Source organism: Luteibacter sp. 9133, from assembly GCF_000800155.1.
Classification (GTDB): Bacteria; Pseudomonadota; Gammaproteobacteria; order Xanthomonadales; family Rhodanobacteraceae; genus Luteibacter; species Luteibacter mycovicinus.
Genome location: NZ_JUHO01000001.1, coordinates 115,343 through 170,000 on the forward strand (window position 1 = coordinate 115,343; position 54,658 = coordinate 170,000).

At 63.9% G+C, this 54,658-nt stretch carries 51 protein-coding genes and 1 pseudogene (2 of these 52 cut by a window edge); 26 read left to right on the forward strand and 26 right to left on the reverse strand.

Annotated elements, in window-relative coordinates; translation table 11 throughout:
* Nucleotides 1-705: the 5' portion of a LysR family transcriptional regulator gene (locus tag FA87_RS00395; protein WP_043691611.1), read on the reverse strand. 213 nt of this gene lie to the left of the window's left edge; only the first 705 of its 918 coding nucleotides appear in the window; the start codon lies at nucleotides 703-705; its stop codon lies beyond the left edge, outside the window.
* Between the two features lie 97 nt (nucleotides 706-802).
* On the opposite strand from FA87_RS00395, the gene FA87_RS00400 reads away from it, so the two are divergent.
* Together FA87_RS00400 and FA87_RS00405 are read left to right on the forward strand one after the other, a co-directional pair.
* Entirely contained in the window at nucleotides 803-1,813 is a 1,011-nt protein-coding gene (locus tag FA87_RS00400; RefSeq protein ID WP_043691614.1) for a zinc-binding alcohol dehydrogenase family protein, read from the forward strand.
* A 181-nt stretch (nucleotides 1,814-1,994) separates the two neighbouring features.
* Nucleotides 1,995-2,969, forward strand: a complete 975-nt coding sequence (locus tag FA87_RS00405; protein ID WP_081996411.1) for an alpha/beta hydrolase — start codon at nucleotides 1,995-1,997, stop codon at nucleotides 2,967-2,969.
* Here FA87_RS00405 and FA87_RS00410 read toward each other — a convergent pair.
* Nucleotides 2,896-3,810, reverse strand: coding sequence for a LysR substrate-binding domain-containing protein (locus tag FA87_RS00410; RefSeq protein WP_043691616.1), 915 nt, complete (start codon nucleotides 3,808-3,810; stop codon nucleotides 2,896-2,898). The two genes, FA87_RS00405 and FA87_RS00410, sit on opposite strands and share 74 nt — an antisense overlap.
* Nucleotides 3,811-4,078: 268 nt before the next feature.
* On the opposite strand from FA87_RS00410, the gene FA87_RS00415 reads away from it, so the two are divergent.
* From FA87_RS00415 to FA87_RS00425, 3 genes are all read left to right on the forward strand, one after another.
* Nucleotides 4,079-4,933: a PA4780 family RIO1-like protein kinase gene (locus tag FA87_RS00415; RefSeq protein ID WP_043691619.1), complete on the forward strand. Its 855-nt coding sequence runs from the start codon at nucleotides 4,079-4,081 to the stop codon at nucleotides 4,931-4,933.
* A gap of 168 nt (nucleotides 4,934-5,101) precedes the next feature.
* Complete coding sequence (gntA, locus tag FA87_RS00420) at nucleotides 5,102-5,815, forward strand: guanitoxin biosynthesis heme-dependent pre-guanitoxin N-hydroxylase GntA (protein ID WP_275041279.1); 714 nt, start codon at nucleotides 5,102-5,104, stop codon at nucleotides 5,813-5,815.
* Nucleotides 5,812-6,393, forward strand: a complete 582-nt coding sequence (locus FA87_RS00425) for an urea carboxylase-associated family protein (RefSeq protein ID WP_043691622.1) — start codon at nucleotides 5,812-5,814, stop codon at nucleotides 6,391-6,393. The genes gntA and FA87_RS00425 overlap by 4 nt, the downstream gene beginning before the upstream one ends.
* A 106-nt stretch (nucleotides 6,394-6,499) precedes the next feature.
* On the opposite strand, the gene FA87_RS00430 is transcribed toward FA87_RS00425, so the two are convergent.
* Nucleotides 6,500-7,387 carry a manganese catalase family protein gene (locus FA87_RS00430; protein WP_036116702.1) on the reverse strand — a complete coding sequence of 296 codons (888 nt, stop codon included), beginning with the start codon at nucleotides 7,385-7,387 and terminating at the stop codon, nucleotides 6,500-6,502.
* A 248-nt stretch (nucleotides 7,388-7,635) separates the two neighbouring features.
* On the opposite strand from FA87_RS00430, the gene FA87_RS00435 reads away from it, so the two are divergent.
* On the forward strand, nucleotides 7,636-8,163 hold the full coding sequence (locus FA87_RS00435; protein ID WP_043691625.1) for a DUF4142 domain-containing protein: 528 nt from the start codon (nucleotides 7,636-7,638) through the stop codon (nucleotides 8,161-8,163).
* Between the two features lie 7 nt (nucleotides 8,164-8,170).
* Here the strand turns inward: FA87_RS00435 and FA87_RS00440 are convergent, their stop codons facing one another.
* Nucleotides 8,171-8,578, reverse strand: a complete 408-nt coding sequence (locus FA87_RS00440) for a hypothetical protein (RefSeq protein ID WP_239708929.1) — start codon at nucleotides 8,576-8,578, stop codon at nucleotides 8,171-8,173.
* Between the two features lie 283 nt (nucleotides 8,579-8,861).
* On the opposite strand from FA87_RS00440, the gene FA87_RS00445 reads away from it, so the two are divergent.
* The 3 genes from FA87_RS00445 to FA87_RS00455 all read left to right on the forward strand — a co-directional run bounded on the left by FA87_RS00445 (nucleotide 8,862) and on the right by FA87_RS00455 (nucleotide 11,843).
* Nucleotides 8,862-9,929 (forward strand): histidine kinase, encoded by a 1,068-nt coding sequence (locus FA87_RS00445; RefSeq protein ID WP_043691628.1) that lies wholly within the window; start codon nucleotides 8,862-8,864, stop codon nucleotides 9,927-9,929.
* On the forward strand, nucleotides 9,926-10,663 hold the full coding sequence (locus FA87_RS00450) for a LytTR family DNA-binding domain-containing protein (RefSeq protein ID WP_156128466.1): 738 nt from the start codon (nucleotides 9,926-9,928) through the stop codon (nucleotides 10,661-10,663). Before FA87_RS00445 ends, FA87_RS00450 begins: the two co-directional genes overlap by 4 nt.
* Nucleotides 10,664-10,766: 103 nt before the next feature.
* Nucleotides 10,767-11,843, forward strand: a complete 1,077-nt coding sequence (locus FA87_RS00455) for an acyltransferase family protein (protein ID WP_043691630.1) — start codon at nucleotides 10,767-10,769, stop codon at nucleotides 11,841-11,843.
* A 459-nt stretch (nucleotides 11,844-12,302) separates the two neighbouring features.
* Here FA87_RS00455 and FA87_RS20585 read toward each other — a convergent pair whose 3' ends face one another.
* From FA87_RS20585 to FA87_RS20905, 6 genes and pseudogenes are all read right to left on the reverse strand, one after another.
* Nucleotides 12,303-12,587 carry a hypothetical protein gene (locus tag FA87_RS20585; protein ID WP_043691632.1) on the reverse strand — a complete coding sequence of 95 codons (285 nt, stop codon included), beginning with the start codon at nucleotides 12,585-12,587 and terminating at the stop codon, nucleotides 12,303-12,305.
* A 188-nt stretch (nucleotides 12,588-12,775) separates the two neighbouring features.
* Nucleotides 12,776-13,915 (reverse strand): annotated as a pseudogene (locus FA87_RS21045) (serine hydrolase domain-containing protein).
* Nucleotides 13,916-14,025: 110 nt separating this feature from the next.
* Nucleotides 14,026-15,114: an alpha/beta hydrolase gene (locus tag FA87_RS00470; protein ID WP_156128467.1), complete on the reverse strand. Its 1,089-nt coding sequence runs from the start codon at nucleotides 15,112-15,114 to the stop codon at nucleotides 14,026-14,028.
* A gap of 11 nt (nucleotides 15,115-15,125) precedes the next feature.
* Nucleotides 15,126-15,974 (reverse strand): hypothetical protein, encoded by an 849-nt coding sequence (locus FA87_RS19595; RefSeq protein WP_156128468.1) that lies wholly within the window; start codon nucleotides 15,972-15,974, stop codon nucleotides 15,126-15,128.
* Entirely contained in the window at nucleotides 15,971-17,170 is a 1,200-nt protein-coding gene (locus FA87_RS00480) for a radical SAM protein (RefSeq protein ID WP_052191058.1), read from the reverse strand. Before FA87_RS00480 ends, FA87_RS19595 begins: the two co-directional genes overlap by 4 nt.
* Before the next feature lie 74 nt (nucleotides 17,171-17,244).
* Complete coding sequence (locus FA87_RS20905; protein ID WP_197062346.1) at nucleotides 17,245-17,412, reverse strand: hypothetical protein; 168 nt, start codon at nucleotides 17,410-17,412, stop codon at nucleotides 17,245-17,247.
* A gap of 541 nt (nucleotides 17,413-17,953) precedes the next feature.
* Here FA87_RS20905 and FA87_RS00485 point away from each other — a divergent pair.
* The 6 genes from FA87_RS00485 (at nucleotide 17,954) to FA87_RS00510 (ending at nucleotide 24,951) form a co-directional block, all read left to right on the forward strand.
* Nucleotides 17,954-19,258, forward strand: a complete 1,305-nt coding sequence (locus FA87_RS00485; protein WP_043691636.1) for an HlyD family efflux transporter periplasmic adaptor subunit — start codon at nucleotides 17,954-17,956, stop codon at nucleotides 19,256-19,258.
* Nucleotides 19,255-21,387, forward strand: coding sequence for a peptidase domain-containing ABC transporter (locus FA87_RS00490; RefSeq protein ID WP_081996415.1), 2,133 nt, complete (start codon nucleotides 19,255-19,257; stop codon nucleotides 21,385-21,387). The genes FA87_RS00485 and FA87_RS00490 overlap by 4 nt, the downstream gene beginning before the upstream one ends.
* A gap of 230 nt (nucleotides 21,388-21,617) precedes the next feature.
* Nucleotides 21,618-21,839: a hypothetical protein gene (locus FA87_RS00495; RefSeq protein WP_043691638.1), complete on the forward strand. Its 222-nt coding sequence runs from the start codon at nucleotides 21,618-21,620 to the stop codon at nucleotides 21,837-21,839.
* Nucleotides 21,840-22,095: 256 nt separating this feature from the next.
* A complete protein-coding gene (locus FA87_RS00500) occupies nucleotides 22,096-23,112 on the forward strand; it encodes an ATP-binding protein (RefSeq protein WP_052191060.1) in 1,017 nt (338 codons plus the stop codon).
* Nucleotides 23,105-24,490, forward strand: a complete 1,386-nt coding sequence (ntrC, locus tag FA87_RS00505; protein WP_043691639.1) for a nitrogen regulation protein NR(I) — start codon at nucleotides 23,105-23,107, stop codon at nucleotides 24,488-24,490. Before FA87_RS00500 ends, ntrC begins: the two co-directional genes overlap by 8 nt.
* Before the next feature lie 5 nt (nucleotides 24,491-24,495).
* Entirely contained in the window at nucleotides 24,496-24,951 is a 456-nt protein-coding gene (locus FA87_RS00510) for a GNAT family N-acetyltransferase (RefSeq protein ID WP_036116682.1), read from the forward strand.
* Nucleotides 24,952-24,993: 42 nt separating this feature from the next.
* Here the strand turns inward: FA87_RS00510 and FA87_RS00515 are convergent, their stop codons facing one another.
* A complete protein-coding gene (locus FA87_RS00515) occupies nucleotides 24,994-27,462 on the reverse strand; it encodes a GGDEF and EAL domain-containing protein (protein ID WP_051944095.1) in 2,469 nt (822 codons plus the stop codon).
* Nucleotides 27,463-27,537: 75 nt separating this feature from the next.
* Complete coding sequence (locus FA87_RS00520; RefSeq protein ID WP_043691642.1) at nucleotides 27,538-28,662, reverse strand: hypothetical protein; 1,125 nt, start codon at nucleotides 28,660-28,662, stop codon at nucleotides 27,538-27,540.
* Between the two features lie 190 nt (nucleotides 28,663-28,852).
* Between FA87_RS00520 and FA87_RS00525 the strand changes: the two genes are divergently transcribed.
* Together FA87_RS00525 and FA87_RS19600 are read left to right on the forward strand one after the other, a co-directional pair.
* On the forward strand, nucleotides 28,853-30,139 hold the full coding sequence (locus tag FA87_RS00525) for an acetyl-CoA C-acetyltransferase (RefSeq protein ID WP_043691644.1): 1,287 nt from the start codon (nucleotides 28,853-28,855) through the stop codon (nucleotides 30,137-30,139).
* Between the two features lie 18 nt (nucleotides 30,140-30,157).
* Nucleotides 30,158-30,685 carry an energy transducer TonB gene (locus FA87_RS19600; protein WP_052191061.1) on the forward strand — a complete coding sequence of 176 codons (528 nt, stop codon included), beginning with the start codon at nucleotides 30,158-30,160 and terminating at the stop codon, nucleotides 30,683-30,685.
* Between the two features lie 3 nt (nucleotides 30,686-30,688).
* Here the strand turns inward: FA87_RS19600 and FA87_RS00535 are convergent, their stop codons facing one another.
* The 5 genes from FA87_RS00535 to FA87_RS00555 are packed head-to-tail and all read right to left on the reverse strand — an operon-like array spanning nucleotide 30,689 to nucleotide 34,633.
* Nucleotides 30,689-32,629 (reverse strand): phospholipase D family protein, encoded by a 1,941-nt coding sequence (locus tag FA87_RS00535; protein WP_036118656.1) that lies wholly within the window; start codon nucleotides 32,627-32,629, stop codon nucleotides 30,689-30,691.
* 45 nt (nucleotides 32,630-32,674) lie between these two features.
* A complete protein-coding gene (locus tag FA87_RS00540) occupies nucleotides 32,675-33,229 on the reverse strand; it encodes a YceI family protein (RefSeq protein ID WP_036116674.1) in 555 nt (184 codons plus the stop codon).
* A gap of 11 nt (nucleotides 33,230-33,240) precedes the next feature.
* Nucleotides 33,241-33,708: a histidine phosphatase family protein gene (locus FA87_RS00545; protein WP_043691648.1), complete on the reverse strand. Its 468-nt coding sequence runs from the start codon at nucleotides 33,706-33,708 to the stop codon at nucleotides 33,241-33,243.
* 59 nt (nucleotides 33,709-33,767) lie between these two features.
* Nucleotides 33,768-34,400, reverse strand: coding sequence for a ParA family protein (locus FA87_RS00550; protein WP_036116670.1), 633 nt, complete (start codon nucleotides 34,398-34,400; stop codon nucleotides 33,768-33,770).
* Between the two features lie 35 nt (nucleotides 34,401-34,435).
* A complete protein-coding gene (locus FA87_RS00555; RefSeq protein ID WP_036116669.1) occupies nucleotides 34,436-34,633 on the reverse strand; it encodes a hypothetical protein in 198 nt (65 codons plus the stop codon).
* A gap of 174 nt (nucleotides 34,634-34,807) precedes the next feature.
* On the opposite strand from FA87_RS00555, the gene FA87_RS00560 reads away from it, so the two are divergent.
* Complete coding sequence (locus FA87_RS00560) at nucleotides 34,808-35,851, forward strand: hypothetical protein (protein ID WP_197062347.1); 1,044 nt, start codon at nucleotides 34,808-34,810, stop codon at nucleotides 35,849-35,851.
* A 127-nt stretch (nucleotides 35,852-35,978) separates the two neighbouring features.
* Here FA87_RS00560 and speE read toward each other — a convergent pair whose 3' ends face one another.
* On the reverse strand, nucleotides 35,979-36,836 hold the full coding sequence (gene speE / locus FA87_RS00565; protein ID WP_036116666.1) for a polyamine aminopropyltransferase: 858 nt from the start codon (nucleotides 36,834-36,836) through the stop codon (nucleotides 35,979-35,981).
* A 328-nt stretch (nucleotides 36,837-37,164) separates the two neighbouring features.
* On the opposite strand from speE, the gene speA reads away from it, so the two are divergent.
* Nucleotides 37,165-39,054 (forward strand): arginine decarboxylase, encoded by a 1,890-nt coding sequence (gene speA / locus FA87_RS00570; protein ID WP_043691650.1) that lies wholly within the window; start codon nucleotides 37,165-37,167, stop codon nucleotides 39,052-39,054.
* Between the two features lie 61 nt (nucleotides 39,055-39,115).
* Nucleotides 39,116-39,976, forward strand: a complete 861-nt coding sequence (locus FA87_RS00575) for an NAD(P)-dependent oxidoreductase (RefSeq protein ID WP_043691652.1) — start codon at nucleotides 39,116-39,118, stop codon at nucleotides 39,974-39,976.
* Nucleotides 39,977-40,049: 73 nt separating this feature from the next.
* Here the strand turns inward: FA87_RS00575 and FA87_RS00580 are convergent, their stop codons facing one another.
* The 3 genes from FA87_RS00580 to radC form a co-directional block, all read right to left on the reverse strand.
* Nucleotides 40,050-40,805, reverse strand: a complete 756-nt coding sequence (locus tag FA87_RS00580; protein WP_043691654.1) for an SPOR domain-containing protein — start codon at nucleotides 40,803-40,805, stop codon at nucleotides 40,050-40,052.
* The gene (gene argS / locus FA87_RS00585) at nucleotides 40,806-42,494 is read right to left on the reverse strand and encodes an arginine--tRNA ligase (protein ID WP_036116658.1); all 1,689 of its coding nucleotides are present in this window, start codon (nucleotides 42,492-42,494) and stop codon (nucleotides 40,806-40,808) included. It lies immediately after the preceding gene.
* 492 nt (nucleotides 42,495-42,986) lie between these two features.
* The gene (gene radC, locus FA87_RS00590) at nucleotides 42,987-43,658 is read right to left on the reverse strand and encodes a DNA repair protein RadC (protein ID WP_036118650.1); all 672 of its coding nucleotides are present in this window, start codon (nucleotides 43,656-43,658) and stop codon (nucleotides 42,987-42,989) included.
* Nucleotides 43,659-43,913: 255 nt separating this feature from the next.
* Here radC and coaBC point away from each other — a divergent pair, with 255 nt between their 5' ends.
* From coaBC to FA87_RS00605, 3 genes are read left to right on the forward strand one after another with little or no spacing between them, the layout of a single operon-like run.
* The gene (gene coaBC, locus FA87_RS00595; RefSeq protein ID WP_043691656.1) at nucleotides 43,914-45,125 is read left to right on the forward strand and encodes a bifunctional phosphopantothenoylcysteine decarboxylase/phosphopantothenate--cysteine ligase CoaBC; all 1,212 of its coding nucleotides are present in this window, start codon (nucleotides 43,914-43,916) and stop codon (nucleotides 45,123-45,125) included.
* On the forward strand, nucleotides 45,122-45,577 hold the full coding sequence (dut, locus tag FA87_RS00600) for a dUTP diphosphatase (RefSeq protein WP_043691658.1): 456 nt from the start codon (nucleotides 45,122-45,124) through the stop codon (nucleotides 45,575-45,577). Before coaBC ends, dut begins: the two co-directional genes overlap by 4 nt.
* A gap of 25 nt (nucleotides 45,578-45,602) precedes the next feature.
* Complete coding sequence (locus tag FA87_RS00605; RefSeq protein ID WP_043691660.1) at nucleotides 45,603-47,942, forward strand: phosphomannomutase/phosphoglucomutase; 2,340 nt, start codon at nucleotides 45,603-45,605, stop codon at nucleotides 47,940-47,942.
* Between the two features lie 17 nt (nucleotides 47,943-47,959).
* On the opposite strand, the gene FA87_RS00610 is transcribed toward FA87_RS00605, so the two are convergent.
* The 3 genes from FA87_RS00610 to FA87_RS00620 all read right to left on the reverse strand — a co-directional run bounded on the left by FA87_RS00610 (nucleotide 47,960) and on the right by FA87_RS00620 (nucleotide 49,871).
* Nucleotides 47,960-48,610 (reverse strand): hypothetical protein, encoded by a 651-nt coding sequence (locus FA87_RS00610; protein ID WP_043691662.1) that lies wholly within the window; start codon nucleotides 48,608-48,610, stop codon nucleotides 47,960-47,962.
* Nucleotides 48,611-48,711: 101 nt separating this feature from the next.
* Entirely contained in the window at nucleotides 48,712-49,359 is a 648-nt protein-coding gene (gene pyrE, locus FA87_RS00615; protein ID WP_036116650.1) for an orotate phosphoribosyltransferase, read from the reverse strand.
* An 11-nt stretch (nucleotides 49,360-49,370) separates the two neighbouring features.
* On the reverse strand, nucleotides 49,371-49,871 hold the full coding sequence (locus FA87_RS00620) for a GNAT family N-acetyltransferase (protein ID WP_043691664.1): 501 nt from the start codon (nucleotides 49,869-49,871) through the stop codon (nucleotides 49,371-49,373).
* Nucleotides 49,872-49,929: 58 nt separating this feature from the next.
* Between FA87_RS00620 and FA87_RS00625 the strand changes: the two genes are divergently transcribed.
* The 3 genes from FA87_RS00625 (at nucleotide 49,930) to FA87_RS00635 (ending at nucleotide 52,393) form a co-directional block, all read left to right on the forward strand.
* Nucleotides 49,930-50,700: an exodeoxyribonuclease III gene (locus FA87_RS00625; RefSeq protein WP_036116645.1), complete on the forward strand. Its 771-nt coding sequence runs from the start codon at nucleotides 49,930-49,932 to the stop codon at nucleotides 50,698-50,700.
* Between the two features lie 77 nt (nucleotides 50,701-50,777).
* The gene (locus tag FA87_RS00630; RefSeq protein ID WP_081996667.1) at nucleotides 50,778-52,001 is read left to right on the forward strand and encodes an MFS transporter; all 1,224 of its coding nucleotides are present in this window, start codon (nucleotides 50,778-50,780) and stop codon (nucleotides 51,999-52,001) included.
* 80 nt (nucleotides 52,002-52,081) lie between these two features.
* The gene (locus tag FA87_RS00635) at nucleotides 52,082-52,393 is read left to right on the forward strand and encodes a ribbon-helix-helix protein, CopG family (protein WP_052191473.1); all 312 of its coding nucleotides are present in this window, start codon (nucleotides 52,082-52,084) and stop codon (nucleotides 52,391-52,393) included.
* A gap of 16 nt (nucleotides 52,394-52,409) precedes the next feature.
* Here the strand turns inward: FA87_RS00635 and FA87_RS00640 are convergent, their stop codons facing one another.
* Both FA87_RS00640 and FA87_RS00645 read right to left on the reverse strand, forming a co-directional pair.
* Nucleotides 52,410-53,531 carry an anhydro-N-acetylmuramic acid kinase gene (locus FA87_RS00640; protein WP_043691669.1) on the reverse strand — a complete coding sequence of 374 codons (1,122 nt, stop codon included), beginning with the start codon at nucleotides 53,529-53,531 and terminating at the stop codon, nucleotides 52,410-52,412.
* A 3-nt stretch (nucleotides 53,532-53,534) separates the two neighbouring features.
* A protein-coding gene (locus tag FA87_RS00645) for a peptidoglycan DD-metalloendopeptidase family protein (RefSeq protein WP_043691671.1) crosses the window boundary here: on the reverse strand, nucleotides 53,535-54,658 show its 3' portion. It continues 376 nt past the right edge of the window; only the last 1,124 of its 1,500 coding nucleotides appear in the window; its start codon lies beyond the right edge, outside the window; it ends in the stop codon at nucleotides 53,535-53,537.

Genomic DNA, 54,658 nt, shown 5'->3' on the forward strand with positions numbered 1-54,658 from the left:
ACCCGCCACGGCCCAGCGTCGTACGGCATCCGCGTCATCGCTGACGCGGTTGCCCGTTACGGTCACCGTCTTATCGCCGCCAGGCAGGGTGAACCGCCAGCGCTCGTGGACCTGCTCGCTCCAGACGAAACGCAGGCAGTTGTGCCTGCGCAGGTCGTCCACGCCCGAGGGTGTGCCGTGACGTTCCAGGTAAGCGGGCGAGGCGCAGAGCGCCCGCCGATTGTTCTCGATCAGCGGCATGGCCACCAGCGACGAGTCCGATAACGGGCCGTAGCGCACGGCGGCGTCGACGGGATGCTTCACGAGGTCGGCGAGTCGATCGCTCAGGCGTACATGCAACGACAGGCCGGGGTGCCTGTGCTGGAAGATGTCCAGCCAGCCCAGCAGCAGATTGCGGCCCAGGTCGGATGAGACGGACAGACGCAGCGTTCCCGACAGCGCCTCCTGCGCATGCTCCAGGGCCTGCTTGCCCTGAAGCTGCGCTTCGAGCATCGCCCGGGCATGCGGGAGATAGCGTTCGCCGTCTTCGGAGAGCTGCATGCTGCGGGTCGAGCGGGTGAAGAGCCGGGCCTCGATGGCCTTTTCCAGCCGCTGCACCGCCACGCTCGCCAGGCCCGGCGCGATATTGAGTTGCCGGGCGGCCTCGGAGAAGCTGCCTGCGTCCACAGTCTGAACGAATATCTGCACATCATCGAGCCGGATCATTATCGTGATTTCGCAGAAAGTGTTAACGATGTTTAGGGATTTTTCCTGAATCCACGTAAAGACACAATGTGCTCCTCGCTAACAGAAGGGTGCACCCATGAAAGCCATCGGCTTTTACAGCAATCAGGCCATCGACCATCCGCAAGCGCTCCAGGACATCGAGGTCCCCGAGCCGACGCTGCGTGACCACGACATCCTCGTCGAGGTGCGGGCCGTGTCGGTCAATCCGGTCGATACCAAGGTCCGGAAGCATGGCGACATCCCCGCGGACGGCGCGCGCATCATCGGCTGGGACGCGGCAGGCATCGTTCGCGCGACCGGACCGTTGGCCACACGCTTCAAGCCGGGCGACCGGGTCTGGTATGCGGGCGATATCACGCGTCCGGGGAGCAACAGCGAGTTGCAGGCCGTCGACGAGCGCGTCGTCGGCCCGATGCCGACGTCATTGGACTTCGCCGAGGCGGCCTCGCTTCCGCTGACCGCGATCACCGCATGGGAATTGCTGTTCGACCGCCTGCGTATCCACGAGGCCGACCCCACCGAGAATCAGGTGCTGCTGGTGACCGGAGCCGCCGGTGGTGTCGGTTCGATCCTGACCCAGCTTGCGCGTCGGCTGACCGGTGTGACGGTGATCGGTACGGCGTCCCGCGCTGAAACACGCGATTGGGTTCTGCAGCATGGCGCGCATCACGTCATCGATCACAGCCAGCCGTGGGAAGACCAGCTCAAAGCGCTGGGTATCGAAAGCGTCGACTACCTCGCCGGTCTGAATGCCAGCGCCGTCTACGTCCCGCAGATTGCCGCCGTCATGCGCCCGGAAGGCAAGTTTGCGCTGATCGACGATCCCAAGGCCCTGGATATCGGACCGTTCAAGAACAAGTCCATCTCGATCCATTGGGAACTCATGTATACCCGGCCGATCTTCACCACCCGAACCATCGCGCGACAACATGCGTTGCTTCGCCGTGTCGCCGAGCTCGTCGATCGCGGTGACCTGGTGCACACGCTCACGCAGCGCATTGACGGTTTCGATGCCGCGGGTCTGATCAAGGCACATGCCCTCGTCGAAGCCGGAAGCATGATCGGCAAGGTTGTCGTGGTGCGTTAACCCCTCCCATCCTTCTTATTGACGGACACAGCCATGACAGTAAAGGCACTCGCCACCAGTCGCCTGCGCCTTGAATCCGGGCTTCCAATTTTTTGAAGTGTTCGTCCGATACTTTCGAATTTTATCGATGAGCAGATGGGGTCATCATTGACGGTGCCCATTCACGACGCTGGTGAACCCCATGCTTTCCACACTAATCCTTGCCGCGGCGATGATCGCGTCGCCCCATGCGGTAAGCGAAGAAAGCACGCGCATTACCTATCATCGAGCGGTGGTCGGCGGCGTCGGCATCTTCTATCGTGAAGCCGGCTCGCCATCGAACCCGACGATTGTCCTGCTGCACGGCTTTCCTTCGTCTTCGCGGCAGTTCAGTGCGTTGATGCCGTTATTGGCCCCCCGTTATCACCTGATCGCCCCCGACTATCCGTCATTCGGGCAAAGCGATACGCCAGACCCCGCGAACTACGCATACACCTTCGATCATCTCGCGGAGACCATGGACGGTCTGCTGGAGCAGCTGGGTCTGTCTCGCTATTCGCTTTACCTCCATGACTACGGCGGGCCCGTGGGCTTCCGACTGATGACAGCCCATCCCGACCGTGTCGAGGCACTCATCGTCTCGAATGCGAATGCCTACACCGAGGGCCTCGGCAAGAAATGGGAGCGCATTGCTCAGTTCTGGGAACGTCCGGACGCGAACGAGGACGTGGTCGACGCATTCCTCTCGGAAAAGGCCACGCGGGAGCGTCACACATTGGGAACGCGTCATCCGGAGCGATACGATCCCGACGCATGGACCGACGAGTACACTCATCTCTCCTTGCCTGGTCAGCACGCGATTCAGGCGAGCCTTTTATTCGATTACCGCACCAACGTCGCGAGCTATTCGGCATGGCAGGCGTGGCTTCGGCGATACCAGCCGCCGACACTCGTGGTGTGGGGGAAAAACGACCCGTCTTTCGTCGCGGCAGGCGCCCAGGCCTACGCACGCGACGTGCCCAAGGCCGAGATTCACCTTCTGGATGCGGGCCACTGGCCGTGGGAGGAGGCGAATGCCGAGATCGCCGGGTATGTTCTCGGATTCATGGATCGCGCGGTACCGCGGCGCCTTGCGGACGCACCAGTCGCAGCGCCTCATCGACCGCCATCTCGGTGAGCCCTTCCGCCGCATCGTGCAGCTGCCCGTCGGCGACGTGAAGAAAGAGAGGAAGCGTCCGGGCGTGAGGCAGGCCGGCAGGTGCGGGGTCGATGACGCTGAGATGCGCAGGTACGCTCATCGTGGCGCGCAACGTGATCCCAAGGCCGGCTTCCACGGACGCCCAGACGCCCGCAAGGCTCGGCGTCGCGACGGCGATGCGCCAGGGGGTGCCCGCGTCGTCGAGAAGGGACGTCGCGGTCGCGCGGATCGCGCATGGTCCGTCGGCGACCACCAGCAGCACCGGCTCCGAGTAGCCGCCCCGCGCGGGCGTGCCGTTCGTCGGACCCACCCATGACAGATCCACGTCCGCGATCTGTCGCGCGTGCTTCGAGGTCGGGTGGCTGCTCCATGCGAGCGCCACGTCGAGCGTTCCATGGCTTATCCGCTCTATCAGCGACGCACTCTGTTCGATGTACACCTCGACTTTGACGCGTGGATACGTCTTTCCGAAACGGTGGAGCACCGAAGGCAACCATCGCTCCGCGAAGTCCGCGGGTAAGCCAAGCCGGACCGAGCCCTCGAGGTCCGGCGCGCGCACCGCACGCACCGCGTCATCGTTCAGCTCGACGAGCCGTTTTGCGTAGCTCAGCAAGGCATGGCCCGGCTCCGTCAGGACCAGTCCCCGGCCGGATCGCTGCACCAGCGGGAGCCCGATCTGGTCCTCCAGCTTGCGCAGCTGGGCGCTGATCGCCGATGGCGACCGGCCCAGTCGGGTTGCAGCCCGCGCGAAGCTTCCCAGCTCCATGCCGGTGACGAACGTCCGTAGCACGTCGATGTCGAGATTTACCCGCGTTCGCATGATTCGCCTGATTTGCGCGATAGCCGCGCTAAACGCACCGCCAGATCAAGGTCGGAAGTATGCCGTTTTGTCGCCGATACCGCCGGGTTGTCCTGGTCGTAACCGGCCTGCTCTCTTCGCTGGCCAGCGCCGCTCCCCCAAAGGGAAGCCTTGAACGGCTGAATGGGCGCCGCGCCACCGCCGCGGGGTGAATTGGCGCTAAGTACAGGAAAATGTGAGAATTAAGGGTTAATGGCAGTCTCCGCCATGCCACCGACCCGTAAATAAATTGAAGATCCCCCAAGGCCTGCAGCCGTTGATCGACGACGGCATCATCGACGACGTGCTCCGGCCCCTCAAAAGTGGCAAGGAGGCGGCGGTGTACGTCGTCCGTAGTGGCGACGACGTGCGCTGCGCCAAGGTCTATAAGGACATGGCGCACCGCAGCTTTCAGCAGCGTGTCCAGTATCAGGAAGGCCGCAAGGTAAGCAGCAGCCGCGAGGCGCGCGCTATCGGCAAAGGCAGCAAGTACGGCCGCAAGCAGCAGGAAGTCGCCTGGAAGAACGCCGAGGTCGACGCGCTCTACCAGTTGCGCGACGCCGGCGTTCGCGTCCCCGAACCGTTTGGGTATTTCCACGGCGTGCTGGTGATGGAGCTGGTTACGGACGCCGATGGCTTGTCAGCGCCCCGCCTGGGCGAGGTCGATCTCAGCACCGCGGATGCCCTGGAATATCACCGGATTCTGGTCCGGCAGGTCGTGTTGATGCTGTGCTCCGGACTGATCCACGGCGATCTCTCCGCGTACAACGTTCTGATCGGGCCGGATGGCCCGGTCGTCATCGATTTTCCGCAGGTCGTCAGTGCGGCGGGTAACAATGCGGCGCGCACGATGCTCCTGCGTGACGTCAACAATCTCACGGCCTACCTTGGACGTTCGGCGCCGGAGTTGCTGGAAACATGGTACGGCGAGGAGATGTGGGCTTTGTTCCAGGCTGGCGAGCTCCGGCCCGATACCGAGCTGACGGGCCATTTCGAGCCGGACGAAAGCGAAGTCGATCTCGACAGTATCCGGCAGTCGATCAATGACGCCCGGGAAGAGGCGCTGATCCGCCAGCAGGGACGTGAGGCGGCGGAAGAAGACTAGGTTGCTTGTTCAGCCGTGGCCGTGACGGGCGGAGAAGTGCATGCTGCCCGGGGCGCGAGGAGGCAACGCGGGCGCGGCTCAGAGCATCGGCCCATGTGAACAGCGCGTGCCCCTGATGAAAGCGTGCGACCACATTGATCGCGATGCGCTCACGACGAGCCGCCCGCCATTTCACGGGCACAGCCTGACCATGAGAGCCTTACAGAAGCGGGCGCACTCATGTCGGTCTCATCAGTAACTTCAGTATTCGCAGCGCACCTTTCCAGCCAGCAGTTCCCGTGTCTTGCCGCAAAAACGGCACATGCCCGCGATCAGGTCACTCACTTCGAGGCGACCGACCTGCGCTGCGGCAAAGACGATGCGGCCATCGCCGCAGCGATCGAGGACTTTGCCACGCGTCGCAAGCCCGAGCACGTGTTTCATAGCCTGGTGGTGCATTTCCCCCGGACGCCGTCGCTCGACGAAGAAGCCTTCGAGACGCACTTGTTCGCGCGCCTTCAGGGTATTCATGAGGTCGACAGCAAGCGCTTCGCGTGGGACGAGACGGTCAGTGCCGATCCCACCTCCGAGAAGTTTTCCATGAGCGTCGGCGGCAAGAGTTTCTACGTGATCGGTCTTCACCCGGGCGCCAGTCGTGCGGCGCGGCGCCTGGCGCATCCGGCCATGGTGTTCAATCTGCACGCTCAATTTGAATTCCTGCGCCAGCAGGGACGCTACGACAGGCTACGCGAAGCCATCATCGAGCGAGACGTGGAACTGAATGGCACCGCAAACCCCATGCTCGCTGTCCATGGCGAGAGCTCCGAGGCCCTGCAATACAGCGGCCGCCACATCGAGGGGCCATGGGAGTGCCCGTTTAAGCCAGTGGGGAGCAAGCAATGACGACGGTGATCGAACCACAGAGCGGTGTCGCCTTCGTGTTGCAAGCCGGGCAGACGCTGACCGTCATCGATCCCGAAGGTGAGCAGGTGGCGGATCTGATCGCCTTTGCCCTGGCGGATAAGGCCGAGGTCCTGTCATCGGGTCGGACGCTCGATTATGCGAGCAAGATCTACCTGTCCACCGGCGATCTTCTCTATTCAAACCGCAGCTCGGTGATGCTGGAAATCACCGAGGACGACGTGGGGCGTCACGATTTCTTGCTTGCGCCATGCTCGGCGGAGATGTTCCGGAAGCTTTACGGACACACCGAGCCTCATCGTGGCTGCTTCGGCAATCTGCGCGCGGCACTTGAGCCACACGGCATTGTCGGAGATCAGATTCCGACGGCCTTCAATGTCTTCATGAATGTTCCCGTCAACGGCGAGACAGGTACGCTTACTGTCGAGCCGCCGTTGAGTAAACCAGGCGATAAGACGCGCTTTAGAGCGCACATGGATCTCATCATCGGACTGACCGCATGTTCGGCGGGCATGTCGAACAACTTCCGGTTCAAGCCCATCCACTACGTCATCGAGTGACGGCTCTCCGGTCGATATCGGACAGCTCATGTAGAAAAGGTGCCCGCGATATCGCGGGCACCTTTTTTTCGCGCTGTCGCTTAAAGCAAACGTGAGGAACGCGCGCTTACTTTTTCGGTTCCTGCTGAAGGACGCCCAGATCGGCACCCGTCACTGGATCCCGCGATGGATCCGACGCCCCGCGAGTGGCAAAGAGCCCGACCACTGATTCCTCGTCACTCGACAGGTCGACCGACGCCTTCCCATTGCCACCATCGACGGGAATGTTCGTGTCATCCGGCGTCATCACTTCCCACTGCTCACCGCGGTTCCAGGGACCCGCCGCGTCGCCTTCACCCGTAGACGTGTTGACGTACAGGCTGGTAAAGCGCGGATCGCCCGGCAACTTACCCGGCGGGAAGCTCTTGTCCATGGAGTAGAGCGCCTTTTCGAACGATTTCTGATGCGCGATTTCGCGGGTCATGAGAAAAGTCAGTGCATCCTTGACGCCGACGTCTTCGGTCACGTTGATAAGGCGCTCATAGACGATCTTGGCCCTCGCTTCCGCAGCGATGTTCGATCGCAGGTCGGCGGTCGGCTCACCGATGGAGTCGACATAAGCACCCGAAAACGGCACACCAGCGGAGTTGATCAGCGCGGGGCCGCCGCCGAACAGCACCTGGGTGACATGGCTGTCATTGCCAGCGCCTTGCAGGGAGCGGAAAAGCTCGGCTTCCGATTCGACCGCTTCTGCCAGCCTGCCTTTCGCGCCCCGGTTGAGCATGGCGACGAGCGAACCAATCACCTCGAGATGGCTCAGTTCCTCGGTGGCGATATCGAGCAACATATCTTTGCGGCCCATATCTTCTTCAGCCAGAGCCTGCGTGAAGTACCGCATAGCGGCGGCTAACTCACCCTGCGGTCCGCCAAACTGCTCGAGAAGCAGATTTGCAAGTGCAGGATTGGATTCCGAAACGCGAACGGTGTACTGAAGTCGCTTGTTGTGACTGAACATTGGCTTGCACCTGTGTGCTGGCTGACTGAGTACCGAGTGTCCGCCATGCCATGTGTTCAACCGGGACGACGCGCGTGACGGCGCCATGGACATGGATGAAATACGGTAGGTAAAGGTACGGTTGCGCCGGCTCACTTTGTGTGAGTGGCTATTCGTCGAGCGTCTGCGTCACAGGCCACGACCGTTCGTGCACGGGTGCTTCATGCCATAGGTGCCAAACCGTATGCACCTTCCGACGGAGTTTCATCATGAGCCAGTCCCGTTCGCGCGTCCTCATTCTTGCTGCCGCTGTTTCAATCTCATTCGGCGCGGCCGCGTTCGCCCAACCCCCTGCCGACACGGCAGCGTCGACAGCGCCGGATGCGGCCTTCGTGAAGAAGGCCAGCGCGGCAGGGCTTGCTGAAGTCACCCTCGGAAAGCTCGGGGCGGAGAAGGGCGCGTCCAGCGACGTCAAGACGTTCGGCCAGACGATGGTCGACGACCATACAAAGGCGGGCGACGAACTCAAGACCATCGCCGCGGCCAAGTCCATTCCTGTATCGACGGCGCCAATGCCCGCGGACGCAACCGCTGCCGCATCGATCGGTAAGAAGGACGGCGCGGCTTTCGACGCGGCGTTCAAAACGAAAATGGTCGCGGACCACGAAAAAGTCATCAAGCTGTTCACGACGGAGTCCAGCACCGGCAAAGACCCCGAACTGAAGGCCTTCGCGACGAAGACCCTCCCGACGCTCCAGCATCACCTCGAGATGGCAAAGCAGCTGCCGTCGAAGTAAAGCTTAGTCACTCCCTGGCGGCTTCGTCCCTGTGCTTTCGTTTGAGGTAAATGATCTGACCGGTGATGCCGGCGATCAGCAAGGCAGCGTTACTCGCGATGAACACCGGGTTCTTCACGAGAACGCTGTAGACGAGATAAAGCAGCGAAGCCGCCATCTGCCCGATGAAAAGCCATTTCGAAACGCCCTCGACGGTGGGCGCGTGCGCCTGTCGCCAGATTTGTCGCCCGATCGTCCCGAGCAGTATCAGGGAGGCGAGCCAGCCAAGCGGCTCCGGGCTCATAAGGTGGGCGGCGATGTCCATGATGTCTCCGAATCGGGAGAGACAGCAGTAGCAGCGGCGATGTGCGCGATCCATCACGGCGATGCAGCCGCTATGCAGACAAACGGTCGCGCCGCTGGCTGCCTCCGGCATGGCGGCCAAGTTCCTGTGATCTGCCCGGAAGATGGCAGGACGGTCGAGATGGGTGACGGGTCCTTGCCATTTGCTACCGACGGCGCGGGCTAGAGTCGACGTTCCGCCGTTGGATGCACGAAGAATGCAGATACGAGCGCCTGGTGATTGAGGTTGCATGGACGGGACGCCGAGTGGGTCCCAACGGTAGCGGAGAAGGCGTCGTGTCCCGTGCCGTGCAGGCGGCGTCCCGCTCACCCCATAGTCGACACCCCGCCCCCCGGGGATGGCTACACTCTCACCCATGACGAACGGCACGACATTCCCCGCGAAAACCTTCGCCGCGTTCTGGGCGGCCTTCTGGCTGCTCATGATCAGCGCCTCCCTCCAGGATGCGCTCCGGAATCCAGCGACCCACTGGTGGGAACCCGTCCTTTGGGAGGGGAGCTCGGCGCTGATCGCGACGAATTGGATGTTGCTCGCGATTCGCGTGCGCGGGCGCTATGCCCCGTATTTAGCGAAGCCCCTCCGATGGTTTGGTGCTTACCTGCGATGGCTCCCAGTGGTTGTCGTCACGTGGATCGCGATGGCTTACGCGATACGAACGGGCGTCTACGCCATGATGGGTCTTAGCTACCAGCATCCCGGCTGGGGCTTCGTTGTGGTGTATGAAAGCGTCAAGCTGACGATCTTCACGGGTCTTTGGTTAGGCGTGCTCTTTGGCGTCGACTCCTATGCGCAATGGCGGGTCCAACGGCACCGCTTGCTGCAAACCCAGAGGGCGCTGGCCGAAGCACAGCTCGCACAACTTCAAGGCCAGCTGCGACCGCACTTCCTGTTCAACGCACTCAACACTGTCTCCGCGCTGATGCACACCGACGTGGCAAGGGCGGACCAGCTGGTCACGACGCTCGGCGACCTGCTTCGCATAAGTCTGAGGACTCACGGGAATGAGATGACGCTGCTCACCGAGGAGCTCCGCACGCTAGCGCTTTACGCGGAGATCATGCGCGAGCGGTTCCGTCACCGCGTGACACTCAGCTGGCAGACCGACGATACGATTCTAAGTGTCGCTGTGCCCGCACTGTTGCTCCAACCTCTGCTTGAGAACGCTTTCAAGCACGGCGTCGAGCGCACGACGACGCCCGTCCATATCGAAGTTGGTGCCCGGCGCGCAGGCAGCCTGCTGCAAATCGTCGTAAGCAACTCGGGCACCCTCCTCGCGGAGGATCAGAAGGACGGGGTGGGGCTGCGCAACTGCCGGGAGCGGCTGAGCATCATATATGGCGCTGCTGCGTCCCTGGTTATCCGCAACGAGGGCGATTGCGTTGCCGCGCGCATCGCGATACCGCTGGCGGGGGTCATGCCGTGATTCGCGCCTTGGTCGCCGATGACGAAGCACCCGCCCGCGAGAAGCTCGAACGCTGGCTGGCGGAGCAACCGGACATGACCGTTGTCGGATCGGCGGAGGATGGGCTATCTGCGGCGCGGTGTATCGAGCAGCTCCGCCCCGATGTGGCCTTTCTGGATGTTCAGATGCCAACGCTGTCGGGGCTCGAAGTGGCCGCGCAGCTCGAGCTCGCGAGCGCGCCGCTGATCGTCTTTGTCACGGCCTTCGACGAGCATGCCGTGAGGGCCTATGATCTTAACGCCATCGACTACCTGCTCAAGCCTTACGATAGGGGCCGCCTGGCGCGCACCGTGCAGCGTGTCCGCGAGCGACTGCACTCCCGCGAGTCCGGCTCAACAGCCGTGGCGATCGGACGGGCACGGGCCCCGTGCGAGCGTCTGCTTGTGCCGGATGGTGAACGACTTCAGCTGGTCGATGCTACATCCGTCGAGTGGCTCGAGGCCGACGATAACTACGTCCGTGTACAAACCACGACGCGCACCTACTTGCTGCGCAGGACGCTGCAGGACCTGTTGTCGCAATTGGGCGAAACGCGATTCGTGCGCATCCACAGGTCGACAGCGGTGAATCTTGGGGCGATCGGATCGCTCTCGCCGCTCTTCAAGGGTGACTACGAGATTCATCTTCGCAACGGTCGTGCTCTCCGGCTCAGCCGGCGATATCGCGAAGCCTTCTTCGCACTCATGGGCCGGTAACCCCACCTCACCCCGCCACCGTCGCTATCCGCCCCTCATCTGCTGCCAGCCAGCGATCCGTCGGTCAGGCTCCTTCTCATCATCGAGACAGGAGACGCGAGCCATGGTTGCTACCGACGATTTGCGCGACCGATACGACTTCCTGGACTGGCTGCGTGTCATCGCCATCTCCGTGTTGTTCTTCTTTCATGCGGGAATGATTTTTGTCGGCTGGGGCTGGCACATCGTCAACGACGAGACTATTCCCTCCCTGCAATGGCCTATGGACATCACTCACCGGCTGCGCATGCCACTTCTGTTCGTCATCGCCGGCGCCGGCATGTGGTTTGCACTCAGACGACGCACCACGGAGCAATTCCTGCGGGAGCGGACAAAGAAGCTGGTCCTGCCCCTCATAGCGGGCGCGTCCCTTGTCTTGCCGCCGCAGGTCTACTACGAATGGCGGCTTCAGGGACAGTGGAATCTGAGCTGGCACCACCTCTGGTTCATCCTTTATCTCTACGTCTACATCCTGTTGCTGCTTCCGTTGATGCTCTGGTGGAAGCGGACGGCGCGACATATAGCACCAGGAACGTGGCTTTTCCTCCTGGGGGTGCCCCTCGGCATCAACGAGCACCTCCTGAAACCACTGTTTCCGGAAACACATAACCTAGTCGGTGACTGGTACATCTTCAATCACTACCTGCTACTGACTACCTACGGATACTTGATGGCCTCGACGCCGGATATGTGGAAGTGGCTATGTCGGTTTCGGCGGTGGTCACTAGTTATGGGGATGGCGGTGTTCGTCCTGCTTATCTCCGGCTTCAATACCGGAGTCATCAGTCATGATTCGATCGCCGATCACCTCGGAGCTAATATCTTTACGTGGTTATGGGTCATGGTTTTCCTTGGCTATGGCTATCGTTACCTTTCTTTTGCCAATCCGCTGCTCATCTGGGCGAGGGAGGCCAGTTATCCTATTTACATCCTGCATCAGACGGTCATCGTCGGCGTTGGGTATTACGTCGTTCAGTACGAGTGGATGCCCTGGACAAAGTACGTCGCCATCGTGGTCTTAAGCATGGGCGCATCCTTCGTCCTGTACGAAGGTTGCGTGCGAAGGTTCGCATGGCTGCGCCTCGCCTTTGGGATGAAGACGCCTTCCGGAGGTGTGAGTCACGACGCCACACCACGATAGTACCGGGTCAGGATTATGTTTCTGGGTGTCGGCACAGCCTGTGCCCATGCCGACGGATAGCACGGTTCAGTAGTAAGAGGCCTCGCTGAAACCGTGCTTCGGTGAGGCCGTCTCCTGATTTCGGTCTATTGACTGTTGCGACCGAGCGCGGCTGTCGTGGCGCCATCTATACAAGTCATCGTCCCCACCATGTACACAACGATCGCGGATCGCGCTCCTTCCTGCGCGCGCCGGGCGGGGTGATGGTCGAGTTCAACACCCGCTCGGATGCTGCCGACGAGTTCCGCGGCACCTTCAACTGGGCAGGTCGGGGCGATCCGATCCTTCGCGACGAAGACCCTCCCAACGCTCCAGCATCACCTCGAGATGGCAAAGCAGCTGCCGTCGAAGTAAGGCGTCGGAGAAAAAGCGGTGGCAGCGGCGACGGCACGGGCTTGCGTCGCTGCCACCGGTGTAACGCTAGTCCGACAGCTGGTCGCGCCAACGCAGAAGCAAATCGACGATTTCCGCATCGTGCTTTCGGTTGCCGCCTACGCCCATCTGTTCGGTATTCAACCAGTGCAGGTAGTCGGCAACATCGCTGCCATCGGTGGTGGCTTTGAGTAGCTGGAAGGTCCGGGGGACGTAGCTTTCGTATTCGTCTCTGGCCTCGGGACTATCGGAGACGCCGAGTGGGTCCCAGCGGTAGTGCAGAACTTCGTCGATGCGTCGCAGGAGTTGTTCGTCGTTGAGCGACATGTTCATTGGGGATTGGCCTTGCGGATTCCGTCTGGCCAAAACAGTATAGTCAGTCCGCCGGAAACACCGTAGTTCGATCTTGCGCTTTTCGTCGCAAGGTCAATTACTTGCGGCGATCCAAGCGGCACAGAGAGCGGCTTGAAGCACCGACTATGGTGTTCGTGGGGGTGCGCTGCAGTCGACTGGACGGATTCTCACAGCTGCAACGTCGGCAGATCGGTGCGCGTTTGCGTCACCGTAACCGTCGTGCCTAACGGTCTAAGCGATGATGCAAAGTCGGACACTAGCTGCTCGCTGAAGTAGGCGTCCAAAGCCTCGGTCATTACGCTTCGAGCGAGGCGACCCGCCTGAAGCTGCGCGAAAAGCGTTTGTATGCTCATGAGCGCAGCCGGCGCCGCTGGATCCGCAGCCGGAGGGAAGAGAAGCGCTTCGATCTCGTTTGTGACCTTCTCGTTCGTACCCTCCGTCCCGTTCGTCAGGACGACGATAGCAATGCCCTCATTCGGGAAACGGTGTTCTGGGAGCGGAAGCCCGATGTCCCAGCGGGCAAGGTCGCTGGCCGTCATGCCCGGATTCCCGGCTGCCCATATCCAGTTCTTCCCCTCGGCGTGCGCTGGAAGGGGCGGTCCAAGGGCGGCAACCTCGCACCCCTGTGGATCGTTCGGATCCCATGGCGTCGAGCCCGTATCGACGACGGATTTCATATCGAGCTTGTCGGTTATCGGACTGCGGACAAACGCGTCGAAAGATATGCCGCTGGCGATCTCGATAATGCGTCCCGCAATGGCATAGCCGGTGTTGCTGTATGACCACCGCGTGCCCGGCTCGAAGCTGAGCGGGCGTCTCCCGCCAGTCGGCCAGGATGGCGTTCACGGTCGTTGCCTTCGCCATGTACGGCGGCGGGTAGTCGAGTGGGTAGTAGTCGACAAACCAGCCGTGTACGAAAGCAGCTGTCTCATGCTGACGTCTCCCGCTCGCGTGAGGTCCGGAAGGAAGCGTGCGACCTTGTCGTCCAGCGAAACCTTCCCGTCCTGCACGAGCAGAAGCATGGCGGCGGCAACGAACTGCTTGGTGTTGGACCCGATTTTGTATCGCATGTCGGGCGTCGCGGGCACCGCTCGGTCGAGGCGTGCGATGCCATAGGCCTTGGCGTCGGCAAGATGGCCGTCCTTCACGATCGCGAGGGGCACGCTGGGTACGGATTTGTCCTCGAGTGCCTTGCCGACGATGGTGTCGATCGATCGCAAGGTTTCCGGAGCGAGCTGTGCTGAAGCGGCCCATGGGATGGCTGAGGTAAGCGCAAGAAGGTAGGCGGCGGTGAATCCAATGCGCATGTCGCTGTTCCCGGATGGTGCGGTGGTCGCAGGCACCCTGTGCCTCAAGATAGTGTGTTGCTCGACCAACACCCCTGTGCCGAAAGGGATGGGCCTCTAGGTCCCACGGATCATCTTGATGGAGGCAGCCGATCCCACGACGCCGACGGCTCACCCTTGACGAACCACTGCATGGCAGCGTCGACGACGCCGGCCAGGTTTTTTGGTGCGCCGCCGTCGTTCGGACAAATCAGGTTGTGGTCCGCGCAAGGGATGTACTGGATCCAAGCGCTTCGACCCGCTACGAGTAGTTCGGCAAGGCCGCGGCGGAAGTTGGCCACCGGCCAACTGGTGTCGGCTCCCCCTTGCACCAGCAGCGTCTTAACGCGTGGCGCCAGTCCGGCGACCTCCGCAGAGGAGGCTTTTCCGAATGTCGACGCCCAGTGTGTTTCAGACTGACCTTGCCAGATAGCGGTTTCGGATGGCCGGGCTCTGATCGAGATCAGGCGGCTGGCGTAGGTGGCAACGGCCGCGCGCGCGGCCGCATCCTTCGGCGCATTAAGTACGGAGCCGACCAAGTCATCCATCTGGCCAGTGACCTGATCGCTGCCAAACCCGGACACGAGCACGATATGGCTTGTTTGTTGATACTCGCCCGCGAGCGCCGCTGCTGTCACAGCACCGTCGGACACCCCTACGAACATAATGGCATCAATCGGGCGATTCGCTGAGGCGATCACATCGTCCACAGCGGTTTTATAGCTAGCGATCAAATGTGAAAAATCGCTTTGTTGAAGAAAGGTGGCCGGGCATCCTTCGCTCAGGCCATGGACGGGCGCCGCGAACTGGCGAGGCACACCCGGCGGCTCGAGGGCGACCACTGTTGCCTGATCGGCGTACTTGAGGGCGAAAGCTTCGGGTCCCGCTTTTGCGCGCCCGTCGGTGCCTGCCGTAAACGCTCCGTCGCAGCCGGAACCCGGTACAAACACCACCAGGCGAGGCGATGTCACATTGCTCTTGCCCAACACGTAGTAGCGGGTCGGTGTCCCGCCAACAGTTTCAAATCCCGCGACAGAAACGTCGGGGCGCACGCCAGCGGGGCGAAATGTCGTGTGGCTTACAGGCGGTGTCACGGCCACATCGGTTGCCGGGAAGGGCGATGCCGATGCCCGCCCCGATATGAGCACCGCCAGCGCCACTGCGAAGAATCGATTCGACACGGTAATCCTCTTTAAGGCCTGCCAGTGGGAGAAATGTAGCCCATGACCGAGATGGTAGCGTTGGGTAGCCTTCCTGGGACGAATCCGTCGTGAATGACGTACTCTGTCGGCGCTACATAAGCCTCGCCAGGACGGATGCGAATCGCATAGACCGGTGTATCGGGCATATACGAAAGAAAACTCGCGGTGAGGGTCGTGACGTTCTCGCTGTTGGGCCGGTCGAGTCGGTCTGCCTCGTCCAGGGCGTTCCTTACCTCGTCGATACCTCGGTTGATGAAAAGGAGATACCTATCACCCTGTCCCAGATTGAGGCAAAGGCGGTTGGGGGAGGTCACCCGATCTTTGATCGGTAGGCTAGACCACGAGTCGACATGAAGCCCAGTTCTCCTCCCGTCATCTTCCCAAGTCAGCGTCGGGGCGGAATCGAATGTGATTTCTGAGCCCACGTAGTGGTAGTGCCCGACTATGCAGACATGGGCAGCGAGGACCTCGGAGAAATCGGCCTGAACATCCTCGCGCATCGCGGCAGCATGCCCGTGGAAGGCCACCTTCTTTGCCAATGACTCGAAACGACCTCCGCGCATATCGATGACCATAACTTCGTGCGCCAGTGAGGTCGAGCTGCGCCTGATTAATCGGCTGCGCTCGGATGGACTGAGTGGTTTCCAGTCGCTGCGGGGAAAATATGCGTGCCCGAGATAGCCAGGCGCCCAGATGGAATCCCTGGCTGCGACTACGCCCGAATTTCGCAACACAGCGCGTTCGTCGATAACGTCCGTTCCCGGAAACACCAGAGAGATGGGGCCGGGCTCATCATCGTGGCGCGGGAGATCGATTTCCTTAGTGGGAAGTGAATTCATGCCATCTCCAGCACTTCAGGGACGATCTTGGTCGTCGACCCGCCAGTGAGTGTCGCCTCGATACGTCGCCACGGGTAGCCGCGCGACACGAGCGTTTCGATGAGGCGCATAAAAATGATCTGATACACGGAGCAGTAGACGCTTCGTTCGACAAAGCCGTTCGCCCTGCTGTGCTGATGCTCTGGTTGATTGAACGTCGTTCCGCCCTTGCACACGCGAAGGAAGCCGCAGCCATCGCATGCCGGTGGGGACATCGACAGGTCTCGCTTGATGCTGGTCATGGTGGGGCTGTCGAGGAACTCGGATAGCGAAGTAGTTATAGATGGGAAGCCGTCGTCGAACGCATGGGGAATGGCATTACGTAAGTCGTCGGGTGGATTGAGCATTCCATCGGAGCGGATGGTCAGGGCCCCGTACTTGACGTCGTCGTCCCCGGCATTCCGCGTCAAGGCGACCCAGGCAAAATCGAACATACGAATTCGTATGCGCTCCATGTCGGACGCGAGCCATCGTTCCAATGCGCCTGAAACGAAAGCTTCAAAGCCAGGAAGCAGCGTGGGATCGAAATTGTCATGGCTATAATCAGGAAGCAGCAGATGGAGTCGGTCGATACCAAGATCGTTCACGAAGTGATCGTATACACGTGCACCATCGGATTCCGGGCTGATCACCGATATGACCCCGGGTGAAAAGACCCTGCGCGAGCATGCGGCATCCTTCAGCATGTCAAGTCCGCGGACGGCCCGATCATACGTACCTCGGCCGCGATGATCGACGCGGTAGAGATCGTTGACTTCTTTCACTCCATCAAGGCTGATCGAAGCCGATACCTTGTGTTCTTCAAAGATGGAGATCCATTCGTCATCGATGAGCATTCCATTTGTCTGTAAAGCGATACGTAAATCGACGACAGGATCGAGAGCGCGCCTGAAGGTCTGAAGCATCGCGCGAAAGCGCGGCTTCTTCAGCATCATGGGTTCTCCGCCATGGAGATCGATTTGTAGCCGGTCGATCCGGTTGTCCGCAATCGACCTCTGAAGGAAAAGAGCGACCTCGTCGACGGTGGTGGCCGATATGTAGCCAGGCTTGTCCTCGAAGTCATTGTTCGATCCGTTGAAGTAGTAGCAGTAGGTGCAGTTGATGTTGCACACCTCGGTTACCTTCAGAATGACCTCGAGAATATCGATCTTTTCCATCGTCAATGACTGCCTTGTGTTTGCGAGGAAGGCGCGCAGGTGTGTTGCCTGCGCGCCACGGGATACAGGCTCCCTTAGAAAGACATCGTCCAGGTCGCATTTACGAAGCGGCTGTCGGTCGGCGGAAGCATGGCGGCACCGCCACCGACGAGGTCCATCTCTTCCGTGGAGATTTCGACGGCATGGCCATCTTGATCCTTGGCGGCATTCAGTGCATTGCTCTTGATGTCTTCGAATTTCACAATTCAACTCCTTGAAGGATGGCCATGGATGGCCAGATAGCCACGTAGAACCGACGTGGCAACGGAACAAGGCGCCCAGCCTTTGGCCAGGTACCTCGATTTCTGACGCACGCATCCCGGCGGCGCAATATGGCCGTCCATTTCGCGTGACTAAGTGAATCCCCTTTGCACCCTGTTGGCGCGTGAACGCGCCCGCGCGCAGGGATGGCTAGCCGGAGCGACTCTTATTTACGGATGGACGTGGCGCGACGTATACGATCTTCACATACGCGTCGAAGTCAGATCGAAACTTTTCCATGTTCGATAAAGCCCTGGCTGTGGTCCGATCAGTGTTGCGCTGACGAACCGTGAATAAAGGCGAGGTGCATGTAGGCCCATATTTTCTAGTGCAGCTCCGTTCACTTGTCAACGTCTGCGTTGACCAAGTGCGAGAAATGCGAATCCGCGCATATGTGGCGACGGCGCTTGACAGCATCGGGCCGACCCGGCACTTTTCGCATTCTGATCGCGAGTCGGAACGCATGCTACGCAAGGATTAGCCGTGGATGATTCAGGGTTTCGTCAAGTACTGTTTCGCAACGAAGTGGTTGCAGCCCGGCAGTCGCACTGGATCGGCGCGACCGTCATTCGGCCACCGCGTTTCGGCATGGGTGCAGCGCTGGCTGCAACGCTCATTGTCGCGCTGGTGATCGCCCTGCTTTTTTTTGGCTCATACACTCAGCGGGAGCACGCTATCGGCGCGCTCGTGCCGAGCCGCGGGTTGGCAACCATCGTTCCGCCGTCCGCCGGAACGATAGAGCGTGTCAGCGTCGCGGAAGGTGAGCGAGTGGCGCGGGGTGGAGAGATCTTGGTGATTTCGTCCGATCAGGACATCGGTGATGGCGGTAGTGCCCGTGTTGCCATAGCAGGGGACCTGATCGCGAAACAGCGTCAGCTTCAAAATGACGAGAAAAATCAGCGTTCGGCTGCGAAGCAGCAGGAGACGGTATTGTCGTTGCAGATAGCCGCTCTGGTCGATCGCCAGTCGGAGCTGGCTAGTCAGATCTCTCTGCAGGAGCAGCGCGCTAAAAGCGCCCAGGACATCCTAGATCAATGGATCTTGGCGAGCCGGAAGGGTGTTGTTACCCACCTTCAGGTTCTTCAGCAAAAAGACAGTGTTCTGCAGAATCAGCTAGCCGTGAAGCAGTTGCGCGGCCAAGCCATCGAACTCAGGCAGCAGGTCGCCGAACTAGGCGGGAAAGTCGATGCCGTCAAGGCCTCCCTGGCCACTTCACTGAGCGAGATTGCCCGCTCGCTCGCAGATATATCGCGATCGATGACAGAAAACGCGGCAATTCATCGCGTTGTTCTCCGGTCGCCGTTCGATGGTGTGGTGTCAAGCTTGCCTGCGCATTCGGGCGAGTCCGTCGCCGCAGGTCAGGCGGTGGCGTCAATCGCACCGGCAGACGATGCGCTGGTCGGCGAATTATGGCTTCCGGGCACATCGATGCCTCGTCTAAAAGTAGGACAGGCTGTAACGATGCGATACACCGCTGCACGCTCGGGTATCGAAGGCAGTATTCATGGCGTCGTGAATACGATTGCGGGTAGTGCGACGGACGCCGCTCGCGTGAAGGAATTGCTTGGGAAAGATGTGGAGGGGGCACGATACAGGATTACGGTGGCACTCGCCGAGCACAGCCCTCAGGTTGATCAGTTCGGGTTACGAGCAGGTATGGAGCTGGATGCTGACGTTTCGGTTGAGCGGCGACGACTCTTCGAGTGGCTTCTCGATCCGTTGTATGGCCGTTCAAGCGGGATCTCGCTCGATCCGCTCAATGAGAAGCGGGTGGGAGTGGCGAATTGAGTTCGGTCGCATTCTTTACCCGCCGCCGGCTGCATACAGTCATTCAGGGTGAGGCCGCCGAGTGTGGCGTCGCGTGCCTGGCGATGCTGTCGAATTATCATGGTGCGAATACAAGCCTTGCGACGCTCCGCCGTCGCTTCAGCGGTTCGCTCAAGGGCGTGACTTTTTCAGTACTACGGAGCATGGCTCAGGAGCTTGGATTCGAGGCGAGAGCGTTGAAGGCAGATCTTGCATATCTGCGGCAAGCAAGAACTCCGTGCATTCTGCATTGGGAAATGAATCACTTTGTCGTTCTTGGCCGTGTGACCTCGCGCTGGGCGGAAATTCACGACCCCGCGAAGGGAACCCTGAGGCTCACCTGGCCGCAGGTCAGTGAGGCTTTCACCGGCGTTATCATGGAAGTCTTTCCAGGCGTGGCCTTCGTCAGTCAGCCCCAGGTCTCGCGGATTTCCCTGCGCCAATTAACGGGAAGTATCACCGGACTCAAGCGTTCAATGGGTCAAGTGCTTGCGCTGGCTGTGGGTATCGAAACCATGGCGCTACTTCTGCCGTTCCAGGCACAGGTGGCCGTCGATCACATTATCCCAGCCAGAGATAGCGCGCTTATTCCGTTGGTCGTCGCGGCATTTCTGCTCATTGTCGCCATACAGGCTGGTCTGTCATTCGCACGCGCATGGCTTCTTACCTGGATAGGCGCAACACTTAACGTGCAGTGGGTTTCCAATCTGTTTGCCCATCTGCTGAAACTTCCGATGGATTTTTTTGAAAAGCGTCACGTCGGCGACGTTGTCTCCCGGTTTACCTCGCTGCACGCGGTGCAGGCCACCTTGACCGGAAGCTTCGCTGAGGCAGTACTCGATGGAGCGATCAGTTCCGCCGTCATACTCGTTCTCTTCCTCTACAGCGCGAAGCTCACTTGCTGCGTTCTCGTCGGTCTTCTGGCATACAGTGCGTTACGCGCCGCATTCTATCGACGGTTGTGGGCGCTTAACGAGGAACAGCTCGTCTTCGACGCAGCACAGCAAACGGAACTCCTGGAGTCCATCCGGGGCATTCAGGCGATCAAGCTTGCTAACAAGCAAGGTGTTCGCCGTACGCGGCTGGGTACTTCCGTCATAGCAGCCGCTGAACGCAGCATGCAGATCCAGAGAATGACTCAGGCGTTTTCTGCGCTTAGTGTTGCAATCTTCAGTGCTCAGCGTATAGCTATCATCGGGTTAGCGGCTTACCTAGCCATTCAAGGGGGGCTGACGTCGGGCATGCTCGTTGCTGTCCTTGCTTACGTCGATCAGGTGTCCTCGAAGCTCGGCGGGTTAGTTGATAAATTGGTGGATTTGCGGATTCTCAGACTCCATCTTGATCGTATTACCGATATCGCCGATACGGCACCGGAAGGGGGCAGATCGCATGCCGTTGGACCTCAGCGGGCAGTTGACGGGCGTATTGAGATCAGGGGCCTTGGCTACCGCTACGCCGACGGCGAGCCGTGGGTGCTGAGAAATCTCGATCTCACTATCGAAGCAGGCGAGTCTGTCGCGATCATCGGGCCGAGTGGGTGCGGGAAAACGACGCTGGGAAAGCTTCTTCTCGGTTTGCTCGAACCAACGGAGGGGAGCATTGACCTCGACGGCGTGAACATCCGTCATTTTGGACTGGAGCGATATCGTGCGGTCATCGGATCGGTCATGCAGGACGACTCGCTATTCGCCGGTTCTATCGCAGACAATATTTCGTTCTTCGACGAAGATGCGCGCATGGAAGATATCGTCGATGCTGCGCAGGCAGCCTGTCTTCACGATGACATCATGGGCACGGCGATGGGCTACGAGTCACTGGTTGGCGATATGGGGTCCGCGCTATCTGGCGGACAGCGCCAGCGACTTATCTTCGCCCGTGCAATCTATCGCCGGCCGCGAATCCTTCTGCTCGATGAAGCGACGAGCCATCTAGACGCGGAGCGGGAACGAGAGATCAACTCTAGGGTCAGTGGCATGAAGATGACCCGTATCGTGATAGCCCATCGTCGGGAAACTATTGCGTCGGCAAGTCGGATCATTTCGCTCGAGCGTGCGGGTCCGAGCGATACGGGTCGACTTGCAACGCCTGTGCTGCAGTCCGATCTGTCGTAGCTCGTCACCGTGCCATTGGTGGCGCCGGGTTGCTTTCGGCCGTGGCCGCAGTTGGTTTCCGTGACTTCGCGGTCGAGTTGGAATCCGTCCAGAGCGGTAACCGCAAACAGACCATCGTGGCAGTCGCCCATGCATACCTGCAGTTCGCGTAACGGCGGCCGACTATGTTCCGGCTGATGTGGAAGACATCTGCCTTTTATCTTGAATATTAGGAGCTGTACGACGCGGGATTGCGTGCGTTCAGGGTGCTCGATCAGGCGGTCCGCGGCACCGCAACGAAAGAGTTGGTGGGCGACCTTTCGTTGGCGCCCACCATCGCCTGCTGGTCGATGATGCGCGGCTTCTCGGCTCTCGCAATCGATAAAGCGTTCTTCGCGGACGACGAGAAGGAGGAGGCGCAGTTGAGTACCATGTTTGACGCCGTTCTCAATAGTTTGACCGCGCTGAAGTAGTGTGAGACTGATGCTTCATACTCGTGTCCGCACCTTTGTACACACTTTGCTAAAGGGCTTCAGCCAAATCCGTCAAATCCGCTAGGAATAAGTCGGATGTATCGCGGAAGCCTGCGTCGCAGGGCCATACCAATGCCGTTCGGGTCCTTTCATTAAGCAAAGTACATGCGTTGTGTTCAAGCTATGCCATTCCGTCCGGTCGGCCCCCGGAATTTATCCCATTGCACCAACGCCCGCCGCTCCCTACATTGGTGCAATGCATGCACCCGATCAGGCAGACCTCTTAACCCTCCTGGGCACCGGCCTGGCGGTCGTTTCCATCGACGGCCGCGTGGCATGGATCAACCCCGCGCTCGGCGAATTCCTCGAAGTCGGCCCCCGGACCGCCATCGGCCAGCATCTGACCGCCCTGATGCGCGAGCCCGCGCTGGCTGGTCAGATCGACCGCGCCGCCCTGGAACGGCGCGCCTACAACCTCCGTGCCGTCACCTTTGGCGTGGCCCGGGGCCGCGAAGTCACCGCCGATCTGATCCTCCAGCCCCTCGACGACGGTCGCGTCCTGATCGAAGTGCACCCGCTGGCGCCCGACCTGTCGACTAACGCCGGCACGCCGCTCTCGGCCACCCTGCGCGGTTTCGCCCACGAGGTGAAGAACCCGCTGGCCGGATTGCGCGGCGCCGCCCAGCTTCTCGAACGCCGCGTCGTCGACCACGACCTCCGTCAGCTGGCGCAGATGGTGATCTCCGAGGCCGATCGTCTCGCCGCACTGGCCGACGGCCTGCTGCGCCACGGTGGTGCCGCGCGCCTCGGCCCGGTCAACGTCCACGAACTGCTCGAACGGCTGGAAGGCCTCGTCGTGGCGGAGGTCGATGCCCCGCGCGTCCGCCACGACTTCGATCCCAGCCTGCCGGACAGCGTCGGCGACCCGGATCGTCTGCTCCAGGTCCTGCTCAATCTCACCCGCAACGCCAGCGAAGCGGGCGCGTCGACGGTCATCCTGCGCACGCGTGTCGAACACGGTGCGCGTCTGGGCGAGCGCACGGTGCGTGCGGCGCTGCGGCTGGACGTGATGGACGATGGTCCGGGCGTGGCCGACGACTTACGCGACTCCCTGTTCCAGCCGCTGGTCTCCGGGCGCGCCGACGGCACGGGTCTCGGCCTGGCGCTGTCGCGCGAAATCGCGCTCGAACACGGCGGCGACCTGCGCTACACGAGCCGACCCGGCGAGACCGTGTTCTCCCTGTACCTTCCGATGGAGCGGCACCATGACTGAGATCTGGATCGCCGACGACGATCGCGGCGTGCGTTTCGTCCTGGCGGAAGCCCTGCGCGACGCGGGTCATACGGTGCGCGAGTTCAGCGCGGGCGAGGCGGTACGTGCGGCGCTGCACGAGAGTCGTCCCGCCTTGCTGGTGACCGATGTGCGCATGCCGGGCGAGAACGGCTTGCGCCTGCTCGAAGACCTCACGCGCCGGAACATCGGCCCGGTGATCGTCATGAGTGCGTATACCGACGTGGCGACGACGGCGGCGGCGTATCGCGCCGGAGCGGCCGACTATCTGGCCAAGCCGTTCGATCTCGATCAGGCGGTGGAAGCGGTCGAGCGCACGCTCGCCGCCGCGCATGAAGAAGTCGTCCCACCGCCGCCGCGCACCGACGAGCACGCCCTGCTTGGCGAGAGCATGGCGATGCGCGAGGTGTTTCGCCTGATCGGTCGTGTCGCGGCCAGCGACCTCAATGTGTTGATCACCGGCGAGACCGGCACGGGCAAGGAACTGGTAGCCCGTGCGCTGCATGAAGAGAGTGCGCGAAACGGCAAGCCCTATGTCGCGCTGAACACCGCGGCCATTCCTTCGGAACTGCTGGAAAGCGAGATGTTCGGCCACGAAGCGGGTGCCTTTACCGGTGCCACGCGCCGCCACGCCGGACGCTTCGAGCAGGCGGAAGGCGGCACGCTCTTCCTCGACGAAATCGGCGACATGCCGATCGGTCTGCAGACGCGGTTGCTGCGCGTACTGGCGGGTGGTGAGTTCTACCGCGTGGGCGGGCGTGAATCCATTCGCAGCAACGTGCGCATCGTGGCGGCGACGCATCAGGATCTGGATGCGCGGGTGACGCAGGGCCTGTTCCGCGCGGATCTGAAACATCGCCTCGACGTGGTTCGTATCGAACTGCCTTCCTTGCGTCAGCGTCGCGGCGATATACCGCTGCTCGCGCGCCATTTCCTCGCCAGGGCGGCGGCCGAACTCGGCGTGCCGCCGAAGCGCTTCTCGCGTGGGGCCATGAAACTCGTCGAGCAACGCGACTATCCCGGTAACGTCCGCGAACTGGAAAATCTGTGCCGCCGACTGGCGGTCGTGGCACCCGGGCTGGAAATCCTCGCGGGCGATCTCGGCAACCTGCCGGCACGCGAAACGCGCAGCGCGGAATGGACGGATGCGCTGCGCCTCTGGGCGCAGGACGCGCTCGCGCAAGGCGAGGTGGACGTCCACGCGCGTGCCCGCGACGCCCTGGACAAAACGCTGTTACAGGTAGCGCTGGTCGCCAACGACGGACATCGGCAGCATGCCGCGGCGGCGCTCGGTGTCGGCCGCAATACCCTCACACGCAAACTCGGTGCGTCGCGCAAGCGACGGCCCTCCAACGGATAAGACACATGAGCCTGGACATTCGCCGCGCGGGTCCCGAAGACGCCGACGCGATCGCCGGCTGGAATATCGCCATGGCGTGGGAGACGGAGGAAAAGCGGCTCGATCCGGAGGTGATCGGACGAGGCGTGCGCGCGGTGTTCGATGAGCCGCGGCGGGGCTTCTATCTTGTTGCCGAACTGAACGGCGTGGCCGTGGGCTGCCTGCTCGTCACGTACGAGTGGAGCGACTGGCGCTGCGGCGATTTCTGGTGGGTGCAGAGCGTTTACGTGATCGCCGAGGCTCGCCGGAACGGGGTGTTTGCCGGGTTATACCGGCACGTGAAGGCGATGGCCGAAGGCGCGGGTGCGGTGGGTCTCAGGCTTTACGTGGAGCTGGAGAACGAGCGCGCGCAGCGGACCTACGCGGGACTGGGGATGGAGCGGTGTCATTACTTCATGTATGAGGCGGCGTTGGGGCGGTGACGGGCTGATATCGCCAGCAGGCTGGCTCGTGCAAAAGCCGCTTCAGGTGCCGGTGACCCGCAAATCCCCGGTATCCACCGCCGCGATCCGCGCCTCGAATTCTTTCGCGGATACCCCCTTCCCGAAGAGGAAGCCCTGCATCAACGGGCAGCCGGCATGGCTGAGGAAGCGCGCCTGCTCGTTGCTCTCCACGCCCTCCGCAAGCACCTGCTTGTTCATCCCCCTGCCCATCGCGATGATGGCGCTGACGATGGCGGCACTGTCGTTGTCGACGGCGACATCGCGGACAAAGGCACGATCGATCTTCAGCGTGTCGATGGGGAAGTGCTTGAGGTACGACAGGCTGCAATAGCCCGTACCGAAATCGTCCAGGCTCAGCAATACGCCCAGCGACTTGATCCGATGCAGCAGCGCCGCGATGTGGTCGCCGCCTTCCATGACGGTGCGCTCGGTGAGTTCCAGCTCGAGCAGCGTCGGATGGATGCCGCTGTCGGCAATGATTCCGCTGAGCGATTCGAAGAAGCGAGTGTGCTGAAACTGCAACGCCGAGACATTGACGGACACCGACAGCGGCCGATAGCGGCGCGTCCAGATCTCCGCCTGGCGGCAGGCTTCGCGCAACGCCCATTCGCCGATCGGAACGATGAGCCCGCAATCCTCGGCCACCGGGATGAACTGCTCTGGCGTATACACATCCTCGCCGTTGACCTGCCAGCGCAGCAGCGCTTCGGCACCGACGATGCTACCCAGGTCCACGTCGACCTTGGGCTGGTAATGCAGGCTCAGCTCACCGCGGGCGAGCGCCTTGCGTAGTTCCACTTCGATGCGCACACGTGCGGTGTTCCGCTCGTTCATGCTGGGGTTGAAGAACCGGTATCCGTTACGGCCCTGCATCTTCGCTTCGTACATCGCCGTGTCGGCATTGCGCAGCAGGGACTCGGCATCCGGTGCGTCGTCCGGATACACGCTGATGCCGATGCTGAAGCTGATCGTCAGCGCGGAGGCGTCGACGCTGACCGCCTGGCTGCAGGCGGCGAGCACTTTCTCCGCCACGAGGCTCGCATCCGACGGTCCGTCGATCAGCGGGAGCAGCACGACGAACTCGTCACCGCCGAGGCGGCTGACCGTGTCATCGGAGCGCACTGCCGCACGGATGCGCCGCGCCACTTCCTGCAGCAGCGCGTCGCCGGCGGCGTGGCCCATGGTGTCGTTGATCTGCTTGAAGTGATCGATGTCGACGAAGAGCAGCGCGGCGCGCTGGTTGCGACGTGACGCCACCGTCGCCGCGAACTCCATGCGCGACTGCAGCAGCGCACGGTTGGGCAGACCCGTCAGCGTGTCGTGATGCGCCAGGTGCGCCATCTTCAGCGCCAGCGCGCGCGTCTCGCTCACGTCGTGAAACACGACGACACCGCCGACGACGTTACCGGTGTGGTCATGGATCGGCGCCGCGGAATCCTCGATCGGGCTTTCGAAGCCGTTGCGATGAATGAGGGTCGCATCGGTGGTCAGGCCGACGATGGCGTTCTTCTGCACGGCGGCGATCAGCGGATTCGGAATGGGCAGGCCCGACAGCGTCTCGCGTAACTGGAAGATCTCGTCCATCGGGCGCCCCACTGCTTCGTGACTCGTCCATCCCGTCATCGCTTCGGCGATGGGGTTGAGCGAGGTCACGATCATGTCGGGATTGGTCGTGATGACCGCATCGCCGATGGACTTCAGCGTGACCTCGGCCAGCTCGCGCTCGCGGAACAGCGCGTCCTCGAAGGCCTTGCGCTCGCTGATGTCCTGCACCTGCGAGATGAAGTAGAGCGGCTCGCCGTGTTCGTCGCGCACCAGCGACACGCTGAGCATGCCGTGCACGGTGTGACCGTCACGATGTACGTAGCGTTTTTCCATCGTGTAGGACGGGCGTTCGCCGGCCAATACCATCCTGACCAGAGCCAGGTCGGCTGCAAGGTCGTCGGGGTGGGTGACGGCCTGGAACGCGGAAGCCAGCAGTTCGTCTTCGCTGTAACCGAGCATGGTGCACAGCGCCTCGTTGACCTGCAGCCAGCGACCGTCGGGGAGGACGAGCGCGACACCGATCGACGCGTATCGGAACGCCAGCGCGAACCGCCGTTCGCTCTCACGCAACCGTGTCTCGAGCGCGCGACGTCCGGAGATATCGGCGAGCACGATGGACACGCCGAGCAGTTGCCCGGCCTCGTCTCGATCGGGTGAGAACGTCGCCTGTGCGTAGCGGCCCGGGGTCGTGTGAGCAATGCCCAGGTCGCCGACCAGCGGCTCGCCGGTCAACACCGCACGGATGCCGCCCGCGATCGCCTCGTTCATGGGGGCCGGCAGGCGATCTTCCGCGCGCTGCCCTGTGATCCCATCGGACGTCACGTTCATCCACGCAAGGAACGCGGGGCTCGCATAACGAAAGCAGCCATCCGTACCGACGTAAGCGATCATCGCCGGTGCACGGTCGAGGAGGTACGCGGGCCAGTCGGTGGTATGGGTGTTCACGTTCGCCCACTCTAATGGGTCGAACTGCCCGCGTATATTCGGACTCGGCTTAAATGTGAAGCCTTGCCGCCGCCTTCAATGCAGCGCCGGAGCCGGTGCCGTAAGTGCGCCGTCGGCGTCCAGCATGATCCGGCCCAGCGTGTGCACTTCACTGTCGGTACCGTACCGATCGGCCAGCGTCTGCAGCAGCGGAGTCAGCGCGTCCGGCGCCAGCGGGAAGCCGTGCGCCAGAACGCGGGCCTTGCCGGGAACCGGCTGGGCGATCGTGATCGCCGCCATGCCGAGACCGGCCGCCTCGTGCGCATAGATACGGGGCGCGGCGGCGGACGGGTCCGCGTCGGCCATCGTTTCGATCAGGAAACCCTCGGTCGCCGGCATGTCCTGCATCACCAGGTGCACGTGATGGGCGGCGAGCAGCGCGGCGTACTGGCGCAGTTCGAACAGCGTGCCAGCCAGCTCGTGAGCGGCGTTGCCGCCCTTGTTCGCGTCGCGCGCGAACCAGTCGGCCAGACCCGGAATCTCGACACGTCCTTCGGTGTAGCGCAGAGGCAGGCCGCGGGAGCCGAGGGCCGTCTCGTCCTTGTAAGGCGTGAGCAGCGCGGCTTCGAGCATCGTCCAGAGCGGCGCCAGATTGACGTGCTCGTACTGCACGCAGGTCAGCGCCAGCAGGTCGTCGCGGGTAAGGTAGCGAGCGTGCTCGAGACGCATGCCCAGCGTGCGCATCAGGAAATCCGACGTCGCGGTACCGGCCTCGCCCTTGGCGGCCAGTTCGCGCTCCATGGCCTGGGACAGGTCTTCCACCTGATCGGCGGGCACCAGCAGCATCCACGGAATCAGTCGCATCGGGCCGCCGGCGAAGTGCGGGTCCGGCACCAGCGGCTGGGCTGGCATATGGCCTTCGTGCGTGCCGAAGGCGACCACGCCCCCGGCGGTGACGACGCGCGGCACCCGACGGGCCAGTTCTTCCAGCGTGGCCAGCACCGGGAAGCCGGGGCGAAGCAACTCGACGCCGTCGAACAGGGCGCCGGCCAGCGCGAAGCGCGAGGCCTCGACGCCGGGCAGCAGTGCGCGCAGGTCGTCGGCCACCAGCGCGGCGAGGGTCTGCGCTTCGTCGCGCGTTAGCTCGAGGCGATCGGGCATCTCGCCCCCGGCCAGTTCGAGGGCCAGGACAGCGGGGCAGGCGATCAGCGACTCGTTCACGGCGGCGTTTTCCGAACGGCAAAGGAACGCGATTCTATCATTGCGACCCGGCGGGCTTTCGCCGGGACGGGATGCGGGTTAGCCTTGCCGATACGCGTTCGTCGGCGATCGTCGGCGTCCGCGATCCCTTCGCCTTCGATCCGGCCCGCCGGTCGGGCTCCCACTTCGATCTGGACAGTCCCTCAAAAGCATGGAAAAGACGCAAAAGCGTGTGGGTGTGGTCGGCGGCGTCCGCATTCCTTTCTGTCGTAACAACACCGCCTACGCGGATGTCGGCAATTTCGGGATGTCGGTGAAGGTGCTCGGCGCGCTGGTCGAGAAGTTCGGCCTGCACGGTGTGGAGCTAGGTGAGGTCGCGATGGGTGCGGTCATCCGGCACTCCTCGGACTGGAATCTGGCGCGTGAAGCGCTGCTCTCGTCCGGCCTGGCGCCGACCACCCCGGGTATTACCTCGGCCCGTGCCTGCGGTACCTCGCTGGACAACGCCATCCTGATCGCCAACAAGATCGCCACGGGCCAGATCGAAGCGGGCATCGCCGGGGGCTCGGACACCACGAGCGACGTGCCCATCGTCTACGGGCAGAAGCTGCGCAAGCGTCTGCTGGCGCTCAACCGCGCCAGGACCCTGAAAGAAAAGCTGCAGGTCGCCACGCGCGGCTTCAAGCTCAGGGAGCTCAAGCCGTCCTTCCCCGGCGTGGCCGAGCCGCGCACCGGCAAGTCCATGGGCGACCACTGCGAGCTGATGGCGAAGGAATGGAAGGTCGGCCGCCTCGAGCAGGATCAGCTGGCCCTGGCCAGCCATCAGAAGCTGGGCGCCGCTTACGACGCCGGCCTGTTCGACGATCTGGTCGTGCCCTTCCGCGGTCTGAAGCGCGACGGCTTTCTGCGTCCGGACTCCACGCTGGAAAAGCTCGGCTCGCTGAAGCCCGCCTTCGACCGGACGTCGGGTCAGGGCACGTTGACCGCCGGCAACTCCACCGGCCTGTCCGACGGCGCCGCCGCCGTGCTGCTGGCCAGCGACGAGTGGGCCGCCGCGCGTGGCCTCGGCATCCAGGCGTATTTCACCCACTCCGAGGTCTCGGCCGTGGATTTCGTCCACGGCGAAGGCATGCTGATGGCGCCGACGGTGGCCGTGCCGCGCATGCTCAGGCGTGCGGGCCTGACCTTGCAGGATTTCGACTTCTACGAAATCCACGAGGCGTTCGCCGCCCAGGTGTTGTGCACATTGCGTGCATGGGAAAACGACGACTATTGCCGTAACCGGCTGGGCCTCGAGGGTCCGCTGGGATCGATCGACCCCGCAAAACTCAACGTCAACGGTTCCAGTCTCGCGTCCGGTCACCCGTTCGCGGCCACGGGTGCGCGCATCGTCGCCACGCTGGCGAAAATGCTGGAGCAGAAGGGCTCGGGCCGTGGCCTGATCTCGATCTGCACCGCGGGCGGCATGGGTGTGACGGCGATCCTCGAACGCCCCTGATCCTGCTCCAGAGTCCGCATGTTCGCACTTCGCACCAGTACTTCCCTCAGTGCCCTTGGGCTCGTGCTCGGCATCGCCGGTACGAGCTGGCTCACCGCGCTCACGTACGAGCGCGCGCCCGCCACACGACCGTTCGCCGAAGTGGTGATGCCCGAAGCCATGCACCTGTCGTCCAGGCCGGTCGCCAGGCCCCGCGCGCGGCCGGAATCCGTCGCGGCGGTGAGTCGCCCGGCGCCGATGCCGCCCCGCGTCGCCGCCACGCCACGCCATGTGCCCGAGGCGCTGGTGCCGGTCTATACACCCTCGCCGCGTTATCCGATGTCGGCGTTGCGCGCCAATCGCGAAGGCCAGGTCATCCTCAGTGTGACCGTCACGCCCGAGGGCGATGTCGCCGAGGTGTCGGTGGGGCGTTCCAGCGGCGACATGGATCTGGACCATGCGGCCGAAGAAGCCGTGCGCAACTGGCGCTTCGCCAGTGCGGAAAACCGTGCGCCGCGTTACACCGCCGACCTCCCGGTCCGCTTCGAGCTCACCCGCTCTTACTGAGCGTCAGAGAATGCCCGAGGCGGATGAGCCGAAGGCGGTGATCATGCGCGTGTAGATCAGCTTGAGCGACACGTCCACTTCCGGGAAGTCGCCGACCGGCTCGTAGCATTCGAAGAACTTCGGGTCGGTCCAGCGCATCGGAATGCAGCCGGGCTTGAGCTCATAGCTCGTGGCATAGCGGAACGGCCACAGGTCGAAGAACGGCAGCCGTTCCGAGACGTCGCCGATGAACTCGTTGACCGACGACAGTACGGGGATCTTCTTCTCCCTCGGTCCGATGACCCAGGCATTTTCCGGGCGGGTGTCCTGCATGATCGAGTCACGCAGGCGATCCGAGAAGCGCTTGTCGTACACGATGACGCCCGACTCGGTGTTGTAGTGGTCGGAGCGTGGATCGAAGTTGTGCGTGCCGACCATGGCGAACGTGTCGTCCACCACGATCGACTTGGCATGCAGGCCGAAGCGCACGCCCTGCGTGAGCAGGGGTGCCGGACGAGTGCGCGGTCCCTGACGTACGCGGCGGCCGCCAAGGGCCATGAATCCGGTGGATTCCGACGGCGGGCCCGCCGGCACCAGCCGGTTGCCAGCACGACGTCCGGTCTTGCTGGCGCCGCTGCCGCTCCCCGAGCCGGTGAGCAGCGGCGGCGTGACCACGTCATTGCTCTGACCTTCGAGGGCGTCGGGATCCCCGTTTGCCGGGCGCGGCTTCATCTCGTAGATCTCGAAGCCGTAGTCGGTGAGGTAGCGTTTGCGGTGCTTATAGGACATCGCATACACCGCGAAGGCGTCCGTCGAGGCCAGCGAGTTGGTCGACACGACGACGCGCGGCGGGACCGGCTTCCGATGCAGCCCGCTGAAGATCTTCTTCGCCGGCTTGCTCATCACCAGATAGGGCGTCTGCAGGATCACTTCGCTTCTGGCGTTACGCACCAGACCCATGATGTGCCGGGTGAGCGCGCGGGCTTCACGACGTTTGGGCTCGTCGGTCTTGCCTGGCAGGTCCGACAGATATTCCACCCGGTTCATGCGCAGGGTTTCGCGCTGGATCCGGTCGGCGATCCAGTCCGGACTCTCGGCGTCCGCCACCATGGTGGCGACACGTTCCGGGTTTTCGTACTGCGGCGTCGTCCAGTGGCGCGGGTCGTCGGTGTCGCGAACCAGCTCCTTGTTCACGTCGCGCAGGTGGGTCAGGCGCACGGCGCGCTTGTGGTTCCAGAACTGCTCGAAGCTGGCGCCCATGGCCTTCGCGGCCGGGCCACCGATCATCACGTCGCGGTCGACGTAGTCGAAGGTGCCGTCCCAGTCGAAGTAACGGTCTTCGTAGTTGCGCCCGCCCGTGATGCCGATCAGATCGTCCACCACGATCAGCTTGTTGTGCATCCGCTGGTTGAACTTGAAGAAGCAGCAGATGATGCCCGCCGCGAACTCCAGCGGCGGCGTACGCGCGCTGTGGAAGGTCGGATTGTAGAGGCGGATCTCCATGTGATCGCTGGCGCGCGCCAGCCCCGCCAGCAGGCCGGCGTCGCGAAAGGAGAACAACTGGTCGGCGAGGATCCGCACGCGCACACCGCGGCGCGCGGCCTGAACCAGTTCGTCCAGGACCAGCTTGCCCGCGTCGTCCTGCTCCCAGATATAGGTCTGCACGTCGATGGTCCGCTTCGCGGCGCGAATCAGATTGATCCTCGCCGCCATGGCGGTTTCGCCGTCTTCCAGCAGCGTGGCCACGTGCACCGGGCGCGCGTCGGTCGAGGCGGCGTCGGCTTCCACGGCGGCATCGAGCAGCGCCGAGGGCTGGGCGCAGTGGTCCGCCCGCGTGCAATTGCTCTGCCGGTCCACGGTCAGCGTGACCACGGCATCGGCCTTCCGGATGCGCTGCGTGGACAGCGAACAGCCGGTGGCAGCCAGGATGGCGGCAAGGAGTAAGAACAATCGGAGGTGGCGCATGGCGGGGATCATAGGCGACCCACGCCAACGTCACGTGAGTTTTCGTCAGGGATGGTCGAGGACGATGGCCATGCCGAGGTTCACGCGGTCCGAAAGGGCCCCACGGCGGCCCCGCATCTCGAAATCCGTACGGTCGATTGTGCCCTGCAGCTGAAGCACGCAACCGGCCAGCGCGTCGGCCGGGCAGCGGGTGGCCTGCAGGTGAAAGGTTTCGTCCCGGGTGACCCCGCGCATGGTCAGCTTGCCTTTGATCTCGCCGCCGCGGCTGATGAGTTCGAGGGGCAGCGGGTCGGACGTGAACAGGATCTGCGGGTAGTGCACCGAGTCGAAGAATTCCGGCGCCAGCACCCAGCGGCGCAGGCGGGCCGATTCCATGCGGATGCTTTCGGTGTCGAGCACGGCGCGCACGACGGCCGTGCGCGCTTCGCGGTCGATGGACAGGTCGCCCCGGATGCCCTCGAAGCTACCGGAGACGGTACTCACCCACAGCAGGCGAACGGCGAACTCGGCCCGCGAACGGGTCGGGTCGATCCGCAGGTCGGCGGCCGAAGCCGAAGCCGCCGACAGGAGCAAGGCGATCGCCCACAACAGGTGACGCATCAACGGGGGACTCAGTTGGGAGGTGACCAGAATGTCTCGAGTTTGGCCTTGCCCGGCCCCAGCTCGCCCGTGAAGACGAGTCGTGCCATGCCACCCGGCGGCATGCCGCGGTAATCCTCGGACCGTCCTTCGACAAGGAAAGCGACCAGTTGTTCAATGCCGGGGTTGTGTCCCACCAGCACGATGCGTTCCGCGTCCGACTGCGTGTCGAGCACGTCGAACAGATCGCCGGGCGTGGCGTCGTAGATTTCCTGTACATAAGTGGGCTCGACCTGGCCGAGGGCCAGCGCGGCGGTCTCTTTGGTGCGCTCCGCGGGGGAACACAGGATGCGGTCGTATTTCACGCCATGGCTGGAGAGCCATTCGCCGGCGGCGCGGGCTTCGTTGCGGCCGTGTTCGGTGAGTTTTCGCTCGCGGTCGTCTTTGCCGTCATGGCCGGGCTCTGCCTCGGCATGGCGCAACAGGATGAGTTCGTGCATGGGTACCGTCCTCCGCTAGGCCACGTATCGTGGCGGGTCATGACGCGTCCCACGTCGGCTCAGGTGCTTCGTTTGATCCAGCGAAGCAGTTTTCCCCAGTCGTCCTGGTGTCCGCGTACGTTTTCCGAGTGGTAATCGAAGATGCCCTTACCGAGCGCCGTGAGCAAGACGTACGCTTGTGAGTCGCGAAGTTCCGCGACGACGGGAAAGGGCGCGCGCTCGCCAAGTTCGGCGATGGCGGCCTGGCTGGCGTTGGTCCACGGCTTGAGCCGGTTGCCGACCAGGCCGACCGGCAGCTTGCCGCGCTTCACGCGCGGGATGCCGCGCAGCACGGTAAGAAAATCGAGTGTGGCGTCGAGATCGAAGTGCGAGGGAAGTACCGGTACGAGGATGACGTCCACCTTCTCCAGATAGGGCTCGAGGTCTTTTTCGTCGACGCCCGCGGGCGTGTCGACGATCACCCGCTGCACGTCGCCCGGCAGGCGGTCGAAGGCCTTGCGACTGCCCTCGATGGCGGTGACGGCGGGAACGTTCTCGGGACGACGGCCTGCCCAGCGCAGGCTGGAATGCTGGCGATCCGCATCGATGATCGCCGTCTGCTTGCCGGACTGGACCCAGTGGGTCGCGAGCTGGGTGACCAGCGTCGTTTTTCCGCAACCACCCTTGCTGCTTGCCACGAGCGTCGTAAGCATCCGCGAGCACCTGCCATAGGAGTGGTTCTAGCCTATCAGAACAGTTTGGTACGAACCTTCGGCATGACCACGAGAATGAGGGTGGCGACAGGGCCGAGAAACAGCGAGAGGAACCACCAGAGCAGGCCGCCGCGATTCTTGCCCTGGGCCAGCCCTGCGTTGATCAGCGACAGCGTACCCCAGCCTACGAAGAAGCCGGCGCGCGCGTCGTTAAAAAGTGCGAATTGATCCATCGTAAACTCCTGTTCTGTCGCAGGATTGTGTCGCTGCCATGCTCGATGTCGAGTCGGCGATCCCCACATTGGATGTCGATGGTAACAATGTCCGCCGTCGATGACCCCGGGACGACGCAGGCTGCGTTCATGGTTGAACCGTATTCTTGTCGTTTTATTTCATGGAGATGGCTGATGCGCGGATATCGCGTGCTGACCCTGGCCCTTGCGGGTCTGCTCTCGATGCCGGCCTTTGCCGCCACGCCCTGGGCCGGTGCCCAGGGTCCGGCAAAGGGGCCGCTCAAGGCGCCGGTGGCGCAGAAGGACCAGACCAAGGCCCTGCTGCAGTTCCAGAAAGATCTGGCCAGCGTCCTGGCGCTGCGCACCGAAGCCGAGCCGCTGCTGGGCGCCGCCCTGCTGGCGCGCCCGCTGGCCAATCCGCCCGAGGTGCTGAGCTACCACGCCCTTCTCGAGCGCGCGTCGCGCAATGCCGACGCGGGCCCGGCGGTTACCTGGGCCTCGCTGGCCGACTGCGACGCCAAGGCCGGTGCCTGCCCGAACGCGGACGCACTGGCCACGCTGCAGAAGCAGGCGCCGGACAACGCGGCCGTCTGGTTGCTCAAGCTGGGCGTCGACGACCATAACGGTGCCGGCAAGGATACGCGCAGCGATCTCGCCCGTGCCGCCAACGCCAGGATTTACGACGATTATCTCGGCTCCAGCCTCAAGGCGCTGGCCAACTCGGTCAGCCAGCTGCCGCCACCGCCGGAAACCTTCAATCCGCTGCAGGGCGCGGGGGCGGCAGGCGTGCAGATGGTCATCGTCTTCGGTCTGGCCAGCGCGCAGCCGATGCCTGGGTTCCAGGTCACCGCGAAGTACTGCGAAGACAACAAGAGCGATGCCGGCGTGGTGGGCGACTGCCTGAAGCTCGCGAAGGTTCTGGAGTGGGGCAGCAGCCCGCTCGGCCGCTCGCTAGGGCTGCACTTGCGTGAGACCCTGTCCACCGACACCGCCGAGCAGCAGTCCGCGAAGACCGCTCGCATGAACCTGGTCTGGCAGATGCAGCGTTTCGCGCAGCTCAACGTCCAGGCCCAGGGCGATAAGGTGACGGCGCAGAAGCTGCTGTCGCTGGCGCGCAGCGGCGGCACCGAGATGAGCGTGGTGCTGGCATCGCTGCGTGCTTACGGTATGCCGGCGGAAGCCCCGGCAGGGTGGGAGCCGGCTAAGGTCGAGCAGTAGGCCGGTCTGAATGGAGCCAAAAAAACGGGCGCCCATGGGCGCCCGTTTTTTATTGAACCGCCTGTAGGAGCGCGCCCTGCGCGCGAATCCCTTACATCGCGCGCAGGGCGCGCTCCTACAGATTCAGTCAGTCGCCGAGTTCGGTCCGCATGAACTCCGGCTGCGCCAGCGCACCCTTGTGGATTTCAGCGTTGTAGTACTTCGTCGGGAAGCCCTTGCTGATGGCGCCGCGCTCGCGGAAACCGGACAGGTCGCCGTCCTTGCGCGCCATGGTGCAGCTCCACCAGCCGGTGGGGTAGCACGGCTGCGGGAAGGGCAGGGTACGCACGGCCTTGAAGCCCGAGGTGCGCATGGCCGAACGCATGGCCTTGATCAGCTCGATGTGCGCCAGCGGGGATTCCGACTGCTGCACGAGGATGCCGCCGTGGCGCAGGGCCTTGTAGCAGCTGGCGTAGAAGGCGGCGTTGAACAGACCTTCGGCCGGACCCACCGGGTCGGTCGAGTCGACGATGATCAGGTCGATGGACTCCGGATCCGCCTCGGCCATGTACTTGATGCCGTCGATGAAGAGCAGTTCGGCGCGCGGGTCGTTGTTGGCGTCGCACAGTTCCGGGAAGTACTGCTCGGCAAGGCGCGTGACGCGCTCGTCGATCTCCACCTGAGTGGCCTTCTCGACTTCCTCGTGCTTGAGCACTTCGCGCAGGGTGCCGCAGTCGCCGCCGCCGATGATGACGACCCGCTTGGCCCGGGCGTGGGTGAACAGCGCCGGGTGGGTCATCATCTCGTGGTACAGGAAGTTGTCGCGGCTGGTCAGCATGACGCAGCCGTCGATCACCATGAGATTGCCCCAGTCGGTGGTCTGGTAGATCTCGATGGTCTGGAATTCGGTCTTCTCGGCGTGCAGCAGGCGCTCGACACGGAAACCGATGGATGAGCCGGAGGCCTGGTGGGCTTCGGTAAACCAGCTGAGCTGCTGTTGCGACATGACTCGGATCCTGAAAAGAGGTAAGGGACCAAACACGGGATTGTACCGGCTCCGGGTCCGGAATCGGCCAAGTCCTTGCCCTGGCACAAATGTAGGTCGTCCCTGACGGCAATGTTGCCCCGGGCGGGGCAATACACGGATGTCATCCGTCGCCGCTACAATACGCGGTCTGCCCCGTCTCCCCGGACGGCGCAGACCCTGTCTGGTCGGCCCCGCGGCGTGCGAGGCTCCCGGTCGCCAGACTCGCTTCAGGTCAAAGTTCGCCGCTGCGACTGTTCCGCGCCCCCCACGGGGACACGACACAATCACGAGGGAGATCGTCGCCACCATGACGAACTGGACCACCGAACGCGCGAAGCTGACTTACGCGATCCCACACTGGAGCAATGGCTACGTGGACGTGGCCGGCAATGGTCACCTGCAGATGCGCCCTCGCGGCGACGAGGGCCCGGCCCTCGACCTGCCGGCCATTGTCGATCAGGCCACGGCCCAGGGCCTGCGCCTGCCGTTGCTCGTCCGCTTCCCGGATATCCTCGCCGACCGTCTGGCGCGCCTGCAGCAGGCGTTCGCCAAAGCGATCGATGACGCCAAATACGCCGGTTCCTACACGGCCATCTACCCGATCAAGGTCAACCAGCAGCGCGGCGTCGTCAGCGAACTGGTCGCCGCGGGCGAAGAGGGTTTCGGCCTCGAGGCCGGTTCCAAGCCGGAGCTGATGGCCGTGCTCGCCTATGCCCGCCCCGGCAGCATGGTGGTGTGCAACGGCTACAAGGACCGCGAGTACGTGCGTCTCGCCCTGATCGGGCGCAAGCTCGGTCTGCGCGTCCACATCGTCATCGAGAAGCTCTCCGAACTCGACCACGTGTTCGCCGAGGCGAAGGCGCTGGATGTCGAGCCGCTGCTCGGCGTGCGCGTGCGCCTGGCCTCGATCGGCGCCGGCAAGTGGCAGAACACCGGTGGCGACAAAGGCAAGTTCGGTCTCAGCCCCGGTCAGGTGCTGGAGCTGATCGAACGCCTCGACGCCGCGGGCCTCAAGCACACGCTGAGGCTGCAGCACTTCCACATGGGCTCGCAGATCTCCAACGTGCGCGATATCGCCGCGGGCATGCGCGAAGCCGTGCGCTATTTCGTCGAACTGCACCGGCTGGGCGTGCCCATCGACGTCGTCGACGTGGGCGGCGGTCTGGGCGTGGATTACGAAGGCACCCGCTCGCGCAGCTATAACTCGATCAACTACAGCCTGGGTCAGTACGCCGCCAGCATCGTGCAGCCGCTGGCCGAGGCCGTCGCCGAGCACGGCATGAAGGCGCCGGTCATCTTCACCGAGTCCGGTCGCGCGATGACCGCGCACCACGCGGTGATGGTGGTCAACGTCACCGAGGTGGAAGAGGTACCCGAGGGTTCGGTGCCCGCACCGCGCGCGGACGAGCCGACGGTGCTGCGTCATCTTCGCGAGACGCACGCCGAGCTCGACAGCCGGCCGCCGCTGGAGCTGTTCCACGAAGCGCAGCATCACTTCGCCGAGGGCCAGGCGCTCTACGCGCTGGGTCAGCTCGACCTGCGCGACCGCGCGAAGCTCGACGACCTGTTCTACGCCATCGCCAACGCGGTGCGTCCGCGCCTGCTGCCGGCGGAGCGCGCGCATCGTCAGGCGCTGGACGACCTGGACGAGAAGCTGGTCGACAAGTACTTCGTGAACTTCTCCGTGTTCGAGTCGGTGCCGGATATCTGGGCGATCGATCAGATCTTTCCGATCGTGCCGATCTCACGTCTGGACGAGGAACCCACGCGCCGGGGCGTGATCGCCGACCTCACCTGCGACTCGGACGGCCGTATCGATCATTACGTGGATGCCGAAGGCGTGGACGTCAGCCTGCCGCTGCACGCCCTGCGTGACGACCAGTCGTACCGCCTCGGTATCTTCATGGTCGGCGCGTACCAGGAAACCCTGGGCGACATCCACAACCTGTTCGGCGACACCGACGCGGTGAATGTCCGCGCGACGGCCGACGGTTACGAGTTCGCGCACGTGCGTCATGGCGACACGACGGACCTGATGCTCGACTACGTGGGTTACGACCTCAGGCAGCTGCGCCAGTCCTACACCGACCGGCTTGCCGCGGCAGGCATTACCGGCGCCGAGGCGGAGATGTTGTCCGCCTCGCTGGACAAGGGCCTCACCGGCTACACGTACCTGGCGGAAACCGCAGGGCGTTGATTCCAACCGCGGCGCCTCAGGGCGCCGCGTCTCTTTTCAGACATCGACAAAGGTTTTCGGGATGACCCTCAAGGCAGCATTCATCGGACTCGGCGCGATGGGCGCCCCCATGGCGGGACATCTTCATGCGAAGGGCCTGCTGGCCGCGGTCGGCAATCGCTCACAGACGAAGGCCGATGCGCTGGCGAAGGAGCTTGGCGTCGTCGCGCCCGATCTCGCGGGCATTGCCTCGTCATGTGACGTGATCGCCCTGTGCGTCAGTGCGGATGCGGACGTCATCGGCGTGGTGGAAGCGCTGGCTCCGTCATTGAAGACGGGGGCGATCGTCATCGATCACTCGACCGTCGCTCCTGCTACGGCGAAGAAGGCCGCCAGCCTGCTCGCCGATGTGGGCGCGCTGTTCCTGGATGCGCCGGTGTCCGGCGGCGTCGAAGGCGCGAAGAACGGCACGTTGTCCGTGATGGTCGGCGGCGACGCGGAGGTGCTCGAGCGAGCACGTCCGGTGCTGGAAGCCTACGGTGCGCGTATCACGCACATGGGCGCGGTCGGTAGTGGCCAGGCAACCAAGGCGGTCAATCAGGTGCTGGTCGCGGGCATTGCCCACGCGGTGACGGAAGGGCTCGCGCTGGGTGAAGCGCTCGGTCTCCAGGCGGATCGCCTCATTCCGACGCTGGCGGCGGGCGCGGCGGGCAACTGGTTCCTCGACAAGCGCGGCGCGACGATGCTGCGCAACGAGTTTTCGGTTGGCTTCAAGCTGGCGCTGCTGCACAAGGACCTGGGCATCGTGCGCGGTATCGCGAAGGACGCGGGTACCAACCGCACCATCATCGAACAATCGCTGGCCGACTTCGCCGAACTGATGTCGCAGGGCTACGGTGATGACGACATTTCGGCACTTATTCGCCTGAAACGCGCTGACTGACAGGCGGGTACATCGCTTCAAAAAAAATCCCGCCGTTCGGCGGGATTTTTTTGGCGGCGGCGGGGGAGTGACCTCAGCCGCCTTCCTTCAGGGCAATCGCGCTGATGCCCGCCGACTGCAGGCGCTGCTTGGTGCCTTCCAGATCGGTCGCGGACTTGAACGGGCCGAGGCGCACGCGGTTGTAGGTCTGCGAGCCGACCTTCACCGACTGGACGTTGGCAACGAAGCCCTGCAACGCGAGCTTGGCCTTCAATGCCTCCGCATCGGCGGCGCTCGGGAACGCGCCAACCTGCAACAGGTAACCCGGGCTGCCCGTCGCGGCAGCGGGGGCGGCGGGCTGTGACGGAGCGGCGGTGACCGTCTGCGTCGCGGCCTTCGGCAGATTCGCCGCGGCCTGCTGCACCTGAGCCTGCTGCTGGGCGGCGGCAGCCTGCTGAGCCTGCGCCTGCTGGGTCTGTTGCGCGGCCAGTTGCTGCTGTTTCTGCTGCTGGGCTTCGGCACTGGCCTGGGCGCGGATCTCGGCGTCCGGAATGCGGACTTCCTTCTCCGAGAGCACCGAGTAGAAATCGTACGACGGCTTCTTCGGTTTCTCGGGTGCGGTCTGCTCGACGACGCCCGGGTCGCTGCCCTTCTGCGCGGTGGCTTCCGGGTTCGGCGCCGGGCCCTGCTGCTTCTGCATCATGGGAATCAGCGTGCCGCGCATGGCGAAGGCCATGAGCAGGGCGCCGGCGAGGATGCCGATCAGTGCCCAGCCCCAGCCGGGCATGCCGCCGCTCGAACCGTTGCGGACGGCCTGACGGCCTTTCGTCGCCTTCTTGCGTGTTGCCATTTACATGCTCTCCGGGGCCGAAATGCCCAGCAGATCCAGACCGTTGCGAAGCACCTGCTGCGTGGCCGCCACAAGCGCGAGGCGGGCGTCACGCAGATCGGCGTCGTCCACGATCCACTTATGCTCGTGATAGTAACTGTGGAGCGCGCCCGCGAGTTCGCGCAGATACTGCGCGATCAGGTGCGGTTCCAGATTGGCGGCTGCCGACTCGACCATTTCGGGATAACGCGACAGCTCGACCATCAGCGCCGACTCGTGCTCGGTGGCGAGCAGGTCGAGCTTCGCGAGACCGTTGCCCCGATCCGTGGACAGCCCGCGGTCGGCCAGTTCGCGGAAGACGCGGCTGGCGCGCGCGTGCGCGTACTGGATGTAATAGACCGGGTTGTCGTTGCTCTGCGAGCGGGCCAGGTCGATGTCGAAGACCAGCTGCGAATCCGCCTTGCGGGCGATCAGGAAGTAACGCGTGGCGTCACGGCCCGCTTCGTCGATGAGGTCGCGCAGGGTGACGTAGGAACCGGCGCGCTTGGAGATCTTCACCTCTTCGCCGCCGCGCATCACCGTCACCATCTGGTGCAGCACGTATTCCGGCCAGTTCTTCGGAATGCCTGTGTCGAGCGCCTGCAGGCCGGCTTTCACGCGGGCCAGGGAGCCGTGGTGATCCGAACCCAGCTCGGTGATGGCGCGCTCGTAGCCGCGCTGCCACTTGGTGCGGTGGTAGGCCACGTCCGGGAGGAAATAGGTGAACGTGCCATCGGACTTGCGCATGACGCGGTCCTTGTCGTCACCGAAATCCGTCGAGCGGAGCCACAGCGCGCCGCCTTCCTCATAGGTATGTCCGTGGGCCACGAGCTCCTTCACGGTCTCGTCGACCCGGCCCTCGCTGTAGAGCGACGACTCGAGGTAATACACGTCGAAACCGACACCGAACGCCTTGAGGTCCAGATCCTGCTCGTTGCGCAGGTAGGCCACGGCGAAGCGACGGATATCGTCCAGGTTGTCGGCGTCACCGGTACCGACGACGGTCTCGCCGTCGGCTTCGACCGATTCCTTCGCCAGAAAGGCGCGGGCCACTTCGGCGATGTAGTCGCCGCGGTAGCCGGATTCCGGCCAGCCCGCTTCGTCCGGGGCGATGCCCCTGGCGCGCGCCTGGGTGGACAGGGCCAGGTTTGCGATCTGCACGCCCGCGTCGTTGTAATAGAACTCGCGGAACACTTTCCAGCCGCTGGCGGCCAGCAGGCGACTCAGGCTGTCGCCGATCGCCGCCGCGCGGCCATGGCCGACATGCAGCGGGCCGGTCGGGTTGGCCGAGACGAACTCGACGCCCGCCGTACGGCCACCGCCGTCGCGGTTGTGCCCGTAGCGGTCGCCTTCGGCCAGCGCGCGATCGATCTCGGCGTGGAAGGCGGCCGGAGCCAGGAAGAAGTTGATGAAGCCCGGGCCGGCGATGTCGACCTTGCCCACCAGGGAGGAGGCGGGAAGCGCTTCGACCAGGTCCGTGGCGAGATCGCGCGGCTTACGGCCGGCGGCCTTGGCCATCATCATGGCCACGTTGGTGGCGAAGTCGCCGTGCTCGCGGTTGCGCGTGCGCTCGATCACGAACGTGGGCGCGACGAAATCGGACGGCAGTTTGCCGGACTCACGCATAGCCCCGATGGCCTGCAGGACGAGTTGTTTCAGCTGTGCTTTCACGGGATGGGCGACGCGGATATGGAACCGGCAATCCTATCAGAAGGGCCACATGGGCCGATCGTCCAGGGTAGCTCCCGGTTTTCCACAGCCTGTGGATAACTCTGTGGGCAATAACGACGCGCTGCGACCCCGCGCCACATGGCGCCTCGTTGACATCATGGCGTAACAACTAAAGTATCGTATAAACAATGACTTGCAAGACTGACTTGCGCCGAGACACCAGCTGTGACGTCCAAGTGGCAAATCGGTGGAATGTGCATAAGTCGAATCCCGCAAGTGCCGCGGCGGCGTCTTCCGACGCTTTCACTGCACGCGTCACACGTCATGCGCCGCCACGTCACGGGGCTGTCATCGCCCATCGTCACAATTCTTCGTGTGCCCGGTGTCTCCCCGGCCCAACGGCACAGAGGGCTCACCACGCCCCTCCCTCGAAATGGTGACCCCAACGGCGCGAGCGGCACTCGCGCCGTTTTCTTTGCCTGAAATCCGGACTCAGATCAGTCCCCGGTCCGCCATGGACACTGGCTCGCCCTGCCCGATCACCAGGTGATCGAGAACCCGGATATCCATGAGTTTGAGGGCGTCGACCAGCACGCGGGTGATCTCGCGGTCCGCCCGGCTCGGTTCGGCCACGCCGGACGGGTGATTGTGGGCGAGGATCACCGCCCCCGCGTGATGACGCAGGCAGGCCCGGACGACCTCGCGCGGGTAGACGCTGGCGCCGTCGAGTGTGCCGCGGAACAGTTCTTCATACCCGAGCACCCGGTGCCGGGTATCCAGGAACAGGCAGGCGAACACCTCATAAGGAAGGTGCCGCAGCCGTGCCTTGAGATAAGCGGCACTGTCTTCCGAGGAACCGATGGCCGGCAGGTCGGTGAGTTCTTCTTTCAATGACCGGCGGGCCAGTTCGATGGTCGCGACCAGCCGTGCCCGCTTGGCCGGGCCGACGCCGCTGAGTCTGGGCAACTGGTCGGGATCCGAGAGCAGACGGCCCAGGCTGCCCGCCTGGGCGAGCAGTGCCCGGCCGGTGGCGACGGCATCCCGTCCGGCGACACCGTTACCGAGGACGACGGCGAGCAGCTCCGCGTCGGACAGCGCGCTCGCGCCGTGAGCCAGCAGGCGTTCGCGAGGGCGGTCGCCGACCGGCCACTCCCGGATGGTCAGACCGCGTACGCCGGGCGCGCCGGCGGTCGTCGCGTTGAATGCCGGTGCGTTGTCGCGCACGGCCGAACGATGGAGATGCCCCCGCTTCATGAGTCGTTCTTCCTGATGACCAGCCCGCGGCCGGAGAGATCCCCAACTTAGGATCGTCGCGGACGAATGGCGATAGAACGATTCTGAAAATGCGGGGCAATATGGGTGCGAGGCATGAGCCGGTCCGCTAAGCTTGATGACCCCTCGCCACCGCGCCGTTTTGCCATGAGTCTTCGCCAGCGTCGCATCCTCATTGGCGTTACCGGTGGTATCGCCGCCTACAAGATCTGCGAACTCGTCCGCCGCCTGCGTGACCTCGAGGCCGAGGTGCGCGTGGTGATGACCGAAGGCGCCACGCATTTCGTCACACCGACCACCTTCCAGGCGCTTTCGGGGCAGCCGGTGCGTGTCAGCCTGTGGGACGAGCAGGGCGAGGCCGCGATGGGCCACATCGAACTGGCCCGCTGGGCGGAGCGCGTTCTGATCGCGCCGGCGAGTGCCGACACCCTCGCGCGGCTCGCGCACGGCCATGCCGACGACCTGCTGACCACCGTGGTGCTCGCCACCGCCGCGCCTGTTTACGTCGCTCCGGCGATGAACCAGCAGATGTGGGCCAACCTCGCCGTACAGGCGAATGTCGGCACGCTGCGGGTCAGAGGTGTCGGCGTCCTCGGTCCCGCCGACGGCGATCAGGCCTGCGGCGACATCGGCTCGGGCCGCATGCTCGAGCCGCATGAGCTCCGCGACATCCTCGTCGCCTCGTTCGGCGATCAGTCGCTGCGCGGCCGTCGTGTCGTGGTCAGTGCCGGCCCTACGTACGAGGACATCGATCCCGTACGCTTTATCGGCAACCGCAGCTCGGGCCGCATGGGCTTCGCGGTGGCCGCCGCCGCACGCGATGCCGGCGCGGACGTCACCCTCGTTGCCGGCCCGGTATCGCTGCCGACACCCCACGGCGTACGACGCGTGGATGTGCGCAGCGCCCGTCAGATGCACGACGCCGTGCTGGCAGCATCCGACGGCGCGGCTATCTACATCGGCGCCGCCGCGGTCGGCGACTACCGTCCCGCCGATGTCGCCGGTCACAAACTAAAGAAGGCCGACGGCGCGCCGTTACGCCTCGAACTGGCCGAGAACCCCGACATCATCGGGGCGCTCGCCGCGCGACCGGTGCATCCGTACCTCGTCGGCTTCGCCGCCGAAACGCGGGAGGTGTCCGGTTACGCCCAGGACAAGCTGCGTCGCAAGGGCCTGGACATGATCGCCGCCAACGAAGTGGGGGCGGGCAAGGGCTTCGAGGTGGCGGATAACGCACTGCATCTCTACTGGCCCGATGGCGACATCGTGCTACCCGAGATGCCGAAGACCGAACTGGCGCGTCATCTGATCCAGCACGTCGCCCATCATTTCCTGGCTGCACACGGACACACCTCTTGATCGACATCGAACTGAAGATCCTCGACCCGCGGCTCGGCAACACCATTCCCTTGCCTGAGCCGGCCACCGGCGGCAGTGCCGGCATGGATCTGCGGGCGGCGTTGGATACCCCCGTGACGCTGGCCCCCGGTGAGAGCCTTCTGGTACCGACGGGTCTGGCCATTCACATCGGCGACCCAGCCTGGTGTGCTCTGATCGTGCCGCGCTCGGGCCTGGGGCATAAACAGGGTCTGGTCATGGGCAACCTGGTGGGCGTCATCGATGCCGACTACCAGGGGCCGCTGATGATTTCGTGCTGGAATCGTGGAAACGCACATGTGACCATCGCGCCGGGTGACCGGGTTGCGCAATTATTGCTGGTTCCGGTGGGACGGGCGCGGTTGCGCGTAGTGGAAGGATTCGCACCTTCGCAGCGGGGCGAAGGCGGGTTCGGTTCGACCGGTATTGGCTGATTCGCCGAGGGATACAAGGGGCACCATGGCTGGGAAAGAGGGTGGGGAAGGGCGGGGGTCCCGGACCGATCTGCGACGTTTGCTGCCGCTGGCCGGCGCGACGCTGCTTATCGTGGCGGGTGCGTTCTGTGCGTGGCAGGCCTGGCTGATCGCGGACGAAAGCGCCGCGGCCGAGCGCACGCGTGCGGCGCAGCGGCAGACCGTGAGCGAGCTTGCCAGCCTTTACGGCGCGAAACGTCAGCAGTTCCTGCGCGCGGCGGCCGACCCATCCGTGGAAGCGGTGATCGACGATCACGCCGCGGCGGCTGCGCGGTTACATGCCCTGTTGCCGGCGGCGAAGATCGTCGAGGTGTACAGCGCCGGGCTGGACGAAGTGGTCCGGGCCAACTTCCGCGAATTCGGCTATGCCAAGGCGGCGCAGCTGATGGCGGCCCTCGGCTCGTCCGAGCCGCCGGTCGCGGCGACGACCCTGCATGGCAGCGAGCGCAATCTCTCGGTCGCTGAACCGATTTCGGTCGGCGGTACGGTGCGCGCCTGGGCGTGGCTCGAATATCCGTTCGACGACCTGGCGGCGCGGTTCGAAGCTTCCTCGCCGGGCGGCGGTCGTCTGGCCCTGAGGCAAGGCGAAGGAGACACCGGCACGACGCTGCTTGCGAAAGGCGCGCGATCCGTCGGGCTGGAGGGGCAGGAAACCGTCATCGCCGGCACCTCCTTGTATGTAAGGGCGGCGATGCCCGAAGCCTTCATCGTCATTCCGCATTCCGAACTCCTGGCCGTGTTGCTCACCGTGATCGGGCTGGGCGGCGGTGGCTTCCTGCTCTGGTCCAGCCGTCGTCAACCGACGGTCGTCGAAGCCGAGCCCGAGCCCGAGATCCTCGTCGCCGAGGTGCCGCGGAAACCGCGCCTCCCGCCGACGCCATCGGCGGGCGGCGACATGGTCCGCGAGACGGTGCGTGCGCCGGCCGCCGCTCCGGCGGCGATCGATCCGTCGATCTTCCGCGCCTACGACATCCGCGGCGTGGTCGGCACGTCGCTCACAGCCGACGTGGCACGCCGTATCGGTCAGGCCATCGGCGGTCTGATGACCGAACGCGGTCTGCACGAGATCGTGGTCGGCCGGGACGGCCGTCTGTCGGGTGAAGCGCTGACCGCGGGATTGTCGGACGGCCTGCGTGCCGCCGGCATCGACGTGATCGATATCGGCCTGGTTCCCACGCCGTTGGTGTATTTCGCCGCCTACCATCTGGGTACCGGCTGCGGTGTGGCCGTCACAGGCAGTCATAACGCGGCGGACCACAACGGTTTCAAGATCGTGGTCGGCGCCGAGACGCTGGCCGATGCCGCCATCACCGATCTGTACCGCCGGATCGTAGACGGCCGGCTGCGGGAAGACGGCGTCGGCACCTGGCGTGAGCAGTCGATCATCGAGCCGTATGTGGCCCGCATCGTCGGTGACGTCTCCGCGGAGCGCCGCCTGAAAGTGGTGGTCGATGCGGGCAACGGCGCGGCCGGTGTCGTCGCGCCCCGTGTCCTCGAGGACATCGGCTGCGAAGTCATTCCGCTGTACTGCGAGGTCGACGGTCGTTTCCCGAACCATCACCCCGATCCGTCCGACCCGCGTAACCTGGGCGACCTGATCGCGGCGGTGCATACCATCGGTGCCGATCTGGGCATCGCGTTCGACGGCGATGGCGACCGGCTCGGCGTGGTCACGGCCAGCGGGGAGATCATCTTCGCCGACCGGCTGCTGATGCTGTTCGCTCAGGACGTGCTGTCCCGCAATCCGGGTGCGACCGTCATCTACGACGTCAAGTGCACGGGCCATCTTCGCAAGGTCATCCAGGATGCCGCCGGCGTGCCGCTGATGTGGCGCACCGGACATTCGCTGATCAAGAGCAAGATGCGCGACACCGGGGCCGCGCTGGCCGGTGAGATGAGCGGCCACTTCTTCTTCGCGGACAACAATCGCTGGTATGGCTTCGACGACGGCATCTACGCCGCCGCCCGCCTGCTCGAGATCGTTGCCGGCGATCTCGAGGAACCCAGCGTGGCGGAATTGTTCGATGCGCTGCCCAGGAGCGTGTCCACCCCGGAGCTGAAAATGCCGGTCGCGGAGGAAGGCGCGGCGTTCCGCTTTATGGAAAGCTTCAGCGCCGTATCCAGCTTCGAAGACGCCCGGGTCACGACGATCGACGGTATCCGTGTCGACTGGCCGGATGGTTGGGGGCTGGTGCGTGCATCCAATACGTCGCCGGCCCTGATCTTCCGTTTCGATGCCGACAACGCGAAGTCGCTCGAGCGTATCAAGCAGGCCTTCCGCCAGCGTCTGCTGGCGGTCGACCGGAACCTGCCCCTGCCGTTCTGAGCGCCGGGCCGTCGGCCTCAGCGGCCGGCGGCGGCCTTCAGTTCACGGTAATGCTTCAGTTGCGCGTCCATGTTCACCTGGGCCGCATCCTTCGCGGTCATCTGGCGCTGCAACGTGGCGCGTAACCCGGCCACCGTGTTGCGCTGTTCGGTGATGCGGGAGCTGAGATACGGCGGCACGGGCTGCTTGCCGCGTTCGAGGTCGCCCGCGCGGTTGAGCAGGTCGGCCAGTGCCTTCTCCTGTCCCTGCAGATTCAGCCGCGTGGTGCGCGCCGCCTGTTCGACGTTGTCCAGTTCCGCTTGCTTCGCCGTGGCGAAGGCGGCTTCATTGGGATACGCGTTGAGCAGCTGCGCGTCGTCGCGCTTTTGCTGATCGGCGGCTGCCTGGGCGGCTGCCTGCTGATCGGCGAGCTTCTTTGCGGCGGCGCGTTCGTCCGTGGTCAGCTGACGGTCGACGTGTTTGATCACGACGCCCTGCGAGTTGACGACGTCGTAGCCGGCTTTCATCGCATCGGACGTCAGGCTGTCGCTGAAAAACGACTGGCCGCTCGCATCCTTCCACTTGTAACGGAACGCGCTGTTGTTTCTCGTATTGTCCTGACCCGCGGCGAACGCGGTCGTGCCAAGGCACAGTGCCGCCCCCGCGAGGATGTAACGAACTGCCTGCATGATGTCCCCCTCCTGTCGGCTGAGTATAGCCAGCGCACGGAGAGAGGCCAGCTTGCCGGATGCAAGCGGCCTTTTACGCGTGACGCAGTCGCGGTTTTCGGTCAGGCGCTGACACCGTATCGTTCGCGATAAGCCAGCAGGCGACCGTGTTCGCTGGCCAGTTCAGGGCGCTCCCCCGCGTAGGTGAGCACATCGGCGAGGGTCGCGATGGCGATGACCGGGATACCGAACTGTGCCGCCACTTCCTGTGCCGCCGACAGCTCGCCCTGACCGCGTTCCTGGCGGTCGAGTGCGATAAGCACGCCGGCGGGCTCGGCGCCCTGCGACCTGATCAGTTCGAGCGATTCGCGCACGGCGGTGCCGGCGGTCATCACGTCATCCACGATCAGTACGCGGCCCTTGAGCGGTGCGCCGACGAGCGTGCCGCCTTCGCCGTGCTCCTTGGCCTCCTTGCGGTTGTAGGCCCAGGGCACGTCCCGGTCCTGGGTGTCGGCCAGAGCGATCGCGGTCGCGGCGGCCAGGGCGATCCCCTTGTAAGCCGGGCCGAACAGCATGTCGAAAGGGACGCCGGAGCGCGTCGCGGCGGCGGCGTACGAACGGCCGAGCCGGGCGAGGGCGGCACCGGAGTCGATCCGGCCCATGTTGAAAAAGTACGGGCTGCTGCGACCCGACTTCAACGTGAACTCGCCGAAGCGCAGCACATCACGGGCAAGGGTCAGTTCAATGAATTCGCGCTGGTAGTCGTGCACGTCGGTCTCTCTCAGGGTTTCCAGGGATGCAACAGGCGCCACATCACGTACTGCGGGCCGATCGGGCCGCCATGGTACAGCTCGTCGTGTTCGAGGTACCCGGCGCTGCGGTAGACGTGGACCGCCGCTTCGTTGCGTACGTTCACCATCAGCAGGATGCGCTCCTTGTCCGGGTGCCGGCCTTCGACATAGGCCTGGATGCCATCCAGGGCGCGACGGCCCAGGCCTTTCCCCTGCCAGCGGGCATCGATCATGAAGCTGCGCAGCGCGACCGCGCCGTCCACCAGGGGATGGTCGCCCAGGGCCACCGCGCGACGGTCGATGCGCACGTAACCGACGACATCATCCTCGACCAGCAGGGCCAGGGCCTCGCTGCCCGGGCAGACGGCGGCATCGGCCATCGAATCGACCGCGCGTCCGACAAAGGGCAACTGGGCCGGGTGCACCGCGACGTCGAGGACGGCGTGGCGGAGTTCGGCGGTGACGGGCGTGACGCGGACGGGCTGGCTCATGCGCTCATTGTAGGCGCAGGTATGATGGCGGGATCGTCGAATACCCGATCAAGGTCCCATGCGCATCATTTCTCTGAACGCCAACGGTATCCGCTCCGCCGCCACGAAGGGTGTCTTCGACTGGCTTCGCGCACAGGATGCGGACATCGTCTGCCTGCAGGAAACCAAGGCCCAGGAGTCGCAGCTCACCGATCCGATGTTCCGTCCGGACGGCCATCACTGCTTCTATCACGACGCGCGCAGCAAGAAGGGCTACAGCGGCGTGGCGATCTATTCGAAGCGCGAGCCGGACGAAGTACGCGTGTCGCTGGGTCGCGAGGACTTCGATTGCGAAGGGCGTTATATCGAGGCGCGCTACGGCAACCTCAGCGTGGTGTCGTTCTACATCCCGTCGGGCTCATCCGGTGACGAGCGTCAGCAGTACAAGTTCCGGATCATGGAATGGCTGACCCCGATTTTTCGTGAGTGGGCGGCCAGCGGACGCGAGTACGTGCTCTGTGGCGACTGGAACATCGTCCACACGAAAAACGACATCAAGAACTGGACGTCGAACCAGAAGAACTCGGGCTGTCTGCCTGAAGAACGTGCGTGGCTCGACCTGCTCTTCAAGGAGATCGGCTGGGTGGACAGCTTCCGCGCGCTGAAGCCCGACGCCGTCGAGTACACCTGGTGGTCCAACCGCGGTCAGGCCCGCGCCAACAACGTGGGTTGGCGTATCGACTACCAGATCGTGACGCCGGGTCTGCGCGACCGCCTGCGCGACTGCTCGATCTACCGTGACGAGCGTTTCTCGGACCACGCCCCCTTCATCGTGGATTACGCCGAGTGAGCCAGGCGCCAGGCGCGTCCCGCTACAAGGGCCTGCGTGGCGTCAGCGCCGCGTTCGCCCAGCCGGGCGCGGTCATCATGCTGTTCTTCGGCCTGGCGTCCGGCCTGCCATTCCTGCTGGTCGGCAATACGCTGTCCGCGTGGCTGAAGGAGTCGGGCGTCGACTACGGCGCCATCGGCGTCGCCAGTTACGTCACGTTTGCCTACAACTTCAAGTTTCTCTGGGCGCCCCTGGTCGACAAGTGGCGCCTGCCTTTATTCGGACGACTGGGACTGCGTCGCGGCTGGTTGCTGTTCGCCCTGATCCTGCTCGGTATCGGTCTGCTCGGCATGGCGAGCTTCCCGCCGACCCTTTCGCTGGCGCGTTTCATGGGCGTGACGCTGGTGGCCGCCTTCGCCGGCGCGACCATCGACATCGTGGTGGATGCGTACCGCGTCGAGATCGCTCCGCCGGAAGCGCAGGGTGCCCTCGCGGCCACGTACACGCTCGGCTACCGCCTCGGCCTCATTGCGGGCGGCGCAGGCATCCTGATCGTGGCCGATGCGCTCGGCTGGCAGCGCGGCTACGTCGCGATATGCGCGCTGCTCGTCATTCCCATCTTGGCGGTGCTGGTGGCGCGCGAGCCGGAGCACCGCGTGCGCGAGCGCGTGCCGCTGAGCGTCGCCATTCAGGAGGGCTTCGTCGGTCCGTTCCGCGATTTCCTGTCCCGTTACGGCCTTGGCCTGGCACTGGCGCTGCTGCTTTTCGTGGCCTTGTTCCGCCTACCGGATCAGATGCTCGGCGTCATGGCGTATCCGTTCTATCTGGATGCGGGCTTCAGCAAGACGCAGATCGCCGAAGTCTCCAAGGTGTATGGCGTCATCATCGGCATCGCCGGCGCCTTGCTGGGCGGCTGGGCCGTGACCCGCTTCGAGATGCGGCGCCTGCTCGCCGTCGCCGCTGTCGGTGTCGCGTTGTCGAACCTGCTCTATCTTCTGATGGCGATGAATCCGGGGCAGACGTGGGCTTTCGTGGCGACGTTGTCGGGGGACAACTTCGCGCAAGGGTTTGCGGGCCCCGTGCTGGTGGCCTTCATGTCGGGGCTGGTCAACCGACAGTTCACCGCCACGCAGTACGCCTTGCTCAGTGCGCTGGCGAACCTGCCCGGCAAGCTGATGGGCGGTCTTTCCGGCTTTCTGGTCAAGGATTCCGGTTACGCGGCGCTCTTCATCGTAAGTACGGTTTCCATCGTGCCGACGCTCGTTCTGCTGGGTCTGCTGTGGCGTAAGATGCCGCGTCCCGAGGCCGTCAACACGGATTAGGCCGAACGGCCTGTCTTTGCAACGTGCCAAAACTGTGTAAGATTTCCGGCACAGGGGGCATGCGCGAGGAGGTAACGCACGTGCCAGATATTGTTGTAAGACATATCGACGAGCAAATGGCTGAGCGGATCAAAGCGCTCGCCCGGGAACGCCGCTGGTCGATCAATGAAGTCATTCTCCACGCGTTGCGTTACGGGCTGGGTCTGAGTCCGGGCGACGTGTTCAGCGAGCTGTTGCTCGAACCCGGTGACATCGCCCACCTCACCGGTGCGTGGGATGCCGAAGAGCAGGCGGCGTTCCAGGAGGCACTCGCGGCGCTGGCGCAAGCCTCGCCGTCGTCGCTCGCCGACGCCGCGACCCGGCAGGCGTCACAGCGGTCCGAGACGTTCTAGCCGTCGCTCGATGGATTCAGCTCAGCGGTGCCGCGTAGAGGGCACCCAGCAGCCGGGGGCCAGTCGCCCCTGTCACCGCCGCCAGGTTTCCCGGCTCGCGGCGCAGTCGGCGATAGGCAAGCCACGCGAACGCCATCGCCTCCATCATGTCGGGATCGATCCCGAACTGCGTGCTCCGCAACAGTGGGCGCCCTTCGAGGCGGGCGGCGATCGCGCCCATCAGCGCGGCGTTATGCACGCCACCACCGCAGGCGATGACGTCGACGGCATCCGGCGCATGCCGCCCGATCGCCTCGGCGACACTCACCGCGCTCAGGGCGAGCAGTGTCGCCTGCACGTCTTCAGGAGGCAGTTCGGCCACGCTCGGATGCATGTCCAGCCACGCGAGGTGGAAATGTTCGCGACCGGTGCTCTTGGGCGGTGGCAGGGCGAAGTAGGCGTCGTCCAGCAACCCGGCAAGCAGGCGTTCGTCGATCTGGCCCGATGCCGCGAAGTGGCCGTCCCTGTCGAACGCTTCGCCGCGATGACGAAGACACCACGCGTCCATCAATCCGTTCGCGGGACCGGTATCGAAGCCGGTGACGCCACCGTCCGCGCCCAGCCGTGTGACGTTGGCGATGCCGCCCAGATTGAGTACGACGCGCGAACCGGCCGAGGGACGCAGTACCGTCGCGTGAAACGCCGGCACCAGCGGCGCGCCCTGGCCGCCGGCGGCCACGTCGGCGCGGCGGAAGTCGGCCACGGTATCGATGCGCGTACGCTCCGCGATCACGGAGGCGTCGCCGATCTGCAGGGTGAACGGGTGGTCTCCACCCGGGCGATGACGAATCGTCTGCCCATGCGAACCGATGGCGACAACCTCATCGGCGCGTACGCCCGCCATGCCGAGTACGGCGTGCGCCGCCTCCGCGAAGGCCAGGCCTACGGCGACATCGAGCCGGCCATAGCGGTCGAGGTCGAGCCGCTCCTCGTCCTGCGCCACGGCGAGGATCAGCCGGCGCAGGTCATCGTTCCATGGATGCGTCAGTCCGGCGACCAGCGCCGGCGACTCGTTCTCGAAGCGGACCAGCGCGGCGTCGATGCCGTCGGCGCTGGTTCCGGAAATGAGGCCGATGTAGAGGCCGTCAGCGTTGGCCACGAATCAGTCGGTGCTTTTCGTGCCGTTGTCGGCGCGTGCAAGCTTGGTGCTGTTGTCGACCTGCTTCAGGCGGGCGAGCTGCGGACCGACCACTTCCTTCTTGAACCTGGCCAGCTGCGCGGCCGGAAGCGGCTCGGGCTTGGGCAGGGTGACCGTCTGCGGATCGCGCTGCACGTTGTTGACGCGGAATTCGTAGTGCAGATGCGGGCCGGTGGCGAGGCCGGTCATACCGACAAAACCGATGGTGCTGCCCTGGCTGACACGCTGGCCGACGCGCAGGTTGGCGAACTTCGACATATGGCCGTAGGCGGTGCTGATCGTGGCGTTGTGCTGGATGACCACGAAGTTGCCATAGCCGTTCATCCAGCCACGGAACTTGACGACGCCATCGCCTGCGGCGTGGATCGGCGTGCCGGTGGGTGCGGCGTAGTCGACGCCCTTGTGAGCGCGCATCTTGCCGAGGATCGGATGCATGCGGCCGGCGCTGAACTGCGAGGAGATGCGGGTAAAATCGACCGGGATGCGCAGGAAGGAGCCGGTGAGCGGACGACCCTCCTCGCTGAAGTAGCTGTATTTGCCGTCGCCGTTCTTGTACCGGTAGGCGGTGTAACGCTTGCCCTGATTGACGAACTCGGCGGCGACGATGTCGCCTTCCCGCAGGAACGCGCCATCGCTGTACACGTCGTCGTAGACGACGGTGAAGTTGTCGCCGACGCGCAGGTCCTGCACGAAGTCGATATCGAACTTGAACACCTCCGCAAGCTTCAGCACCATCGCGTTGCTCATGCCGGCCTGCGAGGCCGCGCCGAACAGCGAGCTGTCGATGACGCCGTGCGCGATGTGCTCGCGACGCTGCACGTCACGTGTCTGGGTGGTGAGCTGCGGCTTGTCGCCGTCGATACGCAGGGTGGCGATGTTGGCCTCGTCCTGATCGAAACGCACACCCTTGAGCGTGTGGTCGGCGCCGACCAGGAACTGGAACTCCTGGCCCGGCTTGATCTGGTGGAACACCTTCGCACCGCCCGCGCCGTCGATGACGTGCTGCAGGTCGGTCATCGACAGGCCCTGGGCAAGGAAGATGTCGGCGAGGGTCTGGCCGGCCTTGACCTGCACCGTCTGCCATTCTT

What these genes read in the sequence shown, in the direction of transcription:
- FA87_RS00480 (WP_052191058.1), bottom strand. Translation starts at nt 17,170, where the DNA reads ATGGAAAAGATCGATATTCTCGAGGTCATTCTGAAGGTAACCGAGGTG.
- FA87_RS00575 (WP_043691652.1), top strand. Translation starts at nt 39,116, where the DNA reads ATGACCCTCAAGGCAGCATTCATCGGACTCGGCGCGATGGGCGCCCCC.
- FA87_RS00560 (WP_197062347.1), top strand. Translation starts at nt 34,808, where the DNA reads ATGCGCGGATATCGCGTGCTGACCCTGGCCCTTGCGGGTCTGCTCTCG.
- ntrC (WP_043691639.1), top strand. Translation starts at nt 23,105, where the DNA reads ATGACTGAGATCTGGATCGCCGACGACGATCGCGGCGTGCGTTTCGTC.
- FA87_RS00555 (WP_036116669.1), bottom strand. Translation starts at nt 34,633, where the DNA reads ATGGATCAATTCGCACTTTTTAACGACGCGCGCGCCGGCTTCTTCGTA.
- FA87_RS00425 (WP_043691622.1), top strand. Translation starts at nt 5,812, where the DNA reads ATGACGACGGTGATCGAACCACAGAGCGGTGTCGCCTTCGTGTTGCAA.
- FA87_RS00400 (WP_043691614.1), top strand. Translation starts at nt 803, where the DNA reads ATGAAAGCCATCGGCTTTTACAGCAATCAGGCCATCGACCATCCGCAA.
- FA87_RS00435 (WP_043691625.1), top strand. Translation starts at nt 7,636, where the DNA reads ATGAGCCAGTCCCGTTCGCGCGTCCTCATTCTTGCTGCCGCTGTTTCA.
- FA87_RS00540 (WP_036116674.1), bottom strand. Translation starts at nt 33,229, where the DNA reads ATGCGTCACCTGTTGTGGGCGATCGCCTTGCTCCTGTCGGCGGCTTCG.
- FA87_RS00545 (WP_043691648.1), bottom strand. Translation starts at nt 33,708, where the DNA reads ATGCACGAACTCATCCTGTTGCGCCATGCCGAGGCAGAGCCCGGCCAT.
- FA87_RS00510 (WP_036116682.1), top strand. Translation starts at nt 24,496, where the DNA reads ATGAGCCTGGACATTCGCCGCGCGGGTCCCGAAGACGCCGACGCGATC.
- FA87_RS00525 (WP_043691644.1), top strand. Translation starts at nt 28,853, where the DNA reads ATGGAAAAGACGCAAAAGCGTGTGGGTGTGGTCGGCGGCGTCCGCATT.
- FA87_RS00445 (WP_043691628.1), top strand. Translation starts at nt 8,862, where the DNA reads ATGACGAACGGCACGACATTCCCCGCGAAAACCTTCGCCGCGTTCTGG.
- FA87_RS00550 (WP_036116670.1), bottom strand. Translation starts at nt 34,400, where the DNA reads ATGCTTACGACGCTCGTGGCAAGCAGCAAGGGTGGTTGCGGAAAAACG.
- FA87_RS00405 (WP_081996411.1), top strand. Translation starts at nt 1,995, where the DNA reads ATGCTTTCCACACTAATCCTTGCCGCGGCGATGATCGCGTCGCCCCAT.
- FA87_RS00410 (WP_043691616.1), bottom strand. Translation starts at nt 3,810, where the DNA reads ATGCGAACGCGGGTAAATCTCGACATCGACGTGCTACGGACGTTCGTC.
- speA (WP_043691650.1), top strand. Translation starts at nt 37,165, where the DNA reads ATGACGAACTGGACCACCGAACGCGCGAAGCTGACTTACGCGATCCCA.
- FA87_RS00620 (WP_043691664.1), bottom strand. Translation starts at nt 49,871, where the DNA reads ATGAGCCAGCCCGTCCGCGTCACGCCCGTCACCGCCGAACTCCGCCAC.
- FA87_RS00625 (WP_036116645.1), top strand. Translation starts at nt 49,930, where the DNA reads ATGCGCATCATTTCTCTGAACGCCAACGGTATCCGCTCCGCCGCCACG.
- FA87_RS00610 (WP_043691662.1), bottom strand. Translation starts at nt 48,610, where the DNA reads ATGCAGGCAGTTCGTTACATCCTCGCGGGGGCGGCACTGTGCCTTGGC.
- FA87_RS20585 (WP_043691632.1), bottom strand. Translation starts at nt 12,587, where the DNA reads ATGAACATGTCGCTCAACGACGAACAACTCCTGCGACGCATCGACGAA.
- FA87_RS00500 (WP_052191060.1), top strand. Translation starts at nt 22,096, where the DNA reads ATGCATGCACCCGATCAGGCAGACCTCTTAACCCTCCTGGGCACCGGC.
- coaBC (WP_043691656.1), top strand. Translation starts at nt 43,914, where the DNA reads ATGAGTCTTCGCCAGCGTCGCATCCTCATTGGCGTTACCGGTGGTATC.
- FA87_RS00430 (WP_036116702.1), bottom strand. Translation starts at nt 7,387, where the DNA reads ATGTTCAGTCACAACAAGCGACTTCAGTACACCGTTCGCGTTTCGGAA.
- FA87_RS00455 (WP_043691630.1), top strand. Translation starts at nt 10,767, where the DNA reads ATGGTTGCTACCGACGATTTGCGCGACCGATACGACTTCCTGGACTGG.
- FA87_RS00580 (WP_043691654.1), bottom strand. Translation starts at nt 40,805, where the DNA reads ATGGCAACACGCAAGAAGGCGACGAAAGGCCGTCAGGCCGTCCGCAAC.
- FA87_RS00630 (WP_081996667.1), top strand. Translation starts at nt 50,778, where the DNA reads ATGCTGTTCTTCGGCCTGGCGTCCGGCCTGCCATTCCTGCTGGTCGGC.
- FA87_RS00535 (WP_036118656.1), bottom strand. Translation starts at nt 32,629, where the DNA reads ATGCGCCACCTCCGATTGTTCTTACTCCTTGCCGCCATCCTGGCTGCC.
- FA87_RS19595 (WP_156128468.1), bottom strand. Translation starts at nt 15,974, where the DNA reads ATGAATTCACTTCCCACTAAGGAAATCGATCTCCCGCGCCACGATGAT.
- FA87_RS00440 (WP_239708929.1), bottom strand. Translation starts at nt 8,578, where the DNA reads ATGCCGGAGGCAGCCAGCGGCGCGACCGTTTGTCTGCATAGCGGCTGC.
- FA87_RS00605 (WP_043691660.1), top strand. Translation starts at nt 45,603, where the DNA reads ATGGCTGGGAAAGAGGGTGGGGAAGGGCGGGGGTCCCGGACCGATCTG.
- FA87_RS19600 (WP_052191061.1), top strand. Translation starts at nt 30,158, where the DNA reads ATGTTCGCACTTCGCACCAGTACTTCCCTCAGTGCCCTTGGGCTCGTG.
- speE (WP_036116666.1), bottom strand. Translation starts at nt 36,836, where the DNA reads ATGTCGCAACAGCAGCTCAGCTGGTTTACCGAAGCCCACCAGGCCTCC.